General features: G+C 57.3%; 54 protein-coding genes (1 of these 54 only partly in view). 24 read left to right on the plus strand and 30 right to left on the minus strand.

The annotated features are described in order from the left end of the window. Window positions 1-30: 30 nt before the first annotated feature. From IEN85_RS11775 to IEN85_RS11820, 10 genes are all read right to left on the minus strand, one after another. A complete protein-coding gene (locus tag IEN85_RS11775) occupies window positions 31-1263 on the minus strand; it encodes an IS481 family transposase (protein ID WP_191617113.1) in 1233 nt (410 codons plus the stop codon). Between the two features lie 168 nt (window positions 1264-1431). Next, complete coding sequence (gene cimA / locus IEN85_RS11780) at window positions 1432-2994, minus strand: citramalate synthase (RefSeq protein WP_263597533.1); 1563 nt, start codon at window positions 2992-2994, stop codon at window positions 1432-1434. A 54-nt stretch (window positions 2995-3048) separates the two neighbouring features. After that, the gene (gene thrC, locus IEN85_RS11785; RefSeq protein WP_191617288.1) at window positions 3049-4407 is read right to left on the minus strand and encodes a threonine synthase; all 1359 of its coding nucleotides are present in this window, start codon (window positions 4405-4407) and stop codon (window positions 3049-3051) included. 5 nt (window positions 4408-4412) lie between these two features. Beyond that, on the minus strand, window positions 4413-5639 hold the full coding sequence (locus IEN85_RS11790) for an aspartate kinase (RefSeq protein ID WP_191617289.1): 1227 nt from the start codon (window positions 5637-5639) through the stop codon (window positions 4413-4415). A 30-nt stretch (window positions 5640-5669) separates the two neighbouring features. Continuing rightward, window positions 5670-6989: a homoserine dehydrogenase gene (locus IEN85_RS11795; RefSeq protein ID WP_191617290.1), complete on the minus strand. Its 1320-nt coding sequence runs from the start codon at window positions 6987-6989 to the stop codon at window positions 5670-5672. Continuing rightward, window positions 6990-7592 (minus strand): glycerol-3-phosphate 1-O-acyltransferase PlsY, encoded by a 603-nt coding sequence (gene plsY / locus IEN85_RS11800; RefSeq protein ID WP_191617291.1) that lies wholly within the window; start codon window positions 7590-7592, stop codon window positions 6990-6992. It lies immediately after the preceding gene. 20 nt (window positions 7593-7612) lie between these two features. Then, entirely contained in the window at window positions 7613-9211 is a 1599-nt protein-coding gene (serA, locus tag IEN85_RS11805; RefSeq protein WP_191617292.1) for a phosphoglycerate dehydrogenase, read from the minus strand. 107 nt (window positions 9212-9318) lie between these two features. Then, window positions 9319-10116 carry an alpha/beta hydrolase gene (locus IEN85_RS11810; RefSeq protein ID WP_191617293.1) on the minus strand — a complete coding sequence of 266 codons (798 nt, stop codon included), beginning with the start codon at window positions 10114-10116 and terminating at the stop codon, window positions 9319-9321. A 15-nt stretch (window positions 10117-10131) separates the two neighbouring features. Then, the gene (gene hisS / locus IEN85_RS11815) at window positions 10132-11454 is read right to left on the minus strand and encodes a histidine--tRNA ligase (protein ID WP_191617294.1); all 1323 of its coding nucleotides are present in this window, start codon (window positions 11452-11454) and stop codon (window positions 10132-10134) included. Between the two features lie 232 nt (window positions 11455-11686). After that, window positions 11687-12001: an HU family DNA-binding protein gene (locus IEN85_RS11820; protein WP_191617295.1), complete on the minus strand. Its 315-nt coding sequence runs from the start codon at window positions 11999-12001 to the stop codon at window positions 11687-11689. A gap of 99 nt (window positions 12002-12100) precedes the next feature. Here IEN85_RS11820 and IEN85_RS11825 point away from each other — a divergent pair, with 99 nt between their 5' ends. Continuing rightward, window positions 12101-13717: an AAA family ATPase gene (locus IEN85_RS11825; protein WP_224772592.1), complete on the plus strand. Its 1617-nt coding sequence runs from the start codon at window positions 12101-12103 to the stop codon at window positions 13715-13717. A gap of 41 nt (window positions 13718-13758) precedes the next feature. Then, the gene (gene ubiE / locus IEN85_RS11830) at window positions 13759-14454 is read left to right on the plus strand and encodes a bifunctional demethylmenaquinone methyltransferase/2-methoxy-6-polyprenyl-1,4-benzoquinol methylase UbiE (protein WP_191617296.1); all 696 of its coding nucleotides are present in this window, start codon (window positions 13759-13761) and stop codon (window positions 14452-14454) included. 92 nt (window positions 14455-14546) lie between these two features. Here the strand turns inward: ubiE and IEN85_RS11835 are convergent, their stop codons facing one another. Together IEN85_RS11835 and erpA are read right to left on the minus strand one after the other, a co-directional pair. Beyond that, window positions 14547-14990, minus strand: coding sequence for a VOC family protein (locus IEN85_RS11835; RefSeq protein ID WP_191617297.1), 444 nt, complete (start codon window positions 14988-14990; stop codon window positions 14547-14549). A gap of 236 nt (window positions 14991-15226) precedes the next feature. Then, on the minus strand, window positions 15227-15541 hold the full coding sequence (gene erpA / locus IEN85_RS11840; protein WP_191617298.1) for an iron-sulfur cluster insertion protein ErpA: 315 nt from the start codon (window positions 15539-15541) through the stop codon (window positions 15227-15229). Between the two features lie 223 nt (window positions 15542-15764). Between erpA and rpoN the strand changes: the two genes are divergently transcribed. Then, entirely contained in the window at window positions 15765-17225 is a 1461-nt protein-coding gene (rpoN, locus tag IEN85_RS11845; protein WP_191617299.1) for an RNA polymerase factor sigma-54, read from the plus strand. 4 nt (window positions 17226-17229) lie between these two features. After that, entirely contained in the window at window positions 17230-17886 is a 657-nt protein-coding gene (locus IEN85_RS11850; protein ID WP_191617300.1) for a trimeric intracellular cation channel family protein, read from the plus strand. Window positions 17887-17890: 4 nt separating this feature from the next. Here the strand turns inward: IEN85_RS11850 and IEN85_RS24425 are convergent, their stop codons facing one another. Continuing rightward, window positions 17891-19153 carry a flagellin gene (locus tag IEN85_RS24425; RefSeq protein WP_224772593.1) on the minus strand — a complete coding sequence of 421 codons (1263 nt, stop codon included), beginning with the start codon at window positions 19151-19153 and terminating at the stop codon, window positions 17891-17893. 207 nt (window positions 19154-19360) lie between these two features. Here IEN85_RS24425 and IEN85_RS11865 point away from each other — a divergent pair, with 207 nt between their 5' ends. From IEN85_RS11865 to IEN85_RS11885, 5 genes are all read left to right on the plus strand, one after another. Next, window positions 19361-19963: an HD domain-containing protein gene (locus IEN85_RS11865; protein WP_191617301.1), complete on the plus strand. Its 603-nt coding sequence runs from the start codon at window positions 19361-19363 to the stop codon at window positions 19961-19963. Window positions 19964-20004: 41 nt separating this feature from the next. Continuing rightward, window positions 20005-20871 (plus strand): hypothetical protein, encoded by an 867-nt coding sequence (locus tag IEN85_RS11870; RefSeq protein ID WP_191617302.1) that lies wholly within the window; start codon window positions 20005-20007, stop codon window positions 20869-20871. A gap of 81 nt (window positions 20872-20952) precedes the next feature. Then, window positions 20953-21372: a DoxX family protein gene (locus IEN85_RS11875; RefSeq protein ID WP_191617303.1), complete on the plus strand. Its 420-nt coding sequence runs from the start codon at window positions 20953-20955 to the stop codon at window positions 21370-21372. A gap of 38 nt (window positions 21373-21410) precedes the next feature. Next, window positions 21411-23699, plus strand: a complete 2289-nt coding sequence (locus IEN85_RS11880) for an ATP-dependent DNA ligase (protein WP_191617304.1) — start codon at window positions 21411-21413, stop codon at window positions 23697-23699. A 79-nt stretch (window positions 23700-23778) separates the two neighbouring features. Further along, window positions 23779-24645, plus strand: a complete 867-nt coding sequence (locus IEN85_RS11885; RefSeq protein ID WP_191617305.1) for a DUF3108 domain-containing protein — start codon at window positions 23779-23781, stop codon at window positions 24643-24645. Between the two features lie 55 nt (window positions 24646-24700). Here IEN85_RS11885 and IEN85_RS11890 read toward each other — a convergent pair whose 3' ends face one another. Both IEN85_RS11890 and IEN85_RS11895 read right to left on the minus strand, forming a co-directional pair. After that, window positions 24701-24907, minus strand: coding sequence for a helix-turn-helix domain-containing protein (locus tag IEN85_RS11890; RefSeq protein WP_191617306.1), 207 nt, complete (start codon window positions 24905-24907; stop codon window positions 24701-24703). Window positions 24908-24916: 9 nt separating this feature from the next. Further along, window positions 24917-25555, minus strand: coding sequence for a DUF2975 domain-containing protein (locus IEN85_RS11895; protein WP_191617307.1), 639 nt, complete (start codon window positions 25553-25555; stop codon window positions 24917-24919). 222 nt (window positions 25556-25777) lie between these two features. On the opposite strand from IEN85_RS11895, the gene IEN85_RS11900 reads away from it, so the two are divergent. From IEN85_RS11900 to IEN85_RS11910, 3 genes are all read left to right on the plus strand, one after another. After that, window positions 25778-27478 carry an NADPH-dependent assimilatory sulfite reductase hemoprotein subunit gene (locus IEN85_RS11900; protein ID WP_191617308.1) on the plus strand — a complete coding sequence of 567 codons (1701 nt, stop codon included), beginning with the start codon at window positions 25778-25780 and terminating at the stop codon, window positions 27476-27478. Between the two features lie 153 nt (window positions 27479-27631). Further along, window positions 27632-28699, plus strand: a complete 1068-nt coding sequence (locus tag IEN85_RS11905) for an alpha/beta fold hydrolase (protein ID WP_191617309.1) — start codon at window positions 27632-27634, stop codon at window positions 28697-28699. A gap of 66 nt (window positions 28700-28765) precedes the next feature. Beyond that, window positions 28766-29587, plus strand: coding sequence for a polysaccharide deacetylase family protein (locus IEN85_RS11910; RefSeq protein WP_191617310.1), 822 nt, complete (start codon window positions 28766-28768; stop codon window positions 29585-29587). 20 nt (window positions 29588-29607) lie between these two features. On the opposite strand, the gene pdxR is transcribed toward IEN85_RS11910, so the two are convergent. Further along, window positions 29608-31029 (minus strand): MocR-like pyridoxine biosynthesis transcription factor PdxR, encoded by a 1422-nt coding sequence (gene pdxR / locus IEN85_RS11915; protein ID WP_191617311.1) that lies wholly within the window; start codon window positions 31027-31029, stop codon window positions 29608-29610. 105 nt (window positions 31030-31134) lie between these two features. Here pdxR and IEN85_RS11920 point away from each other — a divergent pair, with 105 nt between their 5' ends. Then, the gene (locus IEN85_RS11920; protein WP_191617312.1) at window positions 31135-31779 is read left to right on the plus strand and encodes a pyridoxamine 5'-phosphate oxidase family protein; all 645 of its coding nucleotides are present in this window, start codon (window positions 31135-31137) and stop codon (window positions 31777-31779) included. Between the two features lie 18 nt (window positions 31780-31797). Here the strand turns inward: IEN85_RS11920 and IEN85_RS11925 are convergent, their stop codons facing one another. Further along, the gene (locus IEN85_RS11925) at window positions 31798-32232 is read right to left on the minus strand and encodes a hypothetical protein (RefSeq protein ID WP_191617313.1); all 435 of its coding nucleotides are present in this window, start codon (window positions 32230-32232) and stop codon (window positions 31798-31800) included. Between the two features lie 192 nt (window positions 32233-32424). Here IEN85_RS11925 and IEN85_RS11930 point away from each other — a divergent pair, with 192 nt between their 5' ends. The 3 genes from IEN85_RS11930 (at window position 32425) to IEN85_RS11940 (ending at window position 36317) form a co-directional block, all read left to right on the plus strand. Then, window positions 32425-33837, plus strand: coding sequence for an arylsulfatase (locus IEN85_RS11930; RefSeq protein WP_191617314.1), 1413 nt, complete (start codon window positions 32425-32427; stop codon window positions 33835-33837). A gap of 57 nt (window positions 33838-33894) precedes the next feature. After that, window positions 33895-34623 carry an IMP cyclohydrolase gene (locus IEN85_RS11935; RefSeq protein ID WP_191617315.1) on the plus strand — a complete coding sequence of 243 codons (729 nt, stop codon included), beginning with the start codon at window positions 33895-33897 and terminating at the stop codon, window positions 34621-34623. Window positions 34624-34736: 113 nt separating this feature from the next. Next, window positions 34737-36317: a glycerol-3-phosphate dehydrogenase/oxidase gene (locus tag IEN85_RS11940; protein WP_191617316.1), complete on the plus strand. Its 1581-nt coding sequence runs from the start codon at window positions 34737-34739 to the stop codon at window positions 36315-36317. Between the two features lie 16 nt (window positions 36318-36333). Here the strand turns inward: IEN85_RS11940 and IEN85_RS11945 are convergent, their stop codons facing one another. From IEN85_RS11945 to IEN85_RS11965, 5 genes are all read right to left on the minus strand, one after another. Then, window positions 36334-37398: a LacI family DNA-binding transcriptional regulator gene (locus IEN85_RS11945; protein ID WP_191617317.1), complete on the minus strand. Its 1065-nt coding sequence runs from the start codon at window positions 37396-37398 to the stop codon at window positions 36334-36336. Window positions 37399-37508: 110 nt separating this feature from the next. Then, window positions 37509-38432 (minus strand): tyrosine recombinase XerC, encoded by a 924-nt coding sequence (locus IEN85_RS11950; RefSeq protein WP_191617318.1) that lies wholly within the window; start codon window positions 38430-38432, stop codon window positions 37509-37511. A 34-nt stretch (window positions 38433-38466) separates the two neighbouring features. Then, a complete protein-coding gene (gene mazG, locus IEN85_RS11955; protein ID WP_191617319.1) occupies window positions 38467-39183 on the minus strand; it encodes a nucleoside triphosphate pyrophosphohydrolase in 717 nt (238 codons plus the stop codon). 33 nt (window positions 39184-39216) lie between these two features. Continuing rightward, window positions 39217-40071, minus strand: coding sequence for a ThuA domain-containing protein (locus IEN85_RS11960; protein ID WP_191617320.1), 855 nt, complete (start codon window positions 40069-40071; stop codon window positions 39217-39219). 62 nt (window positions 40072-40133) lie between these two features. Beyond that, a complete protein-coding gene (locus IEN85_RS11965; protein ID WP_191617321.1) occupies window positions 40134-40541 on the minus strand; it encodes a hypothetical protein in 408 nt (135 codons plus the stop codon). Between the two features lie 140 nt (window positions 40542-40681). Between IEN85_RS11965 and purE the strand changes: the two genes are divergently transcribed. After that, window positions 40682-41173 carry a 5-(carboxyamino)imidazole ribonucleotide mutase gene (gene purE, locus IEN85_RS11970; protein ID WP_191617322.1) on the plus strand — a complete coding sequence of 164 codons (492 nt, stop codon included), beginning with the start codon at window positions 40682-40684 and terminating at the stop codon, window positions 41171-41173. 48 nt (window positions 41174-41221) lie between these two features. After that, window positions 41222-42346, plus strand: coding sequence for a 5-(carboxyamino)imidazole ribonucleotide synthase (locus IEN85_RS11975; protein ID WP_191617323.1), 1125 nt, complete (start codon window positions 41222-41224; stop codon window positions 42344-42346). An 86-nt stretch (window positions 42347-42432) separates the two neighbouring features. Here the strand turns inward: IEN85_RS11975 and IEN85_RS11980 are convergent, their stop codons facing one another. Beyond that, entirely contained in the window at window positions 42433-43299 is an 867-nt protein-coding gene (locus IEN85_RS11980; protein ID WP_191617324.1) for an SCO family protein, read from the minus strand. 102 nt (window positions 43300-43401) lie between these two features. On the opposite strand from IEN85_RS11980, the gene IEN85_RS11985 reads away from it, so the two are divergent. The 4 genes from IEN85_RS11985 to IEN85_RS12000 are packed head-to-tail and all read left to right on the plus strand — an operon-like array spanning window position 43402 to window position 47681. Then, window positions 43402-44451, plus strand: a complete 1050-nt coding sequence (locus IEN85_RS11985; protein WP_191617325.1) for a COX15/CtaA family protein — start codon at window positions 43402-43404, stop codon at window positions 44449-44451. A 44-nt stretch (window positions 44452-44495) separates the two neighbouring features. Next, on the plus strand, window positions 44496-45383 hold the full coding sequence (cyoE, locus tag IEN85_RS11990) for a heme o synthase (RefSeq protein WP_224772595.1): 888 nt from the start codon (window positions 44496-44498) through the stop codon (window positions 45381-45383). Between the two features lie 8 nt (window positions 45384-45391). Further along, window positions 45392-45829, plus strand: a complete 438-nt coding sequence (locus IEN85_RS11995; protein ID WP_191617326.1) for a DUF420 domain-containing protein — start codon at window positions 45392-45394, stop codon at window positions 45827-45829. Window positions 45830-45884: 55 nt separating this feature from the next. Then, window positions 45885-47681, plus strand: coding sequence for an SLC13 family permease (locus IEN85_RS12000; RefSeq protein ID WP_191617327.1), 1797 nt, complete (start codon window positions 45885-45887; stop codon window positions 47679-47681). 160 nt (window positions 47682-47841) lie between these two features. Here IEN85_RS12000 and IEN85_RS12005 read toward each other — a convergent pair whose 3' ends face one another. The 3 genes from IEN85_RS12005 to IEN85_RS12015 all read right to left on the minus strand — a co-directional run bounded on the left by IEN85_RS12005 (window position 47842) and on the right by IEN85_RS12015 (window position 51700). Continuing rightward, window positions 47842-48654 carry an inositol monophosphatase family protein gene (locus IEN85_RS12005; protein WP_191617328.1) on the minus strand — a complete coding sequence of 271 codons (813 nt, stop codon included), beginning with the start codon at window positions 48652-48654 and terminating at the stop codon, window positions 47842-47844. Between the two features lie 188 nt (window positions 48655-48842). Then, the gene (gene xylA / locus IEN85_RS12010; RefSeq protein WP_191617329.1) at window positions 48843-50174 is read right to left on the minus strand and encodes a xylose isomerase; all 1332 of its coding nucleotides are present in this window, start codon (window positions 50172-50174) and stop codon (window positions 48843-48845) included. A 47-nt stretch (window positions 50175-50221) separates the two neighbouring features. Beyond that, window positions 50222-51700 carry a xylulokinase gene (locus IEN85_RS12015; RefSeq protein ID WP_191617330.1) on the minus strand — a complete coding sequence of 493 codons (1479 nt, stop codon included), beginning with the start codon at window positions 51698-51700 and terminating at the stop codon, window positions 50222-50224. 212 nt (window positions 51701-51912) lie between these two features. Here IEN85_RS12015 and IEN85_RS12020 point away from each other — a divergent pair, with 212 nt between their 5' ends. Further along, entirely contained in the window at window positions 51913-52848 is a 936-nt protein-coding gene (locus IEN85_RS12020) for an AraC family transcriptional regulator (protein ID WP_191617331.1), read from the plus strand. Between the two features lie 52 nt (window positions 52849-52900). On the opposite strand, the gene IEN85_RS12025 is transcribed toward IEN85_RS12020, so the two are convergent. From IEN85_RS12025 to IEN85_RS12035, 3 genes are read right to left on the minus strand one after another with little or no spacing between them, the layout of a single operon-like run. Then, window positions 52901-53947, minus strand: a complete 1047-nt coding sequence (locus IEN85_RS12025; RefSeq protein WP_191617332.1) for a 3-keto-disaccharide hydrolase — start codon at window positions 53945-53947, stop codon at window positions 52901-52903. 21 nt (window positions 53948-53968) lie between these two features. Beyond that, entirely contained in the window at window positions 53969-54994 is a 1026-nt protein-coding gene (locus tag IEN85_RS12030) for an SDR family oxidoreductase (protein WP_191617333.1), read from the minus strand. 8 nt (window positions 54995-55002) lie between these two features. After that, window positions 55003-55779 (minus strand): NIPSNAP family protein, encoded by a 777-nt coding sequence (locus IEN85_RS12035; RefSeq protein WP_191617334.1) that lies wholly within the window; start codon window positions 55777-55779, stop codon window positions 55003-55005. A 123-nt stretch (window positions 55780-55902) separates the two neighbouring features. Here IEN85_RS12035 and IEN85_RS12040 point away from each other — a divergent pair, with 123 nt between their 5' ends. Next, complete coding sequence (locus tag IEN85_RS12040; protein WP_191617335.1) at window positions 55903-56334, plus strand: acyl-CoA thioesterase; 432 nt, start codon at window positions 55903-55905, stop codon at window positions 56332-56334. A 2-nt stretch (window positions 56335-56336) separates the two neighbouring features. Here the strand turns inward: IEN85_RS12040 and IEN85_RS12045 are convergent, their stop codons facing one another. Next, window positions 56337-56697: the 3' portion of a HugZ family pyridoxamine 5'-phosphate oxidase gene (locus IEN85_RS12045; protein ID WP_191617336.1), read on the minus strand. The gene runs 164 nt beyond the window's last position; the window shows 361 of its 525 coding nt (coding positions 165-525); the start codon falls outside the window, past its right edge; the stop codon is at window positions 56337-56339.

Raw genomic sequence — 56697 nt, forward strand, 5'->3', positions numbered from 1 at the left:
TGTTTAGCGCAAGGACATAGTTAACACATGTTAAGGTACATGGTTAACGCTTTTCAGGTGGGCTTCTTGCTCCCCCTGGACGCCTAGGCGTCCAGGGGGAGCAAGAAGCGCGTTGTAGTTGTTTCTAGGCTTGGTCGCGCGGCTCAGGTCGATCATCCCCAAGCTTTTCCAGCAGTAGAAAACTTCCCAGCGAAGATCGTCGAACTGGTTTATCGCCACGCTTTCCCCGATGAAGGCCCTTCCGATGAAGAAGCTGCGTCCCTTGAACATCAGGTCGCCTTTGCTCTTCACCTTGCGCACCTGCTCGGCCTCGCCGTAGAAGCTCAGGCAGTGGGGTATGGTCGCGGGCAAGGCTCGCTCCGAGGCGCGGTAGCGGTCGGCGGGGCAGTCGAGATCGAGCGAGCGGTGCGGGCGGACGTGGTTGTAGGTCTCGCGAAACCGGGCGAACTCCCGGTCGCAATGCTCGAGGTCGCGCCACAGCGTGGTCCTGCCCAGCAGCTCGTGCTTGAGGGTCTGGTGGAAGCGTTCCTCCTTGCCTTGCGTCTGGGGGTGCAGGGGGCGGCCGTGGATCGTCTCCACCCCCAGGCGCAGCAGCCAGGCCTCCAGCTCGCTGGCCGCCCCGAACCCCCGCCCCCAGGGCGAACCGTTGTCGCAGAGGATGGCCCAAGGCAGCCCGTACTTGCCGAAGCATGACAGCAGGCATTCCTGCACCGTGGAGGTCCTCTCGTCCTCGCAGGCCTTGAGGATGAGGTTGAAGCGGGAGTGGTCGTCGCAGGCGGTGAGCGGGTGGCAGCGCTTCGACCCGGCCATCTCGAAGTGCCCCTTGAAGTCCATCTGCCAAAGCTCGTTGGGCTGCGAACGCTCGAAGCTCCTGGGCGCCACGCACGGGCGAGAGCCTTGGCCGAGCAAGCCGGCGCGGCGGATGATGTTGTGCACGGTGGTCGCCGAGGGAAGCTCCTTTTCCCCGGCGTTTTGCAGCAGGCGGCGCAGCTTGCGCGCTCCCCAGCAGTCGTGCTTGCGGCGAAGCTCCAAGACCTTCCTCTCCACCTCGGGGCAGCTCTTGTTGGGCTGCCCCGCCGGCCGACGCGAGCGGTCCTCCAGACCAGGCAAGCCTTCCTTGCGGTAGCGCTCCAGCCACTTGTAGGCAGTCGGCGGGCTTATGCCGAAACGGCGGATCAGCTCGCGTTTGTTCGCTCCAGGCTTCGATGCCAGGAAGACGAAATCTCTTCTTTGGGTTATCTTATCGGTCTCCATCCACGGCATACAGAAGTGTTAACCATGTCTGTTAACACCTGTTAACCATGTATCTTGACCAGACAGCGAGCGCCAGCCCTACGCACGAGAGCGTCTCCCCGCGAAATGGTTATGAACCAAAAAAACGGCGACTGATCATTCAGTCGCCGTTTTTGTTAAGTGAGTTAATCGCAAGTCCTACTGCTTGGAGTCGTCAAGAAGGATCTTGTATTCGACCGCATCACGAATCGCCTGCCAACTTGCCTCGATGATATTATCTGAAGCGCCAACCGTTCCCCAGATCTCCTCTTCGTCACCGGACTCGATGAGCACACGGGTCTTGGCGTTGGCGCCTTCCTTCGAGTCAAGGATGCGTACCTTGTAATCCTTCAACGCAAGCTCTTCCAAGCGCGGAAACGCTTCGCGAAGCGCCACGCGCAAGGCCTTGTCAAGAGCCCCCACTGGACCAGGATCTTCCGCCACCACGTAACGCGGCTCACCATCGACCTTCACTTTGATCGTTGCCTCCGACAGCGGTTCTTCGTCCTTGGAACGCTTCTCCACGATCACGCGATAGCCCTCAAATTCGAAGTGCGACTTGTGCTTATTGGTCAAGCGATCGAGCAAAAGACGGAGAGAACCATCAGCGGACTCGAACTCGTAACCATTGTACTCAAGCTCCTTGAGCTTATCGATTATGATCTTCGTCTCAGGTGATTCGCGATCGATGTCGAATCCGAGCTCCTGAGCCTTCATCAACAAACTGCTGCGTCCTGCCATATCGGATACAAGAACGCGCTGCTTGTTTCCGACCTTCGTTGGATCGACGTGCTCGTAGCTGTAGCTTACCTTCTTGGTCGCATCCGCGTGAGCGCCGCCCTTGTGGGTGAAAGCTGAGAGACCAACAAAAGGAGCTTTTCCGTCATGCTCGAGATTGGCAAGGTCGGCAACGAACATGGAGAGTTCCCTCAGGCGCTTGAGATGGTCCACGCAATTAAGCGGATTGCCCATCTTCAATGCGATGTTGGGAATGATTGTAGTGAGATTCGCATTACCGACGCGCTCGCCGTAACCGTTGAAAGTACCCTGCACCAAGGTAGCGCCAGCCTCTACGCCACCAAGCGAAAGAGCCACGCCCAAGCCAGAGTCGTTGTGGCAATGGACGCCTACTGCAACATTGGGAAAACGCTCTACAACCGCCTTGGTTATCTCCTGTAGCTCGCTCACCAGCTTACCTCCATTGGTATCGCACAATGTCAGATTGTCTGCTCCACCGCGAACAGCAGCCTCGAGGGTTTGCATTGCATAGTCCGGGCTGTCGACATAGCCATCATAGAAATGCTCGGCGTCGTAAATAACTTCCCGTCCGTTGTCCTTGAGGAAACGCACGCTGTCCTCGATCATGGCTAAGTTCTCTTCCGGAGCCACGCGGATGACTTCGGTCACATGCAGCAGCCAGGTTTTGCCAAAAATCGTTACTACCGGCGTGCCTGCATCGATCAAGGTCTTCAGTTGCGGATCTTCTTCCGCTTTGAGGTTCGCGCGACGGGTAGAACCGAAAGCGGCAATCTTCGAGTGCTTAAGCTTAAGCTTCTTCGCAGCTTCGAAGAAAGCCATGTCACGGGGATTAGAGCCAGGCCAACCACCTTCAATATAATCGATACCAAACTGGTCGAACTTCTCCGTAATTCGGAGCTTGTCCGTCACAGAAAAGGAGACGCCCTCACCCTGAGTGCCGTCTCGCAACGTGGTATCGTACATTAATATCGTTGGCTTGTTCATAATATAAACCTGTTGGGTAGAAATCTGAAAGCGCTACTGCTTGGAGCGGATAAAGGCCTTGATCGAAGCTTCGTCTGGATCCACTGAGAACTTGCGGATCTCCTTCGACTTTAAAGCTTCGAGGCTCGGATGGGTTGGCTCCACCCCCGTGCACTGCTTGACAACATCAGGAAACTTAGCGGGATGGGCGGTAGACAGGACGACCGCAGTTTGCAACTTGTCCAGATCCTTGAATCCGCAAGCAGTGTGCGGATCGGCAGTGTAGTTGTAATCGCGATACACGTTCGAAATTGTCTGAGCGATCTCCGCATCGTCCATGCGCGTACTGGTCATAAACTCGGTTATCGCCATACCGCCGACCTGAAAAGTTCCGTCTTTCTTGAAGCTTTCCATGATCTCACGGGTCATGTCAGCATTGCCGCCAAGCGAGAAATAGAGGAAACGCTCGAAGTTGGACGCAACCTGGATGTCCATAGAGGGCGCATGGCTAGGCTGCACGTCGCCTACCGAATAGTCGCCGGAATCGAAGAAACGATGCAGGATGTCATTCTGGTTTGTCGCTACCCGAAAGCCGTCGACGATCATACCCATGCGGGAAGCCATCCACCCGGCGAGCACGTTGCCAAAGTTTCCCGTTGGAACCACAAAGGTCGCGCCCTCGCGACGCTCAGCAGGAAGCTTGAGGTAGGCGTAGATGTAATAAACGCACTGCGCCAAGATACGGGCGAGGTTGATGGAATTGACCGCTGAAAGATGCACTTCCTGACTGAAATCCTTATCGCCGAAAACATCTTTCAAAGCCGCTTGAGCATCGTCGAAACTTCCTTTGATGCAGAGCGGAAATACGTTTTCCTCTTCCAAGCAGGTCATCTGGCGCTCCTGCAAGGGAGAGACGCGCCCCTCTGGATAAAGGATGAAGATGTTGACGCCCTTCTTGCCGAGCAATCCGTTGATGGCCGCAGCGCCAGTGTCACCTGAGGTAGCTCCGAGAACGTTGATACTCTCGCCACTCTGGGCAACCTGCCGTTCGTAGAGACAACCAAGGAGTTGCAAGGCAAAATCCTTGAAGGCCAAGGTCGGACCGTGAAAGAGCTCCTGCACGTAAAGCTTATCGCTTAGCTTCACCAGTGGAGCGTGCTCCGCGTGGTCAAAACGACTGTAGGCCTTTTCAATTAGAAGCTTCAGCTCTTCCTGCGGAATGTCTGTCGCGAAATGCTTAAAAAATTCGTAGCACAATTCCGGATACGACAAGCCCTCCCATGTGGGAATCTCGGCGCTCAGATCCGGCATCTTCTCTGGCACGAACAAGCCCTTGTCCGGAGCCAAGCCGATTTTGACCGCTTCCGAAAAACCATGCGGCGCGGTCTGTCCTCTTGTGCTTACGAATTTCACGGGTACTAGGCGTCTAGCTTGTCCAAACCAAAGGCGCTGTGAACAACGCGAACCGCGTCATCCGCGCCTTCTTCGTCGATCACCACGGATATCTTGATCTCCGAGGTACTGATGATCTGGATATTGGACTTCGCCTCCGCTAAAGCCGCAAAGAGCTTGCTCGCAACCCCAGAGTGGCTGCGCATCCCGATACCGACGACCGATAGTTTGACCACTTCGCCAAATACCGCAACTTCGCCCCCCCCCAACTCGTTGAGAACCTTCTCGACGGCGTCCAGAGAGCGCTTGGAATCGTCGCGCGTAACGGTAAAGGTAAGGTTTGCTACGCCGTTGCGACCGATGTTCTGAACGATCATGTCCACGCAGACATTCGCCTTTCCGAGGGCCTCGAAGATCTGGGCCGCGGAGCCAGGCTTGTCCGGGATATTGCTGACCATTATCTTGGCCTGGTTGCGATCGAGCGCTACGCCGCGCACGACGACGTCTTCCATTGAGCTTACTTCCTGTTTCACGATTGTGCCGGGGATTGAGGTGTCAAAACTGGATCGTACTTCGAATACGACATTGAACTTGTTTGCGAATTCGACCGAACGGGCCTGCATCACCTTGGTGCCGAGACTAGCCATCTCGAGCATTTCTTCATAGCTGATCTCTGGAATTTTGCTAGCCTTGGGAACAATGCGCGGATCGGCCGTGTAGACGCCATCCACGTCGGTATAAATCTGGCAAAGATCCGCCTTCAGGCCGCTTGCCAGCGCGATCGCGGAGAGGTCCGAGCCACCTCGGCCTAGCGTGGTGGTGGTTCCTTCAGCATTTACTCCCTGAAAACCGGCCACGATGACGACGCTGCCCTTCTCGAGAGCTTCCTCGATGCGTTCGCAATTCATGCTGACGATGCGAGCGCGAGTGTGAGCGGGGTCGGTCTTGATTCCTGCTTGAGCGCCGGTCATCGAAATCGCTTCCACACCGAGGGCGTGCAGAGCCATCGCGGTCAGGGCGATGGTTTCCTGTTCGCCCACCGCCAAGAGCACGTCCATCTCCCGATCGTCCGGTTGCTCGTTGATCGCCTTGGCACGCGCAATCAACTCGTTGGTCACGCCGGAACGCGCCGAAACGACAACCGCAACCTGGTGCCCTTGTTCGACATCTTCCTTGATGATGTTAGCGACGTTCTTGATTCGGTCGACGTCGCCTACGGAAGTACCGCCAAATTTTTTTACTATACGAGCCATTTCGGTTTGTTTCCAGAATTTGAATACCGCTTATCCTTCGAAGCTGCTGACCGGCATCGTGAAAGGCTTGCCTTCCACGCAGGAGCTCGCCTCCAAAGCCTTCACGGCATCGAGTATCGCTTGTTCCGTCGTTGTATGAGTCGTTACGATCAAGGTGGCGCTAGTCGCGTCTTCCTCGACCTCCTTTTGGGTTACGCTCGCAAGACTGACATCGTGTTTCGCCAACAGCGAGGTCACTTCCGCCATTACGCCCGGCTTGTCGACGACTTGCAATCGAACGTAGTAGCGTGACTCGATTTCCTCCGGCTCAGCCAACTCAATCTTAGCGCCGCCACGAGGAGCTGGGTCAATGAATCGACCTGCTCCGCCATTCACAATGAGCTTCGCGGCATCGACGATGTCCGAAATCACCGCGCTCGCCGTCGCGTCGCGTCCCGCTCCAGGTCCAATGTAGACAGTCTCACCCACTACGTCCCCGTGAACGGAGACTGCATTGAATACGCCGTCGACACTGCCAAGTACGTATTTTTTGGATACCAAAGTAGGAAGAATCGAAATGTAGAGTTTTCCGGAGGCGTGAGCTACATCGATAACCGCCAGCAGCTTGATGGCGTAACCGTTCTCCTTGGCAAAGGCGATATCTGCCTGCGTAACTTCAGCGATGCCTTGAACCAAAAGGTCATTGTATGGCACCCAACGTCCGTAGGCCAAATAAGCTAAGACCACCGCCTTGTGAGCTGCGTCGATACCGTCCACGTCGAAGGACTCGTCCGCTTCCGCGTAGCCCAAGGCCTTGGCTTCCGCTAGGATCTCCTGGTAACCAGCCCCCTCGTTCGTCATGCGAGTCAGGATATAGTTACTGGTACCGTTGAGGATCCCGTAGATGCTATTGAATCGATTGACGACGAGGCTTTCCTTGATCGCCTTGATGACTGGAATTCCGCCAGCGACGCTGGCCTCGAAGAGCAACTGCCCATTGCCTTCCTTAGCTGCGGCAAACAATGCTTCTCCATGGTCGCAGATCAGAGCCTTGTTGGCGGATACGACGATCTTGCCCGCCTTCAGCGCGGCGAGCGTGACTTCCTTCGCCAAGGTCGTCCCACCCATCAACTCGCATACGACATCAACCGCAGGATCGGTAGCGATCGAGAGCGGATCCGTCGTCAGCATGGCTGCGTCGAAATCGAAATCACGTTTCTTGCTCGTATCACGAACTGCGATACGGGTTACCTTTACGCGAGCGCCTAGTTGGTCGCTCAAGTCATTTTCACGCTTTTGCAGGTGATTGAAAACACCCTGCCCTACAACGCCGAAGCCGCAAAGGCCTACAGTTATCACGCGTTCACTCATCTACTTCTTTGCAAACTTGTTTTCTTCGCCCCTGATGAGGCGAACGATGTTATCCTTGTGTCGCACCACGACCAGCAATCCGAGAGCAAGCGAAACCCATGTAAGCACAGCAGGCGCTCCTATAATCAGATTAGTAATCGGCAAACTGACCGCCAAGCAAATCGAGGCCAGCGACACGTAGCGGGAGGTATAAAAAACCACGAGCCAAACCAGTACGCCGACCACGGCGGCGACAAGCATCAATGCGACAACTCCTCCAAGCATCGTCGCGACCCCCTTGCCTCCACGAAACTTCGTGAAGAGTGAAAACGAATGTCCCAACACAGCGAATACAAGCCCCACCAATCCGTAGTGAAAGGTCTCGCCAGCCAACAAGATTGGCCAAGCAGTCGCGGCGAAGCCCTTGATCGCATCCAGCAAGAAAACGATGTTGCCCGCTTTCTTGCCGACGCAACGCTTCACGTTCGTGGCGCCTGGGTTCTTCGAGCCAACGCTGAAAATATCAACGCCGTTCGCCTTCGCCACCAAATAGCCAAAAGGCAGGGAACCGATAAGGTACCCTGCTCCTGCGGCACTGAGCGCGACTATGAAGTCAATGGACATTCGCTATATCCAGCCAGCAACTACAAGTGGACGATCTTCGCCTGCCTGACCGCTTTGATAGCCCTGATCTCCGCCATGGCTTCGTCGCTCGGCTCGCTGTCCAAGCAAGCGATGTTGAGAGCGACACCCCCCACTTCGTTGCGGCTGAGCGACATGGCAGCGATATTGACGCCATGGTTGCCGATAATGCTGCCGACCTTGCCCACGATGCCAAGCTCGTCGCTGTTGGCGAGCACCAGCATGCAGCCGTGCGGCTCCACTTCGACCTCGCGACCGTTAACGGAAACGATACGAGGCGAGTTTCCTTTACCGATCAAAGTACCTTCGGCGGAGACGTTCTCTCCGTTCACGCAGACGGCTTCAACCTTGATGAGTTCGGTGTAATCCGTCTCTTCGGAGGACTTCAGCACGTCGACCTGCAGGCCGAGGCGCTCCATGATGACAAGCGCGTTGACGAAATTGACGTTGCTGCTCACGTCCTTGAGGAATCCCTTAAGGATGCCACGGGTCAGCGAATTGGCGTCCAGGTCTACAACCTTGCCAGAGTAAGTGATCTTGACCTTCTCGACCTTCTCGAGAGCGAGCTGCTGGACGAGAGAACCCAAAGCCGAGCAGAGTTCGAGGTAAGGACCGACGGTCTTAAGCGTTTGCTCGTCGAGGGACGGCATGTTGATCGCGTTGCGGATACCGCCACCGCGCAAAACGCTGGTGACGCTTTCCGCGATTTCCAGACCGACGCTTTCCTGAGCCTCTTCAGTCGAAGCTCCGAGGTGAGGCGTAAGGATGAGATTCTTCTGCTTGCGGAAAGGATGGTCTTCTGCCGGAGGCTCGCTGGTGTAGACGTCGAGACCCGCTGCCGCAACCTTGCCGCTTTCCAACGCCTCAAGCAGAGCGTCTTCGTCGATGATACCGCCGCGAGCGCAGTTGAAGAGACGAACGCCGTCCTTCATGGTCGCGATCGATTCCTTGTTGATCATGCCGCGAGTCGCATCGGTGAGCGGCATGTGTACCGTAATGTAGTCGGACTCGCGGAAAAGCTTGTCGAGCTCGACTTGCTTCACGCCCATGGCTTCCGCCTTGGATCCGGAGAGGTAGGGGTCGTAGGCTAGGACTGTCATCCCGAAGGCCTTTGCGCGCTTGGCGACTTCCGCTCCGATGCGGCCCATACCACAAATGCCGAGCGTCTTCTTGAAGAGCTCGCTGCCTCCGTAGATCTTGCGATCCCAGCGACCTTCTCGCATGGATTGCGCTGCTTGAGGCACAGGACGAGCTCCGCAGAGCATGTGAGTAAAAGTGAGTTCAGCGGTCGCAATGGTATTGCCGCCCGGCGTGTTCATGACGACAACGCCAAAGTCGGTAGCCGCATCAGCGTCGATATTGTCCACGCCCACACCTGCGCGGCCAACCGCCTTCAAGGTCGGGGCTGCCGCTTCGAAGACCTCCCGATTTACCTTGGAATCGCTGCGCACGATGATTGCGGCCGCGCCCTTAGCGAGCTCGAGGAATTTGGAATAGTCTTCCTTGAAGGTGCCGTAAGCTTCTACGACTTCAAACCCTTCCTGCTGCTTCAGGAAGTCGACTCCAATTGACGAGATTTTGTCTGCTACTAGGATTTTCATCGGAAAAAAAGAGTGCCCATCAAAAGTGATGCCTTTCAAAAAGCAAATATAGAATAGGTAAGCTTCTTATCCCTCGGCACAAAGGCGCTTATCGCCCTGTTTTCAGGCTACAAACCAGCCAAAAAGCCGCGAATCGATGCCCAATATCGAGCGCTGGCGCGATCTACGAGGTCATTGTGCCCCACTCCCTCCACCCAGAAGGTCTTGACGAACTCCGGCGGAAGCTTCGCCGCCAAGGTTTCCCCATGGACAAAGCTTACCACACGGTCTTCCTTTCCATGAATCACCAATGTCGGACACTCCACACGTTCGGCTTTTTTGGAATTCACGAACTTGTCGCCCGGAACCCAGGTCAGCGGCAGGTAAACTTGGTAGGCGCTGAGAAAGGCAGACTCCAAAACCAGGCCTTTCGCGCCTTGCGTCACCGCCAGCTCCATGGCAATGCCGCCTCCAAGCGAGCGGCCGTGCAAAACGACCTGCCTCGGATCAACCCCGAGGTTTTCCTCCGCATAGTCCAACACAGCTTCGGCATCCCGATAGCAAAGCTGCTCGCTGGCAGTCCCCTCCGACAATCCGTAGCCACGGTAGTCGAAACTCAGGACGTTCACCCCCTGCAGCCGGTAGTTGTTGAGGATGAAATTGACGTGCCCCAAGTCCTCCCCGTTTCCGTGAAAATAGAAAACAGTCGTGCTCGCCCCCGGAACCGGCCCCCAGAAAACCGCGAGCTGAGTTCCGTCCTCCGCCGGAACCAGCAGAATCGATTCGTCCTTGCCGTAGCTAGGAGGCGGTGGCTGGAAGAGCAGTTGCTTGGTGACAACTTGAGCAAAGAGGAAAAAGAAGAGAACGCTCACCGACACCAATACCAGCAAGGTGTTGAAGCCGTTCTTGCGCTCCCGCTCTCTCATCTCGTCCTCCTCAGGCTAGAACAGCTCGCGAACGGCCTCGAGCAGCTGCCCGCGCGGAACGTCCTGCTCGCTGCGGTCCGCCAAGTTGCGCAGCTTGACCACCCCCTTCTCGAGCTCTTCGGAACCGTAGATCAGGGAGAAGCGAGCTCCCGAAGATGCCGCTGCCTTCAACTGCTTGCCAAAAGCCTGCGACTTGAGCTGGTACTCCACGGAGTAGCCGGCCTGACGCAGCAAAGCCACATCCGAGAGAGCTGCGAGCTTTTCCGCATCGCCACCCGTCACGGCAAAGAAATCGATGGTGTCGACAAACTCCGGCATCTTGCCGCGAGCCTTGAGCAATTCGCCCAAAACCACGTCGCCCATGCCGAAGCCAACTGCCGGCATGTCCGGACCGCCCATCTTCTTGACCAAAGCGTCGTAGCGGCCGCCACCAGCCAACGCTCGGAACTCGCCCTTCTTGTCGAAGGCCTCGAAGACGAAGCCCGTGTAGTAGGCCAGCCCTCGCACGATGCTCAGGTCAATCTTCACGAAGCCGCCAAAGCCCATGGCTGAAAGCCCGTCGAGCACCACCTGCCAATCCGCCAAGCGCTCGGACAATTCCTGCTTGGCGGACTCGTCAGCTTGCAAGCCTGCGAATCGCTCCCGAATCGCCTCCACGGAGTCGAGCCGGAGAAAGGCATCCACCGCTGCCTTCAGTTCAGCCGCCTTGTCGCCAGCCACTTCCTGCAACTGGGCAATCAACTTCTCCTCCGGCAGGCGCTCCCACTTGTCCACCACTCCTAAGATCGAGCCGATGGCTTCGCCCTCGTAGCCCAAGGCCGCAAGGTAGAGCATCCAAAGATTACGGTCGCTGAGGCGCACGTAAAAATCGTCCTTCGTCAGGCCAAAGCCGACCAGCGTCTGCACCAGCAATCCGATCAGTTCGACTTCGGCGCTCGGTCCCTGCTCGCCCAGCAAGTCCACGTTGAGCTGGGTGAAGCAGCGCAAACGGCCCTTCTGCATGCGCTCGTAGCGAAAGTTGTCACCTATGCTAAACCACTTGATCGGTCGCTTCAGCCCATTTGCCCGAGCCGCCACCATACGCGCCAGCGACGGAGTCAATTCCGGACGCAAGGAAACCTGGCGCCCCCCCTTGTCCTCGAAGCAGAAGAGCTGGCTCTCGATCTCCGGGCCCGACTTGGTCGTGAAAAGCTCGAGCGATTCGAGTATGGGACCATCGAACTCCTGAAACGCAAAACGGCGCGCCACCTGTCTCCAAACTTGGAAGATGTGCTTCCGCTGAGCATAATCCTCAGGGTAAAATTCACGGAATCCGGGCAATGAATTGAATGTGGCCATGTCTCGAAAAATAAAACGCGGGACTATGCCCAAGCGCCATCGTCGAAGGCAACAATAAGGTTCAGGCCAAACGAGGTAGCGCCCCTAGCTCCACGGAAAAGGAGGGGCTGCCTGTCCGAGGGTGTCGGATTTTCGTTACGCCAGCGGAGCGGCCGTACCACCTAAGTTCACAAAAAAAACGGCTCCCGAGGTCGGGAACCGTTTCCAAAAGAAATACGCTTTAACCAATCGATCAACCCAGAGCGTCCAGATCGATATCCTTGATCTTGGCCTTGAGCACCTTGCCCGCCTTGAACTTCACCACCGCGCGAGTCGGAATCACGACATCCGTTTCCGGACGGTTAGGGTTGCGACCGACGCGAGCCTTGCGCTTCTGCACCTCGAAAACGCCGAAATTGCGGAGCTCCACGTTTCTCCCTTCCGCCAAGGCATCCAAGATGATGTCCAGCGTCATCTGAACAGTGTCCTGAATTTTGCTTTGAGGGATGTCCTTCGTCTTTTCAAAAATTCGAAGAACGATATCGCGTTTGGTAAGGTTGTTGGACATGGCGGCAGTTGGAGTTGAAAACTCGTTACATAGTTGAGGGTAAGCTACTTCCACAGTTTAGGTTGCGTCAACCTCAAAGCCATCAAATATCCGCACCCAATGAGCAAAGACGACAAGCCAAAAGACCCGATGGAAGAACTGCAGAAGAACCTGCAGGACCTCTTCAAGCAGGGAAAAGCCTTCATGCCCTTCGGCGGCCCCATGGGGGGAGCAAGCGGCATGGCCTCCCAATCCGGCGGCCCCCAAAACCCTTCCAAAGCCCAAGAGGAGGAAGACGCCGAAAGAGCCGCCGCCCTCAAGCGCATCGAAGCCTTCAACCTGAAACCTCGCGAAATCCGCGATTACCTCGACCGCTTCGTCATCCAGCAAAACGAAGCCAAAAAAGTCATTTCCGTCGCCATCTGCGACCACTTCAACCACGTGCGCCGCTGCCTCGAGCGCCCCGACCTCGCTGACCTCGACTACGCTAAGCAGAACATCATCCTGCTCGGCCCCACCGGCGTCGGGAAAACTTACCTCATGCGCAACGTCGCTAAGCTGGTGGGCGTGCCTTTCGTCAAGGCCGACGCCACCAAGTTCTCCGAAACAGGCTACATCGGCGGAGACGTGGAAGACCTCGTGCGCGACCTCGTCAAAGCAGCCAACGGCGACACCGAACTGGCCCAGTACGGCATCGTCTACATCGACGAAATCGACAAGATCGCCAACAAGGCCAACGGCGGGGGCGGCCGCGACGTATCCGGTCGCGGCGTGCAGATCAACTTGCTCAAGCTGATGGAGGACACCGAAGTCAATCTGCAGAGCCAGACGGACATGATGGGGCAAATGCAAGCCATGATGGACTTGCAGAGCGGTAAAAAGCGCAAACGCACCGTATCCACCAAGCACATACTCTTCATCGTGAGCGGGGCCTTCGACCAGATGGACCAGTCCATCAAAAAGCGCCTCACCAACACTTCCATGGGCTTTGGAGCGCCCAGAGCCTCCGACGAGGACGAGGACTCCAACTTCCTGGACAAAGTCGAAACCCGCGACTTCATCGACTACGGCTTCGAGCCGGAATTCGTGGGGCGCCTCCCCGTGCGCGTCGCCTGCCAGCCCCTTAAGCCAGACGACCTCTTTCAAATCATGACCACCTCCGAGGGGAGCGTACTTCGTCAGTACATCTCCGATTTCGAAGGCTACGGAATCACTCTGGAAATGGACAATCCTTCCCTGCGGGAGGTCGCCGAGCGAGCCTACAAGGAAAAGACAGGGGCCCGCGGCCTCATGACAATCCTGGAGCGAGCCTTTCGCAGCTTTAAGTTCGAACTCCCCTCCACCAGCATCAAAACGCTCAAGGTCGACAAGCGGACGATCGAAGATCCAGACAAGCACCTCAAGCAGCTGCTCCGCGAAAATCTCTCCAGCCAACACGACGTATTAAAAAAGGAGATACAGGAATTCTGCGATCGCTTCGAATCGCAACACGGCTTCACCCTCGAGTTCACCGAAGACGCCATCGTGGCGCTTATCGACGAATCCCTCGAGACCGATAAAACAATCCGCGGGCTCTGCGAACGCAAGTTCCACGATTTCAATCACGGACTCACCCTCATCAGCCGCAATACCGGCCAAAAGAAGTTCACCGTCGACGGCGACGTCATACGCGACGCCGAAAAAGCCCTCTCGAATTGGGTTGTCGCCAGCTACAAAAAAGAAGAGACCGAATCCTAAAGGCAGCGGCCGCCAGCCCGGCGGCCCATCTTCTTCCAGCAATGCCAGACCCAGACAAAGTAAACTCCATGTTCAGCCGCATCGCGGCCAAGTACGATCTCGCCAACCGCGCCCTTAGCCTCGGCATCGACACCCTCTGGCGCGACCGGCTGGTCGACGAAGTCTGGCTGCGCAACCCAAGCCACATCACCGACTTGGCAACCGGCAGCGGAGACGTGGCATTCGAGCTGCGCAAGGAGTTCGATCCCCAAATCCGAATCGACGGACTCGACTTCTGCGAACCCATGCTGGACGAGGCTCGCAAGAAACAAGCAAAGGCGGGCTACCAAAACATGAGCTTCGCCGTCGGCGACTGCCTAGCCCTTCCCTTGCCCGACGCCTCGACCGACGCCGTTACCATCTCCTTCGGCTACCGCAACTTAGGCGACCGACACCAGGGGCTGCTGGAAATGCGACGCATCCTCCGCCCATCCAGCGGGTACCTATATATACTAGAGTTCTCGCAACCGCTTACCATCGTCAGGCCATTCTACTACTTCTACCTAAAGACCCTGCTGCCCAATATCGCCGGAGCGCTCACCGGCGACGTCAGCGCCTACCAATACCTTAGCGACTCCATCGAAGCCTTCCCACCGCGAGAGGGAATCACGGAGGAGCTTAGGCGAGCGGGATTTCGCGACATCAAGGCCATCCCCATGACATGCGGCATGGTAGCCTTGCACATCGCCAAAGCCTGAACGACCGCAACGAATCGAAACGAGCTTGCCGCACAAAAAAGCGCGGCCCCGAAGAGCCGCGCCGCAGATGCATCACAGTCTAGCTGGAGGAGCTAAGCGAAACCTACCGCCTCCTTCGCCCGGCGGTCCATCTCCTCTGGCGACAGTTCCTCGACGATTTGCGTCAGTGCCCAGCGATATCCAAACGGATCTTTGACCATCGCGTAGCGGGCACCCCAAAACATATCCGCCGGCTCGTTCAACACCTCCGCTCCCGCCCCTAAAGCCTTGGCGCAAGCTTCGTCGCAGTTCTCTACAGCAATCGAAAACAGGCAAGAAGCCTTGGCCCCAGCAGGCATGGCGTAGGCGTGCCAGTCCTCAGACTCGTCTGAAAGGTAGATCTTGGAGCTCCCTATCTGAAACTCGGCGTGAGCCACGCCACCCGCCGGCGTCGGCATGCGGTAGAGTTCCGTGGCTCCAAAGGCATTGGCGTAAAAGTCCAAGGCCTTGTTTCCGTCTTTGACGGTTAGTGAAAGATTAACGGTGGGTTCACTCATATGCTGGTTGTTCAATTTCAGGATTAACACTTTCGCTGCAGCTCTCTGCCGCAGTCCAACCAACTTAAACCATCCCCCTGACAACCCTATGTCAGGAGACTTGGCTTTTCTCCGGTCCCCAACCCTCGACCGCAGGCCCGACGCTCGTTAGGGATATTCCTTTGGTGATGAACGCAAAAAAAAAGCACGGCCTCAAAAAAAAGACCGTGCCGCACAAGTTTTAGAGAGGAGCCCTCTCAGCTGAAGGATTTTCCGCAGCCGCAGGTGCTCTCCGCGTTGGGATTCTGGATGTCGAAGCCCTTGCCTTGCAGCCCATCGTCAAAATCGATCTTGCTGCCGTTCATGTATGCCAAGCTCGCTTCGTCCGTCAAAAAACGCACGCCCTCGCTCTCCAGCACCTGATCGTCCGCCTTTTGCTCGTCGAACGACATGCCGTACTGAAATCCAGAACAGCCTCCGGACTCCACGAAAACGCGCAAAAGCTTACCCTCGCCCGCGTCCTCCTGAAGCTCTCGAATCTTATCCGCAGCTCGTGTGGTGAGTGTTATCATGATTCGATGATCTAGCCTCAAGCCGCCAGCTGTCAACCATGCGAAACGCGCCGCAGCGAAAAGCTTCTACTTCGCCTAGCATAAATCATGCTCAACTCTCTCATGCGGCTTGCATTTGCCAAAAAAAATGCTTTCACTGCTTTTCGTTCGAGCCGAATTGGCTATGCGAGCCAGCTCGAGGCAATCCAATCATTCTTTTCTCCCTACAGCATCTACCAAACACATGGCCGCGCAAGGTTTCAACCAAGAGTTACGTCAGAAACAAACTCAATCCCTCGTACTCGCGCCACAGCTTCGCCAGTCGCTCAAGATCCTCCAGGTGGCGCAAATGGATCTCCGCACCACCATCCTCGAGGAGCTCCAAACGAACCCTTCCCTCGAGGAGCTTTCCATGGATACGCCGAGCCTGGACGAACCCTCGCCCAGCGATTCAGAATCGAACGACCCCAAGGACGAGCATTCCCAAAGCGAGGAGCTGGAGTTCGGGGAAAACTTCGAAATCCTCAACAAGCTGGACGAAGATTGGCGGGACTACATGTCGCAAGTGGGCGGCGCTCAAAACTACACGAGCGAAGACGCCGAAAAACGGGAGCATTTCTTCAACTCGCTCGTATCCGAAACGTCGTTACAGGAGCATTTGCTCGACCAAGCCTCCCTTGCGGACCTGGAGCCAAACCAACGCGAAGCCATCGAGTACTTGGTAGGCAGCATCGACAACAGCGGCTTCCTCTCCACCTCCCTTTCCGACCTCGCTTTGCTCTCCGGCCTTTCCCTCGGCGAGATGCAAGAAGCCCACAACATCCTGCGCACCTTCGAGCCCGCCGGCATCGGAGCCTTCGACGTGCAAGATTGCTTGCTCATGCAGCTCAAGGCCAAGTTTCGCGGTCGCTCCATTGCTGCAGAAATCATTCGCGACCACTTCAAGCTCCTGTCCCGTCGCCGCATACCCGACATTGCAAGACGCATGGGGATCGACGTCGAGGAGGTGCAGGAAGCCATCGCAGAAATCGCCTTGCTCGACCCCGCTCCCGGTCGCCGCTTCGCCGACGACACCAACCGCTCCATCATGCCGGACGTCATCGTCGAGTGGGACGAGGACAAGTGGAAGGTAACCCTGAACTCCGATTACATCCCACGCCTGCGCATCAGCCCGACCTACAAGGAGATGATCGCCAAAGGAACCGTCTCGAAGCAGGAAAAGGAGTACATCCAAGAGAAAATCCGCTCCGGCAAGTTTCTCATGAGCTCCATCGAGCAGCGCCAGCAGACCATCGAGCGCATCGCGAACGAGATCGTGAAGCTCCAGAAAGACTTTTTCGAGGAAGGCGTATCCAAGCTGCGCCCTTGCACCATGACTCAGGTCGCGGAGATCGTCGGCGTGCACGAAACCACCGTTTCCCGCGCCCTCGCCAACAAGTATATGCAGACGCCGCACGGGATCTTCGAGATGAAGTTCTTCTTCACCCCTGGCTACAAAGGCTCCGACGGCGAAGCCATTTCCAACACCAGCGTGAAGGACATGATCCAGCAGCTCATCGCCTCCGAGGACACTTCCAAGCCCCTGAGCGACCAGGAAATCGTCGCCCGCCTCCAGGAAAAAGACCTGAAGATCGCGCGGCGTACCGTTGCGAAATACCGCGAAGAGCTCGGCATCCTCCCCAGCAACCTGCGGCGCCAGTACTGACGCCATGCTCGTGGAGATTCTGGCTGCGTTCGAGCATCCACAGAGCCTCACCTACTACCTCGGGCAAGTCGGCGTAGCGGTCTTCGCCATCAGCGGAGCGCTGGCCGCCGATCGAAAGGGTTCGGATTGGGTAGGCGTACTTTGCCTAGCGGCCGCGACCGGACTTGGAGGCGGCAGCCTGAGGGATCTTCTGCTACGTCGCGAATCCGTATTCTGGATCGCTGACACGACCTACCTCTGGGTAGTCATCGCTGCCACCGCCTTCACCATTTTCTGGGTACGCTTCTTCAAACCGCCGACCAACGCTTTGCTCTACGCAGACGCCTTGGGCCTTGCCATGTTCTCGATAGTAGGGGCCAAGATCGCGGAGTCTTCAGGGGTCGCTGCCATCATCGTAGTGCTCATGGGCGTAATAACTGGAGTGGCGGGCGGAATCCTTCGCGATGTATTGGCAAACGAAATACCGCTGATTTTCCGGGCTAGCGAACCGATCTATTCCGTCTCGTCCGCCCTCGGCATCATCGCCTACCTCGGGCTGAAAACGTTTGGCTGTCCCCCTCAATTGGCAACCCTATCGGGCGTCGCCATCATTGCCGCTACCCGATTCGCAGCCATCATCTGGAAAATCAAGCTCCCAGAATTCACGATTCGCAAACGGTGAACCGCTAGCCGATCAGCCTGAGCGCGACTTGCTGGCTTTGGTTCGCTTGGCTGAGCATGGACGCGCTCGCCTGCTGCAAGATGTTGAACCTCGCCAAGGCTGTCGACTCCACCGCGAGGTCCACATCGACCACCCGGCTATTCGCCTCGGAGAGATTGATCCGGCTGACTTCAAGTTGCTCCTTGGCAAACTGCAGACGACTTTGCTGGGCGCCGTTCTGAGCTCGAAAACCGGCAAGGTCCTCTATCGCGCTTTTTAGGGTGTCGATGTCGAGGGCCTGCAACCCGGACGCCTCCTGCACCGAGGCCGTATCAGAGACGCTCGAGCCGGATTGGGAAGAAACCTTGAGATTTCGGAATTCAGCTCCGTTAGCCCCACCGCCTTCCCACAGGCTAAGCGATATCGAGCCAGGAGTGGTAGACACCGTGCCGGTCGCCGCGGAGAAATCGTTTCCGTCAAGCTGCAAGCTAGACATCGTGCCGTCCGCATTCAAATCGAAGGACAAGGTATGCCAACCGCCATCGGGCACTTCAGTTCCATCGATATAGTCGCTGAAATAGTAGTTGGAATCATTATACACGTCCACCAAGTCGGACGGATGGTCCAGCCGCATGCCGACCTCTACGTGGACTGGCTCATCGAAGGCTTCGTTCAAAGTGATCTGCCCCGTATCGATCGTGAGCACTCCGTCGCTTACCGAGACGGAGCCAGAATCGACCGTCCAATCGCCGCTGAGGCTGTTTCCGGAAAACTTGTCCTGAAACAAGGTGCTCGACTCCAAGAGATCCACCCCACCTATGGCGACCGACGCGTCGGTACCGTCGACCCCGGTCTTCACAGAAAGTCCCGCGCTGCTGAACAGCGAAACCCCGTTGAACTGCTGCGTCGAGAGGTCGGCCAACTGATCCTGCAAGTAACGAAACTCAGTGTTGTAGTTGGCCTTGTCCGTCTCGTTCTTGGTGACGTCCTGAACCATGTTTTTCAGTTCGCCAATGCGGGAAAGGATTTGGTTGGCGGAATCCAAGGCCCCGTCCTGCGTCTGCAAATACGACATCGCATTAGAAATGTTCGCGCTGGCTGCCGCCTGACGCTTGATCGCCGCCGACATCTTCATGGAAACCGCAAGCCCTCCCGCATCGTCCGAAGGCGACAGAATACGGCTTCCGCTGGAAAGCCGACTCAGGCTCTTCTGCAAATGCGAGCTGACAGAGGCTAGGTTATCCCTGGCCAATGTCGCCGACTGGTTCGTTGACAGCGAAATAGACATTTTCTCAATCCGTTGAAAAAGGAGGCGACATCCTTGCCGCACGCGGGTACATGAGCTTAGCCATGCCTAGGCATTACTTCGGAGATTAGCTGAATTACTTTACCCGATTCGATGGGTAAATTTTCCAAGCAATTCCTAGGGAGTTTTCCCGAGGCTTCCTTTCGATTACCTTTGCCAGCCCAGTTACCACCCTTTTTTTTTCCCAACATGCCCTCCAACTCCGCCCGGCTCGCTCAGCAGATGGCCTTCATCATCGAAGCCGACAAGCTGAAGAACATTTTCCGCCAATCCTACATCAGCGACGCGTCTCGCCGAGAAAACGACGCCGAACACTCCTGGCACCTCGCCCTCATGGCGATCACCCTGCACGAGCACGCTAACGATCCCGATCTCGACCTGCTAAAAATCCTCCGTATGGTGATCGTTCACGACATTGTGGAGATCGACGCCGGCGACACCTACATCTACGACGAAGCCCACAAGCAAGACCAAGCGGAGCGGGAGCAGAAAGCTGCCGAACGGCTGTTCGGCTTGCTGCCATCCGAGCAAGCGGCGGCGTTCCGGTCTGACTGGGACGAATTCGAGGCCGGAGCCAGCCCCGAAGCCCGTTTCGCCAAGGCAATCGACAGGCTCCACCCCATGTTGCTCAACCACCTCGCCGGGGGAAAAACCTGGAGCAAGCACGGCGTAGTTGCCAGCCAAGTACGGGACATAAACCGGAAAATAGGGGAAGGCAGCCAGGCGCTCTGGGACTTCGCACAGGACCTGATCGAAAAGTCCATCAAGTCAGGCAGCCTTCCCGACAGATAGCAGGGGATCCAAATCAGGAAAATTCATGTCCCCAGCAATCCATGAGCCTTCGCAGCCAACGATTCTATAAGTCAGGATTCTACTTCCTTTGCGCCGTCAGCCTCACGTCCGCCCTTCTATTGCTCAGAGAGGCAAGGCACGCTGAGCCGGGCCAAGAAAGAGCCTTCGCCGCCGAGAGCGCGCCTCCCCCTTCTCCCAGCCTTCGCACGGCTCCCGTCCAGAGGCTAGATGCCAGCTCCAGTCCTTCCGCCGATGATGCTCCGGATTCCAAGCCAGCGCTAACGCTCGAGGACAAGTTCGATTTCCTGATCGAGCTCCGGGAGCATCCCTCGGTCGACTTGAACATCCGCGTATTCAACTTCTTCGAGGGCGAAATCAAAGCCGACACGGCCTCGCTTTTCGGCCTGAGCAGCTCGCAAACAAAACAGCTGAACGCGCTTTTCGAAGAAACCCACGCAGCTCTGCTTTCCCAACGGGTCGCCCACTCCCAAATTGAAGCGAATCCCGACGGATCCCTCAGCCTTATCCTGAATCCCTTCCTCGAAAACGGAGCGGAAATATACGATTCCTTCTATGACCAGATGGAAGAAATCCTCGGCCCCAAGAAACTCCGAGCCTTGGATCGAATCTCAGGTGAGCAGATCAACAACCACTTCAATGAGTTTGGAGCCGAGGTTTCGCGCTACACCCTCTGGGCGCAAGCCGACCATCGAGGAAACAGGCGTTACCACTACGAGCGCCGGACCGACAGGGAAAACGGATACTCGACCAACTCAGGTAGCTTCCAACTCGAGGGCCCGTCGCTCACCCATAGCCTCCACGACAAGGAACTTGCCGCCTTGCTGCCGCCGGAGGCGATGGCCCAGCTACGCAACCTCCCCATTTTGCAGTCGAAGCCCGAAACGTAATCTGCCAAACTCCCCCATTGCCCTTCGGCGAGGAGTCTGCTTTTCTTGCAGCTTAAACCAGACAAGTTTCGCTATCGCAAAATGAAATCCCCGCTCGCAGGCCTCAGCAAATTCGACTTTTTCGGCGTCCTCCTCCTTCGCATCGGCGTGGGCGCCGTGCTCGCCTTCCATGGCTATCCAATCCTCACCGGAGGCGGAAGCGTGTGGACGGACGTGGGCAAAGGCGCGGCCATCGCCAGCCTGCCTCCCAGCTTTTTCGAATACGCCGGCCTCGCCTCGGGAATCTTGCAATTCATCGGCGGCATTCTTCTCATCATCGGAATGTTCACCCGCGGCACTGCCCTTCTACTCAGTATCGTCGTCGGATTCGCCATCGCGAACCTGATTGCTGCCGGCTCCTTCCAGCTCGGCTTCCTCGCGCACCTGCAGATGATACTCGCCCTGCTCGGACTCGTATTCATCGGTCCAGGACGCCTCAGCCTAGACCGCAAAGGGATCTAGAACCGAGCCCGCCCCATTCACCCTTCATCGTTCTATAAGTGGGCTGGAAAATAGAGCAACGAAACGGGCTCTACCTGCCCGCTGTCGACTGGCACCTCGACGCCCGCAAGCCCACCGCTCGCTCCTTCGTCTCCCACGCCCATTTCGACCACATGGGCAAGCACGAGACCATCCTCTGCAGCCCTCCCACCGCTCAACTGATACGGCAGCGCTTGCCGGGCAAGCGGAACTGGATGGTCAAGGAATTCGGCGAAGCCTTCGAACTGGAGCCCGGCGTCGAAGCATGCCTCTACCCCGCCGGCCACATCGTCGGATCCGCCATGCTCTGGCTCCAGAAGGACTCAGAGAGCTTTCTATACACCGGCGACTTCAAGCTCAGCCCCGGCATCTCCGCAGAGCCCTGCCAACCGGTTGCCGCCGACACGCTCGTCATCGAGACGACGTATGGACTTCCTCGATACACCTTCCCTCCGGAAAACGAGGTTTTCGCAGACATCGTTCGCTTCTGCCACGAAACCCTGGAAAACGGCGACACTCCCGTGCTTTTCGGCTACAGCCTCGGCAAAAGCCAAGCGATCCTGCGATCGCTCGCAAACGAGGGCTTGGAGGTTATGCTGCACCCGACGGCATTGAAACTCACCCAATCCTGCCAAAAGCTCGGCTGGACCTTCCCTCGCTTCCTGCCTTTCGATGCTCGCAGCCAAAAAGGAAAAGTCGTCATTTCGCCGCCTTTGGGAAAGCAATCCGAGTGGATGCAAAGTATCCACAACCCTAAGACGGCTATGATTTCGGGTTGGGCGGTGGACGCGTCCTCCACTTACCGGTACCAGTGCGACAAAACCTTTCCCCTTTCCGACCACGCCGACTACCTCGACCTACAGAACTTCGTCGCCCAAGTGCAGCCCAAGGTGGTCTACACCGTACACGGCTTCGCCAAAGAGTTTGCAGCGACCCTCCGCCAACAAGGCTACCAAGCCTGGGCGCTCGGTCTGGAAAACCAACTCGGCCTCAATATCGAGGCCCCCACCGCGACTCCCTCAGAGGAACTTTCTCCCACGCCTCCAGTCGCTTCCATCCCTTCCGAGAACTCGCCCCACAACTCTTTTCATCGCCTCGCCGAAACCGTCGAGGCGCTCTCCCAAACCGATAGCCATCTGAAGAAACTCGATTTGATCGGTCGCCTGCTCGCACCACTGGAAGCGCAGGAGGTCGCCGACGCCTTGAGCCTGCTGCATAGGGCGCCACCAGAATTGCTAGCCGAACTCCCTGCCAAGCTGGTCAAGCAAAGCCTCATCCTCGCGACCGGTTCCAACGAAGCGAAGTTCAAAGCCCTGTATCACGATTTTCGAGACAACCGGAAAGCGGCGCGCGTGCTCTTCAGCCAAAATCCCAGCGCCCCGACCCGCACCCTTTCCCAAATCTCGAGTTTCCTCAAGACACTCAGTTCCGCCCCCAACCCGATCTTCAAGCAATCCCTGCTCAGCGAGCACTTTCGCAAGCTGTCGCCCGCGGAGGGCTGTGTTCTCTTCGACTACCTTTCCGGCACTCCGCAAAGCGGGGTCAGCGCCGACCTTCTCTGCCAAGCCATTTCTCACCATTTTCAACGCCCCCTCGAAAGCGTGCGAGCCGCCTACCTGCGCTGCGCCGACTTCGCGCAAGTGTCCGAAGCAGCCACTCGGGATTCGCTCGCGAAGATCCGTATCCAATCCTTCCACCCCATCCTTCCCATGCAGGCCGCTACGGAAGCCTCCGCCGAGGCCGTAATCGAGAAGCAGGGTCTCTCCCTCTGGGCGGAGCGCGAGCACGACGGCATCCGTTGCCAGATTCACAAGGATGGCGAACACGTAGACCTCTACAGCAAAAGCGGCGAACGCATCACCCATCTTTTTCCTGAGTTCCTGGAGGCAGCTCGCAGCATCCCCCAGCACTTTATTTGCGATGCGGTGGTGGTGCCCTGGGGCTACGAGGAACCGCTGCCACGCTCCGAGCTGGACAAGCGACTCAACCGCAAAGCGGAAGAACTCTTCTTGGGAGAAGAGGTCCCCGTGACGCTTTGGCTCGTCGACCTGCTTTCGCTTTCCGGCGAGGACCTGCTAGACCTGCCACTAGAAAAACGCCGCCAACGCCTGGACAGCTTTTCCGTGAATCCCAAGATTCGCATCACTCCGGTTTTGCCACTCATGGGCGTCGAACAAGTCGAGCTAGCCCTCGAGCAATCCGCCGCGTCGGGCTGCAGTGGACTGCTCTTCAAAGATCCCCAAAGCCCCTACGATCCGTTGAGCAACGCTCCCGCTTGGTTAAGACTTCCCGCTAAGGCGTGCAACTAGGCTTGCAGAAAGGCTGGAACTCACACAAATCGCAGGCATCCAAGTCCTAGACCCATCCGTCTGCCAAACAGCCGAAGCCATGTTCAAGCCTTTCAGCCAGCTCACTCTTTCCGCTCTGTGCATCCTGCTTCTCGCCACTCCCGACCAACTGAGAGCCGGGTTTGGAAACGACGCGTTCGAGGACGATCCCAAACTCCGCCAGGACGACAACTTGGAGTGGCCCGAGGTCGAGTTTCCTTCCCCTGAGGTACGAGGCCGCGGCTTCAAAGCGGGCGAGTCCTTCGAATATCGAGCCCAGTGGGGCTGGTTCCGCAAGGCGGGCCGCATCGCCTTCAGCACCGAAACCAACGACGACCCGGAGCATCCAGCTCTCATCGTAAAAACTGAGACCGCATCCGCAGGCATGATCCGGAAGTTCTACCCGATGACGCTGGTAGCGACCACCTTCCTCGACACGGAGAATTGGCGCATGCTGCGAAACGAGACCAAGGGAAAGGTCCGCTCCGACGAGAACTCCACCGTCACCCTCTTCGACTTCGAACGAGCCCTGATGAACTACGAGGACAAAATCGAACCTGAATTTAACCACATTCGGGAGCTTCCCTACGATTGCCCAGTCGACTACTCCTCCGCTTTTTTGCAGCTGCGCGGCATGGATCTGGCAGTCGGCAAAACCTATCCGCTCTTCGTCAGCACCAAGGGCAAGTTTTATTACGCCGTCCTCGAGGTCATGGAACTGGAAACCCTCGATACCGATATCGGCGAGGTCGAATGCTTCCGGCTCGAGCCGATCAGCTCCTTCCCAGTGAGCAAAGTCTTTCGCGAAGGCGGCAAGATGGCCGTTTGGATCACTAACGACGAGCGCCGCATCCCAGTACGTTTCGACGTCAAGACCTCCGTCGGCAACGCCTCCATCCGCCTCGAAGAGTACGAGCTGGCAGAATAGCTGCGATCTACAGACGTAGGGGCCAACGCTCCCGCAGTCCCGCGGAAATAATAATTCAATCCTTCTCAAACTCCAGCAACTCGCCCGGCTGGCAGTCCAAGACCTCGCAAATCGCCTCTAGCGTGCTGAAACGTACCGCTTTCGCCTTGCCCGTCTTGAGAATGGACAGGTTGGCCAACGTAATCCCAACTCGCTCGGAAAGCTCAGTGAGACTCACTCCTTTGGCCTTCATGCGCGCCTCCAACTTGACTACGATCGGCATGCGCGTCGCTTAGATGGTTAGCTCCTGTTCTTCGCGTAGCTTAGCGCCGACTCGGAACACTTCCGACAACACCAGAATGGAGAGCCCCACCACGATAACCCCTTCGTCAAAAGCAATCCTTCCGTCGAAATTGAAACCTTGCGGGCGTAAGAGGACGTCCGCATAGGCGCTCGAAACGAACTCCATGAGGGTCTTGCCCAGTGCCCCCACAAGGATCAGGATCCCCAATACCCTCAATCGCTGGGCGTTGGGTGCCTCGAACGCCTCGCCTCTCTCCACTGAATCCAAAATCTTCCGCAAACAGGAAATTCCCCCCAGAGCCGTTCCGGCCAAAACGAGCGCAAACAAGGTCGAAACAACCAAGTAACTTGGATGAGTAGCCCAAAATTCCTCGGAAAGGGCTACATCCACCCCAACCGGCTCCACGAATGCCAGAGCTGCCACGCCACCTTCCTTGGCAGAAACGGAGAGACTGCTCGCATCGAGATTGGACGCGCTTCCCCTCAGATTCACCTCAATCGCCGTCTCGACGCCAAAAAGCTCCAACGCCGCCGCTACCGAGACCGCCGCCAAAAAAAAGACCGTCCCCCACCACGCGACAAAAAGCAGACCCTTCAGGACCTTCAGCGATTTGGATGTCGATTTCATTTATTGTTTTTCAATAAATCCAGCCCATCAAGTCAAGGCAGGTTTTATTGTTTTTCAATAAACCCAATGGCGAACTTCCTCCTTTATATATCGCAGATAATGTGCAGCCTTGCCTGCTTTCCATGCGTCCCATCCACGCCGGACAACCACAATCCTTTTAATCTTATAAAAGTTAGGCAATTTACTTGCCTTCCTTTTCCTTAATTCTACAAAACGCCCATCATGAGTTCCGCAGACGCGACACCAAAGCTCGAGAAGAACGAGTATCTCAAAGAGGAGAGCAACAATCTCCGCGGCACCTTATTGGAGGAGCTAGCAGACACCAGCACCGCTGGCATCACTGCCGACGCTTCCCAGCTCACCAAGTTTCACGGCATGTACGTGCAGGACGATCGCGACATCCGCGGCGAGCGGCGCGCCAAGAAACTGGAAAAAGCCTTCTCCTTCATGCTGCGCGTGCGCCTGCCCGGCGGCGTCTGCTCGCCAGACCAGTACCTCATGATGGACCAGCTTTCCACCGACTACGGAAACCACACCATCCGCCTTACCACCCGCCAAACCTACCAGCTGCACGGATTGCTCAAGGGCAACCTGCGCAACGTCATTCGCGGCATGGACAGGGTGCTCATGGACTCCATCGGAGCTTGCGGCGACATCAACCGCAACGTGATGTGCCAACCTGACTTCAAGAAGACCCACGCCCACGCCAAGGTCTACGAAATCGCCAAGAACATCTCCCTCCACCTCCTGCCCAAGGGCAAGGCTTACCGCGAAATCTTCATCGACGGCGAAAAGTTCTCCGGCGAAGTGGAAGAGGAACCCATCTACGGAACAACTTACTTGCCGCGCAAGTTCAAGATCGGCGTGGCCATCCCACCCACAAACGACGTAGACGTCTTCTCCCAAGACCTCGGCTTCATCGCCATCTTCGAGGGCGAGAAGCTGCTTGGCTTCAACGTAACCGTCGGCGGCGGCCTCGGCACCACCCACGGCAACGACAAGACCTACCCACGCGTCGCCGACGTGATGGGCTTCTGCACGCCGGACCAGGTCAATCAGGTCGCCGAAGCCGTGGTGCTCGCCCAACGCGACAACGGTTCCCGCACCGACCGCAAGAACGCTCGCCTCAAGTACACCATCGACCGCATGGGCCTCGCCGCCTTCAAGGCCGAAGTGGAAAAGCGCACCGGATTCGCGCTCGCCGAAGCGAAGCCCTTCGAATTCAAGACTATCGAAGACGACTACGGCTGGAACCAGGACATCAACGGCAAGTGGTACTACGTACAGTTCGTGGCCTCCGGCCGCATCGTCGACAAGGACGGCGTCAATCTCCGCACCGCCTTCCGCGAGATCGCCAAGATCCACAAAGGTGACATTCGCCTCACCCCGACTCAGAACCTCGCTTTCTGCGGAATCGACGAGGCGGACAAGGATGCCATCCAGAAGATCCTCGACGACAACGGCGTCAAGGGACCTGAAGCGCTCTCCGGACTGCGCAAGAACGCCATGGCTTGCCCGGCCCTGCCAACTTGCGGACTGGCTCTCTCCGAATCGGAACGCTTCATTCCTGAGCTGCTGGACGAATTCGAGAAGGTGCTCGACGAAGCGGGTCTCACCGACGATTCCATCAGCATCCGCATGACCGGCTGCCCTAACGGATGTGCCCGTCCCTACCTCGCGGAAATCGGCCTCATCGGCAAGGCCCCCGGCAAATACAACCTTTACTTGGGAGCTGCCTACAACGGCATGCGCCTCAACACGCTCTACAAGGAAAGCATCACTTCCGAAGAGATTGTTCCTGCCGTCGAGCCGCACCTCAAGGCCTACGCCAAGGAGCGCAAGGAAGGCGAAGGCTTCGGCGACTTCTGCGTGCGCACTGGAGTGGTGACTCCCCCAAGCAAGTACACCGTCGGCCAAGACTAGTAGGAGCGAGCTTGCTCGCGATTTCATAGTAACTAAATTTCCCCAGCGGACCGCCTCACAGCGGTCCGCTTTTTCGTGCACGCAAGCCCTTGCAGGTGATCGCCGAATACCTTCTCCCGCATCCAATCCTAGCTGCAATGCGTACCCCCATACATGCGAAAAAACTTTTTTTGGCCCATCCCTAATGTCCTATTAACCATTGTCGCTTTCACTGCCACGCTGGCCGCTCCCTTCCTGTCCGCACAGGTGGAAAACCTTCGCCTAGAAAACTGGGAATATCCATTCCCTGAATACACGTACCAATTCACGAGCCAGCTCGAAGAGCACGAGATGGTCTACATGGACGTCTTTCCAGAAAACGCTGCCAACGGCGAAACCGTCGTCCTCTTGCACGGCAAAAACTTCTCCGGCTCCTATTTCGAGGAAACCGCGCTCTCCCTGAGCAATCGCGGGTACCGCGTGATCATCCCCGACCAGATCGGCTTCGGAAAATCGACCAAGCCCGAGAACTACCACTACACCTTCCAGCAGCTCGCAATCAACACCATGGGCTTGCTGCAATCCCTCGAAATCGAAAACGCTCACGTTCTCGGGCACTCCATGGGCGGCATGCTGGCCACCCGCTTCGCCCTTCTCTACCCGAGCTACACCAAAAGCCTCACCCTTCTGAACCCCATCGGACTGGAAGACTGGAAAGCCCTCGGCGTTCCTTACCTTCCCGTGGAAGCCTGGTACGAGCGCGAACTGGGCAAGACCGCCGAGAAAATAAAAGCCTACCAGCTTTCCTCCTACTACGACGGAAAATGGAAACCCGCCTACGACCCCTGGGTCGAGCAACTTGCCAGCTACCTCGACAGTCCGGACTACGCCCGCATGGCCTGGAACCAAGCCCTCACCTACGACATGATTTTCACCCAACCGGTCGTCTACGAGTTTCCCAAACTGGAAATGCCAACCTTGCTCATCATCGGGCAACGGGACCGCACCGCCCTCGGCAAGGATCTCGTCAGCGACGAGGAACGGGCCAAACTCGGCAACTACCCTGAGCTAGGAAAAAAGGCCCAGGCCGCCATCCCCAACTCACAACTAGTCGAACTCGAAAACGTCGGGCACTTGCCGCATATCGAAACCTTCAGCCGCTTCATTCAGCCCTATTCCCGTTTCTTGGCGGAAAACGCCAAGCCGCGAAAGAAACGGAGCCCAGAACGGATTGATCAATAGTAAGGGCAGCGCCGCTTGAGTCCCCTGTTGTGATGCCGCCTGCGAATCGCCAAGGTTGCTGCTGAAATGAAAACCTACCTCATCCCCTTGCTCGCCTTTGCATCGCTGACCGCCCCGAGCGTCGCCAGCCCCAACTTCACTTGGCCAAACGGCGCCGGAGCCGCGGTCTGCCTCACCTACGACGACTCCCTTCCCTCCCAGCTCGACATCGCCTACCCGCAGCTTCAAGCCGCAGGCCTCAAGGGCACCTTCTTCTTGCAGGCGAAAGCCGACACCATGGAAAACCGCCTAGACGAGTGGCGCGAAGTTGCCCGATCCGGACACGAACTCGCCAGTCACTCCCTTGTCCATCCCTGTCGCCAAGGCTTGCCAGGACGTGGCTGGGTCAGCGACGAACTCAACCTCGACCACTACACCGTCGAACGCGTGCGCAGCGAGCTTCAGCTCACCAACACGCTCCTCAACGCTATTGACGGACAGACAGCTCGCACCTTCGCCTACCCCTGCGGGGACACCGCCGTCGCCAACGGCAGCAAGTCCTTCCTTCCCGTCACCGCAGAGCTCTACCTCGCGTCTCGGGGCGTTTCCTCGCAGCTTGATTCCATGCAGGAACTGAACTTCAACAACACGCCTGCCTTCGACCTGTCTACCCACAATCTAGATGAAAGCATTGCGTATCTAGAAGATTGTTACACTAAGGGAACTGTCGCCATCTTTTTGAATCACGGAGTCGGTGGCGACTATCTTGTAACCGATCCACAACTACACCAAGACTTACTCGAGTACCTCGTCTCCAACCGAGACAGATTCTGGGTCGATACCTTCAAAAACGTCATGACCCACACCCACGACGAATTCACCCGCCTCGGGTGGGATAAGGAGCATTAGAGATATCTACGCCGTGGCATTCATGCCGCTGCCGCTTTCAAAGCTTCTCTCAAAGCCAAGAGGCACGCTTCCATCTTCTCCTCGCTGAATGAGGAAAACCCAAACATCATGCCATCCCGATCCACCGGACCGGGACCATAGCTGGAGATCGACATAAAGACATAGCCGCGTTTGCGCCCCTCATCCGCGAGTTTCCGAGCATCGACGGACCGTTTGTAGTAGCCTACAAAGTGCATGCCGCCATCGCAGAGATCGACCTCGATCCACTGCCCCAACAAAGCGTCCACCTGCTTCAGCAACCAGTGGCAGCGTTGCTGGTACCGCTTCCTCATTTTTCGAAGATGACGTTGAAAATGCCCTTCTCGCATAAAATCGGCAAGACATGCCTGCAGGGCAACAGGAGGATTCATGGCAGCCGCCCTCCAAAGCGCCAGAAAGTCTGGATACACGGATTTCGGCACCACCAAATAGCCGAGCCTTAAATCCGGAAACATCGAGCGCGTGAACGTACCCAAATACAAAATACGATCGTAGTTCGATATTCCCTGCATGGCTGGTAGCGGCTTGCCCCTAAAACGAAATTCGCTGTCGTAATCATCCTCTAAGATCCAGGCGCCCGCTCGCTTTGCCCACTCCAACAAAGCCGCCTGTCGCCCAATTGGCATGGCTATCCCCAGAGGAAACTGGCGAGCAGGAGTCGCAACGACGATACGCGGGCTGGGCTCGATCTGCTCTAAGGCATCGACCATCAACCCTTGCTCGTCGAGCGGAAGAGAACGAATCTTCGCTCCATTCAAACGAAATGAATCGCTAATTCCGCGATAGCTCGGATTCTCGACCGCAACCTCGTCCCCACTCCTAACCAAAGCTCTCGCCGCAAGCTCAATTCCCGGTTGGCTGCCACTCAAAATCAAAATCTGCCCGGCATCGCAGCGTACCCCTCGCTGCGTGCTCAAATGAGCCGCAATGGCTTCCCGCAATCCAAGAAAACCGCCATCTCCGTGACCGTAGGTATTAAGCGAATACGGCGATCTCCTTAACTGCTTGGCATACAACTTCAACCAAAGCTCGATGGGAAACGCCTCCAAGTCCGCACACCCCGACAAGAAAGGCGGCTGTTCAATGTAGCGAGCCGCTTCTTGTGGGAGCGTGCTTGCCACGCGATTGGCCTCCTCCTCTGTCGATCTTGCCACGAAAAAGCCGTCCGGAATCTCCTGCGCCACGTAAGTCCCAGCGCCCCGCCGCGAATCCAGATAACCTTCCGCCACCAGCTGCTCGTAGCCCTGAGTCACCGTGATTCGAGCCACTCCGTAACGCTGGGCCAGCTCGCGGCTCGAGGGCACGCGCTGTCCTGCTTTCAGCTGGCCCGCCCGAATCGCGTCGCGAAACGACTCGTACACCCGCCGGTACGCGGGGCAATTGCCCTTGGACAAACGGGGCACAAAATTGGATCTATCATTATCTGCCAAAGTGGACCTATTCCTAAATCCACTTTTCCCCTATCCTCCAGACCTAAATTCATCAATCGCTCATTCAGCATTCCACCCATGTCTTGCCCTTTCGCCAAAACTCAACGAAGCGCTCCGCAGCGGACGCCCAAACGCGTTTCCTTCGAACGCCCTCCTGTCTACGCCGTGATCGACGAGGCGCCCATCTGCCACGTTGGTTTTACCACGCCAAACGGCCAGCCTTTCGTGATCCCCACCATCCACGCTCGGAAAGAGGATACGCTATATTTCCATGGCTCCACTCAGAGCCGGCTGCTGCAAGCGATCGCTTCCGGCGATCCGATCTGCTGCACCTTCACCTTTCTCGACGGAATCGTAGCAGCCCGATCCGCGATGCACCACTCCATGAACTACCGCTCGGTAGTCGCCTTTGGCAGCGGATACCTGCTCACCGACCAGGCCTTGCGCCAAGAGGCCTTCCGCCTCACCGTAGAAAAGCTCATCCCCGGTCGCTGGGAAAACTGCCGGCAGCCAAACGATGCCGAATCGAAAGCCACCGCGATCGCAGCCTTGAAGATAGAAGAAGCGACGCTGAAGGTCCGCACCGGACCTCCCAACGATATCGCTTCGGATCTGGAAGGCCCCTACTGGGCAGGCGTGATTCCCACCTTGACTCATTACGGTCCACCGGAACCCGCAGTCTCCCAAGAGCTACCCGCTCACATTTCCGAGCTGGTCAGCTAACGCTAGCCCGCGAAACGACTACTCGGCCTGGTTCGCAACCCCGGCGATCAAGGTCTTCTCCGAGCTCTCGACCGGAGCAGCGTTGCCTTCGCCCGCGAAGCTCGGATCGAGTTGCTTGATCGCGTTGACAGCCATTTGGTGCCGAATCTTGGCGGCTTGCAGGCCGGCCAGATCCTTCTGCGCGTCCGTATTCCTCAAGTTCCAGACCGCCTCCCGCTTTTGGTAGACGATCGCTTCCATTTCATCGGCGTACTTGACCAATGCGAGCAGGAGTTGCTCCGAGCGATGAAACTCTACGAACGGCGACGCATCCGAACTCGCAACCTGGCTCGACTTCAAGAAGCGGATCAGCGATTCAGCGTGCACGTCGCTGTTCAGGAGCTTGAGGGACTCGCCAGCCTGAGCGAAGGCGGCGAACCAGAGGAAACACAAGATTAAGGCGGCTTTCTGCATGGGTGCAAACAGAGCAACCGCAGCGCCAACCGAACGAATTCCTTTCCAGTCCCGCAAAACTGATACTTCCTTTACAGGGCCGAACTTTCTGGAACCGTTAACTGAACTAAACTCTGGCAAGCCCGCTGGATTCGCCCTTCTTTATGCAGTTGCCAATCGATCCTACCTAATCCCCCCAACCCACCGAGACAGATGCGACTTACCACCCTGCTTATCACGCTTTTGGCCGCCAGCCCCTGCTGGGCAAAGCAAGCTCCCAACATCATCTACATCCTTGCCGACGACTTAGGCTACGGAGACCTTTCCTGCTACGGGCAAACCAACTTCGAAACGCCAAACATCGACAGGCTCGCGGCCCAAGGCATGCGCTTCACCCAACATTACTCCGGGAGCACGGTCTGCGCCCCATCCCGCTGCGCCCTGCTCACCGGCAAGCACGTCGGGCACGCCGCAGTTCGCGGCAACAATGAAGTCAGGCCGGAAGGACAGCAGCCCATGCCAGCCGATACCTACACGCTGGCCCACCTTCTCAAAGAGGCAGGCTACGCCACGGGAATTTTCGGCAAGTGGGGACTCGGCGCCCCCGACTCCGCCAGCGAACCTCTGAAGATGGGATTCGACCGCTTCTACGGATATAATTGCCAACGCCTCGCCCACCACTACTACCCCTACTTTCTCTGGAACGACGACGAGAGGGAGATTCTGTGGGACAATTTCGGCCGCGAGACTAACGTCTACGCTCCGGACCTGATACAGGAAGAGGCTCTCGCTTTCATCGAGGCCAACAAGGACCGCCCCTTCTTCTGCTACTACGCCCTCGTGCAGCCCCACGCCGAAATGTTCGCTCCGGAGGATTACATGGAGAAGCACCGCGGCAGGTATCTGCCCGAAAAATCGTTCAAGGGCGTCGACTCCGGTCCCCGCTTCCGCAAAGGGGCTTACGGCTCGCAACCCGAGGCCCACGCAGCCTTTGCCGCCATGGTAAACCACCTCGACGACGACGTCGGAGAACTCGTCTCCAAGCTCGAAGAGCTCGGCATCGACGAAAACACCTTGATCATCTTCACCTCCGACAACGGACCGCATCAGGAGGCTGGGCACAATCCGCGCTACTTCAACTCCAACGGCGGGCTACGCGGCTTCAAGCGAGACCTCTACGAAGGCGGCATCCGCGTGCCCATGATCGCCAAATGGCCAGGCCGCATCGCCGAAGGCTCGGTTTCCCAACATGTTTCCGCATTCTGGGACGTGCTGCCCACTGTCGCGGACTTGACTGGTCAATCCGTCCCGGAAGGAACGGACGGAATTTCTTTCCTCCCCAGCTTGCTCGGCGAGGGAGAACAAACAAAACATGCCTACCTCTACTGGGAATTCCACGAGAAGAAGGGCCGCATCGCCCTGAGGAAGGGAAAATGGAAAGCCGTCCGCTACGGAGTGTCCACGAACCCCGACGTCCCCACCCAACTCTTCGACCTTTCCCAAGACCCGAGCGAGAGCCGAAACCTCGCCAAGCAACGCCCCGAAGTCCTGCGCGAACTGGAGCGACTCATGCAGGAAGCCCGCACGACTTCCCCCATCCCTAAATACAATTTTCCCGACACTTGAACACGGCGGATAATTTGGATTGCCCCTACCTCGCAAATGCCAAACCTCTGCCGCCCTATGAGCGCTAAAGAAATCGCATCCTCAACGCTAAAGTCGCACGTCGCCGGCAACCCGTACCCCGGTCGCGGCCTCGTCATCGGCAAGTCCGCCTCCGGCGAGGCCTGGCAGCAAGTCTACTGGATCATGGGCCGCAGCCCCAACAGCCGCAACCGCCAGTTTTCGCTGGAAGGCACCACGCTCAGCACTGAACCCTTCGACCCTTCCAAAGTCGAAGACCCCAGCCTCATCATCTACGAGGCCATGCTCGAACTCCCCGGGCAATTCCTCGTTTCCAACGGCGACCAAACCCGTACCCTCTGCGACGGACTCGCCGCCGGCAAGACCGCCAAGCAAGCCCTCTCCACCCGCGATCGCGAACCCGACGCCCCCAACTACACCCCACGTATCACCGGCCAACTCGACCTCACCGGCGACACGCCAGAGATCGGGCTTTCCATCCTTAAGGCCAACAAGATCGACCCCACGTATTCGGACCGCCACTACTACTATCCGCAAGAGCCCGCCAACGGCATCGGTTACGGGCTCACCACCTACATGGGCGACGGCAACCCGCTCCCTACCTTCAACGTCGACCCCTTGCTCCTGCCCATCGCAGCGACGGCTGAAGAAACGCTCGAGCTCTACTGGGACGCCCTCGACGAAGACAACCGCATCTCGCTCGCGGTCAAGGAAATAGCCCTCGACGGTTCCAGCTCCCGCGTCGTCCTGCGCAACAAGTACGTTTAGGAGCGAGCTTGGTCGCGAACCCCTTACCCAATTCCAAAACGCTAGCCCGCCCGGCTAGCGTTTTTTTGTGCTTCAACCTTTCCTCCCCGCCTTCCGTTCGCCACACTTCTAACGTGAATCGCGAGCATGCCCTCTCATCCCTTCGCTCCCCTAGCGAGCCACTCGACATTCTCGTTATCGGCGGCGGGGCAACCGGACTAGGGACCGCAGTTGACGCAGCGACGCGCGGGCACAAGGTCGCCCTCATCGAGCAGTCCGACTTCGCCAAAGGGACCTCCTCCCGCTCCACCAAGCTGGTGCACGGGGGCGTTCGCTACCTGCGGCAAGGAAATGTGTCCCTCGTGCTCGAGGCGCTTCGGGAGCGCGGCTTCCTGTATCGCAACGCGCCCCACCTGGTTCGCGACCAAGCCTTCGTCATTCCCAACTACCGCTGGTGGGAAGGCCCCTTCTACGGAGTCGGCATGAAAGTCTATGACGCGCTCGCCGGCCGCCTGGGCCTCGCGCCCTCCCGAAACCTCAGCCGCGAGCAAACGATCGAACGCATCCCCACCATCGAAACCAAAGGGCTCACGGGCGGCGTAATCTACCACGACGGCCAGTTCGACGATTCTCGCCTCGCCATCAATCTCGCCCAAACTGCCGCGGCGCACGGAGCCGTGATCGCGAACTACCTTAAGTGTATCCAATTGCTAAAGACAGAAAATGGACAGATTTGCGGCGTGCTAGCGGAAGACCAGGAAACGGGCGAGCAGTTTGAAATATTGGCCAAAGCAGTGGTGAACGCGACCGGCGTATTCGCCGATTCCTTACGAATGCTAGATGACCCCAAAGCCAATGCCATCATCTCCGCTTCCCAAGGAATACACATCGTCCTTCCCAAGCGGTTTCTTCCCAACGATGCCGCCATCATGGTTCCCAAGACCGACGATGGCCGCGTGCTCTTCGCCGTCCCTTGGCACGATCGCGTCGTAGTCGGCACCACCGACACCCCACTCGCCAGCCACTCCCTCGAACCACGAGCTCTCAGCTCCGAACGTGACTTCATCATGCAGCACGCAGCCAAATACCTCGAGCACGACCCTCAACCTGAGGATGTTCTTTCCGTGTACGCTGGCTTGCGACCGCTCGTAAAATCTGGCGATTCCTCCGATACGGCCGCCCTTTCCCGCGACCACACCATCCTCATTTCCGACTCTGGACTGCTCACCGTGACCGGCGGAAAATGGACCACTTACCGTCGCATGGCGGAGGACGTCGTCGACCACGTGGAAATCCTTTCCGGAATCGAAGAGGATGCATGCAAAACCAAAACGCTCTCTATCGCCGGATCCACGCGAGAACCGATCTCAGCCTCCAATCTCTCTCCTTACGGCTCAGCAGCTCAAGCAATCGAAACGCTCATCGAGAAGGATCCCCGCGCCGCAGCCGCTCTCCATCCCAGGCTGCCCTATCAGCAGGCGGAGGTGCTCCATCACGCCCGGAACGAAATGGCCCGCACGGTCGAAGACGTTCTTGCCCGACGAACGCGGGCCTTGCTGCTCGACGCAAGAGCCGCCATCGAAGCAGCTCCGCTAGTTGCCCGTATGCTTGCGAGCGAATTGCAGAAAGATCAGGCTTGGATAGACGATCAGGTCGCAAGCTTCATCGAGCTCGCAAACGGATACGACTTCATGCACCCGTCTTCCACCAGCTAGCGCGTAGGAAACGAGCTCAGCGCTCCACCACGGAGTTGCGAACCACCAGCTCCGTCGGAAATACAACAGGAGCCGGCTTGACCTCGCCACGCTCCTCTTCCGAGTCAATGCGTTTGAGCAGCGTCGAAACAGCTTCGACCCCCATCTGCCTTAGAGGTTGTCGAACCGTCGTCAGGGGCGGTACGGTGACTCGGGCCACCAAGGTATCGTCGAAACCGCAAACCGAAACGTCGTCCGGCACCTTCACTCCAGCGCCGGACAGCGCCTCCACGCAGCCCAAAGCCATTTGGTCGTTCGCGCAGAAAATCGCATGCGGCAACAAATCCAAAGAATTGTCCTGTAACCATTTTTCCATTACAGCTCTAGCCTCCACGTCGCTGTAGGGCATCGACTTGAGCAGGGACTCGTCCCATTCGACTCCCGCATCGGCCAGAGCTCTCCGATAGCCGGAGATACGCCTTTCCGCTCCCAAGAGGCCACGCGGGCCGGCGAGGTGCATGATGCGGCGATGCCCCTTGTCCACGAGGAACCTCACCATGTCGTAGGCGCCCTTTTCCTCATCCGACTCGAGATTGACTACGCCTTCAATGTCAACGTTCGCATGCAGCGATACGCAGGGCATGTCGGGATTCATTCCCTTGGCAAATTCCTCGCCCACAATGGGAGCGATCAAGATCATGCCGTCGATTCGACCGTCGAAGGCGCGCTCCAATTGCTCCTTCGCGTCCGACCAGGTATCCAAGGTGAAAACCGTTACATTCTGGTTGTGCTCGGAAGCGCCCGCGATGATTCCATTGAAGACCTCGAGGAAATAGTGGTTCAGCTCCAAGCCCTCCACCACGATGAAGGCGCCGATCGTGTTCATGCGGCGATTGACCAAGGCTCGAGCCGCGATGTTGGGTCGATACCTCAAATCCGCCGCCGCCTTGCGGATCCTCCGTTGCGTTTCCTCGGAAATACGAACAGAAGAATTGGAGCCGTTGAGAACGGCTGACACTGCCATTGCTGATACGCCAGCCTTGCGGCCGACATCAGCAAGCGTGGGGGGGCGCTTGCCCTTTTTTCGGGAGGGTTGTGGCATAGGATTTCGCCTAGCAACGTAAATCCGAGCCACCCTTGCAATCTGTTTCTCCATGGGATCTTAGAAAAGCCCTTAGTACCAACACCCCATGCACTTAGATTACTCGCAAACTAAGCCCTTGGGTGGGCCTGATCAAACGCTTCCTTGAGGCGGCTGATGTTAACGTGCGTGTAGATCTGGGTGGTGGAAAGCTTGGCGTGTCCTAGCAACTCTTGCACCAGCCGCAGGTCCGCCCCGTTGTCGAGAAGGTGAGTCGCGTACGAATGTCGAATCTTGTGCGGCGTCAGGTCCATCGGCAACTCCGCGAGGGACAGGTACTTCTTGAGCAACAGCTGCACTCCGCGCGGATTCCACTTCTTCCCCGAATTGCTGAGAACTACGGGATCCAGGAACGCCGTTCCCACAGAAAATTCGCGTCTCCACTTATCCAATACGGCCATCGCCACGCGTCCCAAGGGACAAATGCGCGACTTGCCTCCCTTGCCCACGATTCGAGCGACGCCCTCGTCGAAGCTGACTTGACCATAGGTGAGGCTGCACAGCTCGCTCACACGAAAGCCGGCGCCATAGAGCAACTCCAGGACCAGTCGATCTCGCCATGCTTGAAAAGGAGGGATTGCCTCGTTCTCCAGCAGTCGCATCGGACCGTCGATCAATAGCTTCACTTGCCGCTCCGTCATGAAAGCCGGCAACTTCTTGGGCAGTTTAGGCAAGACGATCCCGACCAGCGGGTTCGTCTCCAGCTTCCCTTGGCGTATCCAATACTTGAAAAAGGTGCGCAGCCCGGAGACGTAGTTATGAACGGTCCGACGCGATACGCGGCGCTGTTGTTCGATCACGAAATCCCGAGCGAGACGCAAGTCGACCTTCTTGAGATCGCCGGCCCAACGCGTTTCGCTATCAAGATAGCGAAAGAAGACCTCCAAGGCAGTTTCGTAGTTGCGCGCGGTGTACTGCGAAAGCCGACGCTCACCGGCTAGATGCCGCACAAACGGATCTACCCAAAGCGATCGCCAAGCTTCGTCTTTGCTCATGATTTCGTCGCGGGAAGCGGGTTGCCGCCGCAATCTAGCCGATCTTTTCCTCGAGCGGCTCCACCATGGCATCGCTTTCCGCCATCACGCGACGAGCAAACTTGCGCACCGCGCTCTCTGGATCGATGCCCTTCAAGCGGCAAGCCGCAGCAATTTCGAAAAGGATGTGGCCCGCTGATTCCTCGTCCAGCTCGTCCGCCATCGCCGCGATCGCTTCCATGTCAACCGAATCGCCTACGGGGAGCGCCTTCTTCTTGATTTGCTTGAAAACGTCGTAGGCGAAGAGCAGGGCAGGAAGAGCCGGAGGCAGGTCCTTGAACTGCGATGGGTTAACCGGCCTGTTCGCCTTTTCCTTCGCTTTGATCTCGTCCCACTGCTTCAACACAGCGTCCGAGTTGGAGAGGTCGACATCTCCGAAGACATGCGGGTGCCGGCGAATCAACTTTTCGTTGATCTCGGCGGCGACCGCTTCGAAGTCGAAATGCCCCGCCTCCTTCGCGAGCTGAGCGTGAAAAACGACTTGCAACAGAACGTCGCCCAGCTCCTCCCGCATGTGCTCCATGTCCAGCTTGTCGATAGTCTCCAACAACTCGCTGCATTCGTCGACCAAGCACTGGGCGATCGACTGATGATCCTGCTCGATGTCCCAAGGGCAACCGCCAGGTCCCCGCAAACGAGCCATCGTTTCTACCAATTCTTCAATAGCGCTCACGCCCGCCATCAAGTCGCTCCGTTCTGCGGGAAGCAACATTCGAATGGAGCGCCCAGCCCAAACAGCCGCTACCTAGGCGCGTACTTCCGGAAACTCCGTCCCTGGGAAATCATCCGGAACCGCCCGCGTCACCTCGCCAGTGGCAGCCCATTCCAAACCTCGGAAAAGGGTTTCCAGGAATCCCGCGCACTTCATGGCCGCCGGCGTTTCGGTGTCGTTCGCTCCGACATGTCCCAAAGTCGTGTGAAAAACCCGCCCCTTTCCGTAGTCGATGGCCATCAGCATAGGCTCGTTCTCGCTCGTGCCGTTTTCGATCTCAGGCCCCGCGATCGCGGTCGCCAGCACCGTGAGGTTCTTGGCGGGACCGCGCAACTGACTGTATTGCTCGTCGATCGCGTGCAGCCAGGCCTCCGGCAATCCACGCATTACGGGATGATCCGGAGCGCAGGTTTCGACTAAAAACTCGAAAGGATCCGGGTGCATGGCCACGCCGGGCCCGTCGTCGAGAACCATCTTTCCCTTGCGCCAACGCACCTTCGGCCCCGCGTCTTCGCCGCGCCCTCCCCAGCCTCCGACACCTATCATCTCGTTGAAGGCCGGCCAATCCGGAAAAGCGTTGTCCGCCGCGTGAAAAGCAACCAGCCCTCCTCCCCCGCTCACGAAGGCTTCGAAGGCTCGCTGCGTTTCCCTCGGCCAGACGTCCCCTTCGTAGTCGAGCAACACGACGTCGTAGTCGCTCCAGGCAGGAGCGAACTCAGAGAAGTCTTCTCCTGCATCCGGCGTGACCAAGGTATCCACTTCGAACATACCGTCGGCGCTCACCGACGCCTCCAGAGCTCGGCTGCTCACCTTCCAGTTATGCCATTGGTTCGATTGCCCCGTCAGCAGGAGCACTTTGATTTTCGGGGGGGCGGATTCTCGCGTCATGCGAACAAACTAGCCACGCCCCACCGTTGCTCCAGCCATTTCCGCCCTAAGCTTTTATCTCACTATTGACTCCGAACGGATCGAATCACCGTGTCCGTCCACGCTTCGGCGCATTCCAACGCTTCGAAGTAGCAGTGGGGAAATCCGTTCAGGACCAAACTCTCCAGTTCGAACAACTCTCTCGTTCTCGAAGTGTAGCCCACCACCGCAAAGGATCGCCAAAGGGGAACCGTTTTTCGAGCTCGCGCGAGCAGGGCTGGGTCCGCCGCATTGGCGTTTACCCGATTTCCGATAAATCCCCAGGGCTCGCAAAAGTGCTCTTCTGTGATCGCGAGAATCCAGTGCAGGTACTCCAAGCGGTTCGGATCCCTGCCTGCCTCGCTGTTGAGGGTAGAGACAAGGTAGCGGTCGTAGACGTCGATCCTGCCGAAGCGCGACTCGTATTGCTGAACTATTTCAGAGCAAATCATGGGGGCGCAGTACACGCCACGAGGTCACGAAATCAAGGTTTACGGCGCATACGGTAAAGCGCGGCGCTTCCCTAAAAATCAATATCGACTCGACCCCGGCGCATGGCCTCACTATCCCCAGCTTTCGATTTAATAACGCCATGGCAGAAAAAACACCTCTCGTCGGAATCATAATGGGCAGCAACTCCGACTGGCCCACCCTCTCTCAAGCAGCCGAGATGCTCGACTCCTTCGGCGTCGCCTACGAGGCGCAAGTCGTTTCCGCGCACCGCACGCCTGAGAAGATGTACGACTACGCCAAAACCGCCAAAAAACGCGGGCTGAAGTGCATCATCGCGGGCGCCGGCGGCGCCGCCCACTTGCCAGGCATGGTCTCCGCACTCACCACGCTCCCGGTCCTCGGCATCCCCGTCGAATCGAAGGCCCTCAAAGGCATGGACTCCCTGCTCTCAATCGTGCAGATGCCCGGCGGCATCCCCACCGCAACCTTCGCCATCGGAGCCGCCGGAGCCAAGAATGCCGCCCTCTACGCCGTCTCCATCCTGGCCCTCAACGACGATTCCCTCGCCCAAAAACTCGAGGAATTCCGCGAACAGCAAAAGGCCAAGGTCGAGGCCATGGAACTCAAGTAAGCCTCGCCCGCCTTCACCTACCACCCAAAGTACTTCGAACTTCTTCACGTGATAACACCCGGATCGACAATTGGAATCTTAGGAGGCGGCCAGCTCGGTCGCATGACAGGACAAGCAGCCCGCGCCCTCGGCTACGGCTTTGTGGTCTTCGAACCGCAAGACCGCTGCCCAGCCGGACACGTCGCAGACCTCGAGATCAACGCGAAGTACTCCGACAAGTCCGCCCTCGAGCTCCTGGCAGAGTCCTCGGACGTAGTGACCTACGAATTCGAGAACGTCCCCGTGGAGGCCACCCACGAGCTGGAGAAGAAGATCACCCTGCACCCGCGTCCGGAGATCCTGCACATCTGCCAGAACCGCGAGCGCGAAAAGAACTTCCTGCGCGACAGCGGCATCCCTTGCGCCCCTTTTGCCATCGTGGACTCCCTCGAAGACCTCGACAAGGCAATCGCCGAAATCGGTACGCCCGCAGTGCTCAAAACCGCAGCATTCGGCTACGATGGCAAGGGACAGCTAAAAATCAGTAGCGAAAATCCGGATACCGCCGCCATCTGGAAGGAGTTCGGAGAGCACCGCGCCGTGCTCGAGGGCTGGATGGACTTCACCATGGAAATCTCCGTGCTGGTCGCCGCCAACGAACAGGGCGAAGTCTCTACCTTCCCAGTCGCAGAAAACATTCATACCAACCACATTCTCGACTACTCCATAGTCCCGGCGCGCATCTCTCCCGAATTACGGGCGCGAGCAGAGGAACTGGCCAAGGAGATCGCCCAAAAACTCGGCCTCGTAGGTTTGCTAGGAGTCGAACTATTCGTGCTGCGCGACGGCACGATCGCCGTCAACGAGCTCGCCCCCCGTCCCCACAACTCAGGCCACTACACCATCGACGCCTGCGTCACCTCTCAGTTCGAGCAGTTCGTCCGCGCCGTCTGCGGCTTGCCGCTGGGCTCCACAGAACTGCTAAGTCCTGTGACGATGGTCAACATCCTCGGCGACGCCTGGATCGGCCGCGAACCCGATTTCGCCTCAATTCTCCGTCATCCGACTGCCAAGTTGCACCTTTACGGAAAGGCGCAAGCGCGGGCCGGGAGAAAGATGGGCCATTTCTGCGTGCTCGCCGATTCCGCCGAGGCCGCCTACGAGCAAGCCAAAGAGCTCAAAGGCAAGCTGTAGAAACTGTAGCGCCGTGCTTTGCCGGCGACCGCATTACAGGGTCCGCTCCACAATTTACGCTGGCTAAAGCGCAGCGCTACGCGAAATCAAAGCGCTTTGGCCGCGGCCAAGAATTCCATAGGGTCCCACGCCTTCTTGACGGAGCGCATTACGATCTTGCGATCGCGGTCCACCAAGACCGTCGCCAGGCTGTGCACGATGTCCTCGCCCGTTTCGATATGCGTGAGGGCCATGCTCTTAATCAGCTGACGTACCGCATCACGCTCCCCGGTCACGAAGCGGAAGTTTTCCCCTTCGATTCCGTAGGCGTCCGCGTAAGTCCGCAACACGCTCGGCGTGTCGTACTTCGGATCGAGCGTGACCGAAATAAATTCCAAGTCTTCGAGCCCCTCTTCCTTGGCCATTCGCTGCAGGGTTGCCATCTTGGAAGTCGACAGAGGGCACATCTCCGCGTCGGTGCAGCGAGTGAAAATGAAGTTCAACATAAAAGGCTTCCCCACGTAGCGAGTGGGCGTGACCGTCTCCCCGTACTGGTCCACCAATGCGAACTCCGGAAACGCGTCGCCTTCCGCGAGGTAGTAGCCCGAGCCCAGCTCGTCGACCGTCTTGGCCAGACGTTTGTTCACGCGGCGCATGGTGTCGGCAGCCTCGTCGTCAATTTTCCAGATCTTGATCAGGCGAAAGCCGCCGTCCTCGTCGCGAACCATGCGAGCCTTGATCTGGTCTCCCTTCTTGAAGGTCTTCACGTCCCCCGGGCTCACGCGAAAGACCATGGTCATCGGCGGCATGAAATCCGGGATCTCCTCATGGGCAACGGTAAGGGCGACTCCCTCCACGTCGACTCCCTGAACCACTCCTAGAAGCGGGTAGCCTTCCTCTTTTTCATCTTCTTGACTTTCGTTTCTTTGAGCGCATCCCAGAAGCCCTGCCAAAGCCGACGCGACTAGCAGCATTCGAAAAAGCGGACTTTTCGTAAGCGAATTGAACCTGAAAGAAGAATGATGAGTGAGTCTCGAAATCATGACGCCACGGTAGACAAACGATCCGCCAAGAAGATGCCAGCAAAAGCACTAAGTCATACCGAAAACCGATACCTTCCAGCCTTGTTCTGGCTCAGCTTCGGCGCCCTCGTATGGATTACCTTCCTACTCTACGCCGGTGGTTTCACCACCACCATACGCGCAGGGATGGCCTTCCTAGATTGGCCGCTCTCCAACGGTTCGATCAATCCGGAAGGTTGGCTGCAGGACAAAGACATGGCCGCGGAACACTCCCACCGCCTGCTGGGCATGGTCATGGGGCTGCTTTCCATCGGTCTCTGCATCCTCGCGCACGCGAGCAAAGCCGCCCCTTCCGTTCGCAAGATGGGCAATTGGCTGGTCGTCCTCGTGATCGTTCAAGGCCTGCTCGGGGGGCTGCGCGTGAAGCTCGACGCCCTGAACCTCAACATCGACCACAACCTTTACGCCCAGAGTTTTGCGGTCGCTCACGCTACCTTGGCACAGCTGTTTCTCTGCTTGCTCGTCGCTTTCGTTATAAGCAACAGCCGCTCCTGGATCGAGCGCAACGCCGGTTTCCCCTACGCCCCGGACGCGTCCGTCGCCACCTTCGGATACGTCGCCTGCGGCACCATCGTGCTCCAGCTTATCGTCGGCGCCATCATGCGGCACGCGCACGCCGGACTTGCCATCACCACCTTTCCGCTCACCCCACACGGCACGCTTGTACCGCCCGTCTTCGACTTCGCCATCGGCATCCACTTCGCCCACCGCGTAGGAGCAGTCGTGGTTACGATCGCCGTGATCGCATTCTGCATCAAAGTTTGGAAGGACGCTGCGAGCCGCAGAGCGATGGGGAGATCGGCCGCCGGCTTGGTAGCGCTCCTGTTAATACAAGTCCTCCTCGGAGCTCTGGTTATCTGGAAAGTTCGCAACGAGCACGTCACGACCTTGCATATGCTGAACGGGGCGTTCACCTTAGCCCTTTGCTGGTCAATGACGTACAGAAGCCTAAAGCCTAAATTCAACGCCAACTCCGCCGCCGCGAACCAACGCGACGCGCTTGAGGGAAAGCCCTCCGCCATCGGCCAAACTGCAGAAGCGTGAGCCTGGAACCTTCAAAACGAGTCGATCTGACTCCCGCTGCCACCTTGTCCGATCGTACCGAGAACAAAGCTATCGCCTGGTCCGCTTACTACGAGCTCACCAAACCGCGCCTTAGCCTACTTTCCGTTATAACCGCCCTAGTCGGCTACTTGGCTGCCCTGCCTGCAAGGGACGTATTCGTCCTCGTCTTCTTTCTTGGAGGAACCGCCGTCTGCGCCGCAGGAGCCGCCACTCTGAACCAATTCATCGAGCGCGACACGGATGCGCTCATGAAACGCACCCGGGAACGCCCCCTACCGGCGGGACAAGTATCCCCCACTGTCGCCTTGTGGCTTGGCATCGCCCTATCCGTCGTCGGCGTCACCGCCCTTTGGCTGGGAGCTAACCCGCTCGCGGGAGCCCTCGGACTGGCAACCATCTTCACCTACATCGCGCTCTACACGCCGCTGAAGCTCAAGACGCGCTGGGCCACCGAAGTGGGTGCATTGCCAGGCGCCTTGCCGCCCCTGATCGGCTGGGCAGCCGCGGAGGGCGAGATTTCTCCGCTCGGATGGATCCTTTTCGGAATCCTCGCCTTTTGGCAAATGCCGCACTTCATGGCGATCGCCTGGACTTTCCGCAAGGACTACGGCTCGGCAGGCTTTCCCATGCTCACGGTGGTTGACCCGACAGGACGCAAGGCCGGCATCTGGGCAACCGTGAACGCGATCGCCTTGCTCATCGTCAGCTTGCTTCCCATCTTCCTCGGGCTTTGCAGCTGGCTCTACACTGCCGTGGCAGCCCTCTTTGGCATCTGGTACCTGCTGCGCTCCATCGCTTTCGCGACAGCGAGCAACCGAGACGGCGTGGCCCGCAAGCTATTCTTCAACTCCATCCTTTACCTGCCAGCGGTGCTTTTCACCTTGGTAATCGATCGTTGGATACTCTTCTAAGCCCAATCATGGAAATTAGCGACATTCCCGCACTCAACGCCTCACTCAACGCGATCGCCACTGTCCTCATCATCGCGGGAGTAGTCTCCATCAAAGCGAAGAAGGAAGGCCTGCACCGTCTCCTAATGGGAGCCTCTATCATCGTTTCTGCGATCTTCCTCATCGGCTACGTCTACCACAAGATAGCTGTTCGAGGGGTGCACACTCCGTTCAATGGCGAGGGAGCCATCCGCTACGTCTACTACACGATGCTCATCTCCCACATTCTGCTGGCTGCTGCCATCCCGGTGCTCGTCATCCGCACCGCCTACCTCGGAATCAAAGACCGCCGCGAACTGCACAAGAAATGGGCCCGCATCACTTATCCAATCTGGCTCTACGTATCCGTTACAGGAGTACTGGTATACTACTTCCTCTATGTCTGGTTTCAGCCAGCAGCCGCTTGACCTACTTCGCTGAGCGAAGTAGTAACAACCCCTTCCAGCCGCTCCTCTGCCCACCATGACTTGGGATATCGCATTCGTATTCGTACTCCTCGTGCTGACGCTCGTCAGCTTCGTGTGGGAAAAACTGCCGGCCGACGTTACCGCGCTTTCCGTCTTCGCAATCCTGATCGCTACGGGAACCCTCAGCTCCCAGCAGGCATTTTCAGTGTTTTCCAACCCCGCTCCCATCACCGTAGGAGCGATGTTCATGCTCAGCGCGGCACTGGAAAAGACGGGCTTGATCGCTCAGTTGAGCCAAAAGCTGCAATCCCTGGGCAACCTGAGCTACCGCCCTTTCCTGCTGGTGATCATGGTCCTGGTGGGGATCCTTTCCGGCTTCATCAACAACACGCCCGTAGTTGTCGTCATGCTTCCCATCGTGCTGACGCTATCCAGCAAGATTGGAGTCGCCGGCTCTAAAGTCCTCATCCCCCTCTCCTATGCCTCCATCCTCGGCGGCACCTGCACGCTCCTCGGCACCAGCACCAACATCATCGTCAGCGGCGTGGCTGAAGGCGTGGGCGGCAAGGCGCTCGGCATGTTTGAGTTCGCCTTCATCGGCGTGCCGATCTTCCTCGCTGGACTCGTCTATCTGATCCTTTTCGGCAACAAGCTGCTACCTTGGCGCGAGACCTTGACTTCTATCCTTTCCGAAGAAGAACGGCGAGAGTACATCGCGGAAGCCTTCGTCAGTACTGATTCCTCCGCCATAGGGAAGACCTTGCAAGAAGCGGGATTCAAACGCACCAGCGGCATGCGGGTGATCGACCTCGTACGATCCGGCGTATCCCTGCAGGGTCGCATGCAGGACGTCAAGCTGATGGAGGGTGACCGCCTCTTCCTCGCCTGCCGCGCCTCCGGGCTTGCTCAAGCCCGCTCCATCGAGGGCATCGATCTCGCAGCAGAACGGGAACTCGGACTCGAGCACATCAACGCCCACGAGGGCTTGATTGTAGAAGGCATCCTCGGTCCGAACTCCGAAATCCTCGGCAAAACGTTGGAAGAGGTAAACTTTCGTCAACGCTACCGGCTCGTAGTGCTCGCCATCCACCGCAACGGAAAAAACCTGCGCGACCAACTTGGAACCTTACGCCTCGAGTTCGGCGACACCCTGCTCCTGCTGGGCACTGACGAGGCCATTCAGAACATGAGCGGGAGCGAGGACATTATCCTCATGGAGAACCGAGCGGTTCCTTCGAAAACCGAAAAACGCAAGAGCTTTGCCGTGCTCGCTGCCATTGCAGGCGTGGTGGCCTGCGCCTCCTCCGGCTTCGCGGGAATAGAAGTGGCGGCCGTTGTCGCTTGCGCCTTTCTTTTCGTGACAAATTGCCTGCGTCCAAAAGATGGATACGCAGCCGTGCAATGGAATATCCTCTTCATCATCTTCGGCATGCTGAGCCTAGGCATGGCCATGTCGGAGACCGGGGCATCCAAATGGCTGGCTGACCAATTGATATCGGTCGTCACCCTCTTCACCACCGAGGAGATGCGCCCCTACGTGATGCTCGCGTGCCTCTACCTGCTAACGAATCTGCTGACCGAGATCCTCTCGAACAACGCAGCCGCAGTTTTGATGGCGACGCTGGCTGTCGGCATTTCCCAAACGCTTGGCGTCGACATGAAGCCTTTCCTCATGACGGTCGCCATCGCCGCCTCCGCCAGCTTCTCGACTCCCATCGGCTACCAAACCAACACCTACGTTTACGGCGCCGGGGGCTATCGTTTCACTGACTTCGTCAAAGTGGGAGCCCCGCTTAACGCGATTTGCTTCCTTATCGCGGTCACCTTGATTCCGATGATTTGGAACTTCTAGGTCGCAGCTGCTAGAGTTAAAGTCACGCATTGGATGTCGCATGCGACGCGCGACACGTCACCAGCATTATTCGAAAAGGTGACGCGGCTTCTCCGAAGACGCCTGAGCCAGACCTCCCCAAAGCAACTCAAGAGAATTCACGCGACCTTGGGCCGGAGCGTTACCAGCGGTACTGCGTCTCTTTTCCGATCGCCCTTTCCATCGAATCACAGAGCTCTTGGCTCCCCGCGATGTGGGCGAAGCCCGAGGCTTTCGATGAAAAGGTCTTCATGGGAAATACCTCCGTATCGAAAAATCGAGTACTGCCGCCGACCGCCGCTAAGAGGGCCATCCCTCCAGCAATGTCCCAAGCCTTCACGCGATGGGCGATCACGCCATCGAGCCAACCTAGGGCCGTGTAGGCCATATGGATGGCGCTGCTGCCAAAGGCCCTCAACTTGAAGGCCATGCGCAAGGCGTCGTCGTCGGCCAAGGCAGTTTCGTCGGCAAGAGTCTGCGTAGCGATCAGGCTCTGACTATTCAGCTCCGCCTCCTTGCGCTGCACCCGCTGCTCGTCCAACCATAGGCCATGCCCCCTCCCTCCGTGCACGAGCTTGCGCGTTCCATGGTCGTAGACGTATCCATAAACCGGATTGCCATTTTCAAGGAGAGCGAGAGAGATCGAGCAGTTCGGAATGGAGCGAGCGAAATTGTTCGTCCCGTCAATAGGATCCAACAACCAAGAGTAGCCAGGCTTCACCTCGATTGGCTCTGTCCCATGCTCAAGCTCTTCGCTGAAGAATTGATCGCTTGGGAACTCCGCTGCGATCCGCTCTGAAAACACGCGTGACAAATGCAAGTCGGCCTCCGTCACCCGCGAACCATCGAACTTCCATTGGCTGGCGACATCCCCAAACTGGGCCGTAAAGTAAGCCACCTGCTCCAATACCGCTTTCTTGCCGTACGCAATTCTCCCTTCGAGCGTATTTTCCATGCCCAAGGATGAAACATGGCTGCGGATCGCTCACAAGCTAGAACTTGCTTTGCAGGGCTGTCGCTCGCGTCACGCCACGCCGGTTCGCATTCCGCGCCGCGAGGCGACGCAAGCGTCGCCCCTGCCCAAGAACAAAAAAAGGCGCGGCCGAAGCCGCGCCCGAAAACCTACTGTCTGTATCGATCTTCCTAGTACAGGAAGTCGTTGATGATTTGCTCGTAACGCTCTTGCTTGCCGCTGATCTGAGTCGGCTCGCCTCCTTCGGAACCAATCGCGTAGACGTCCTCCAAGCTGAGCTCGCCCTTTTCGAAGGCTGCTCCCTTACCAGAATCGAAACTGCTGTAGCGCTCTGCCAGCAGGCTTGGCAGCTTGGATTCCTTGAGGATCTTGTCGGCGATCAAAGCGGAACGCGCAAAGGCATCCATACCGGCGATATGAGCGATGAAGATATCCTCCAAGTCAGTGCTGTTGCGACGTGTCTTGGCGTCGAAGTTTACGCCTCCACCCTTGAAGCCACCTGCCTTCAGGATAACGAGCATGGATTCGACCAACTCGTTGATGTTCATAGGGAACTGGTCCGTGTCCCAACCGTTTTGGTAGTCGCCGCGATTCGCGTCGATGCTTCCGAGCATTCCCGCGTCAGCTGCGACTTGCAGCTCGTGCTGGAAGGTGTGGCCCGCGAGCGTGGCGTGGTTCACTTCGATGTTGATCTTGAAGTCGTCGAGCAAGTCGTGCTCGCGCAGGAAGCCAATCACGGTCTCGGAATCGAAGTCGTACTGGTGCTTCGAAGGCTCAGCAGGCTTTGGCTCGATGAAGAACTGTCCCTTGAAGCCATTCTTGCGTGCGTAGTCGCGAGCGAGGCGAAGCATCTGTGCGAAGTGGGCCTTTTCGCGCTTCATGTCAGTGTTGAGAAGGGTCATGTAACCTTCACGACCGCCCCAGAAGACGTAGTTTTCACCTCCCAGAGCGATGGTTGCGTCGATCGCGTTCTTCAACTGCGCGCCGGCGTAAGCGACAGTGTTGAAGTCCGGGTTGGTTGAGGCCCCGTTCATGTAGCGCGGGTTGCTGAAAAGGTTAGCCGTGCCCCAAAGCAACTTCACGCCAGAGTCCGCTTGCTTGCCCTTGAGGTAATCTACGATCGCAGAGAGGTTTGCCTCGGACTCCTTGAAGCTCGCGCCCTCCTCCACGAGATCGAAGTCGTGGAAGCAGTAGTAGGGAGCGCCGATCTTGGTGATAAACTCGAAAGCGGCGTCCGCCTTGCCTTTGGCGCGACTAACGGCGTCAGCCCCTTCGGACCAAGGGAAGACCTTGGTCCCCGGACCAAAGGGATCTGCTCCCGTGCCACAGAAAGTGTGCCAGTAAGCGATGGCGAAACGGAAGAGTTCCTTCATGGACTTGCCGCCGATCTCCTGCTCCGGGTTGTACCACTTGAAGGCGAGCGGATTGTCGCTGTCGCGACCTTCGAACTTAATTTCCCCAATGCCTGGGAAGTATTCTTTATCTCCTGTAATGATACTCATGATACTTATGCTTTGTTTAAATCGGTTTAGGTTTGCGTATTAGGGGGTTAGGAAAGTTTTTGCTCCAATGCTCGCTTCCAAGCAGCGTAGGCGGATTGGTAAGCCTCACTGGCCTCAGGTTCAACATCGCCCACTTTGCGCAGGGACGCAAACGCCTCGGGCAAGCTTCCGTAGACGCCCGCCCCGTATCCAGCGCCTCGAGCAGCGCCCAAGGATCCATCGGTCTCGTAAAGGTCGATACCTGCTCCGCTTACGCCAGCTAGCGTTTGGCAGAACAGGTCGCTCAAGAACATGTTCGCCTTGCCGGCACGGATCTTCGAGATCTCAAGTCCAAGCGGCTTCATCAGCTCGATGCCATATTGGAAGGAAAATACGATTCCTTCCTGCAAAGCCCTGCAAAGGTGAGCCTTGCCGTGACGATTGAAGTCCAAGCCAGAAAAGGACGCACCCAGATTCTGGTTACAAAGAACACGCTCAGCTCCATTTCCAAATGGCAAGGCTACAAGCCCCTCCGCGCCGATAGGGGCCGACTGGGCCAGCTCGTTCATTTCCTCGTAGCTGCTAACGCCGATAGTGCGACGCATCCAGGAATTGAAAATGCCCGTGCCATTGATACAAAGCAAGATGCCCAGACGAGGCGCGTCCTTGCTGTGGTTAACGTGGGCAAAGGTGTTTACGCGAGACTGCGGATCGTACTTTACTTGATCCGTCACCCCGTAAACGACCCCAGAAGTTCCTGCCGTGGCGGCAATTTCACCTGGATTGAGCACGTTGAGCGAAAGCGCGTTATTAGGCTGATCACCCGCACGGTAGGAAACCGGAGTTCCCGCCGCCAAACCGAAGTCATCCGCAGCCGCCTTGGTGAGTGTAGCTTGTACCGAAAATGTGGGCACAACGTTAGGAATAAGATCGGAAGAGAAACCGGCCTGCTCCAAGAGAAAGTCGCAGACAGCATCCTCCTTGAAATCCCAGAAAATACCTTCCGACAAACCGGAGGCCGTCGTCTGGGCTTCCCCGGTGAGCTTCATGGAAAGCCAATCTCCCGGCAGCATCACCTTATCGATTTTGGCGAACAGCTCCGGCTCGTTCTCCTTCACCCATGCCAGCTTCATCGCGGTAAAGTTACCCGGCGAATTCAGCAAGTGACTCAGACACTTCTCGCCGCCAATCGCCTCGAAAGCGGCTTGCCCATACGGTACGGCGCGGCTATCGCACCAAATGATTGCCGGTCGCAGCACATTCTGCTGCTTGTCAACGCAAACCAGCCCGTGCATCTGGTAGGAGATGCCGATCGCCTTGATCGCATCCCCTGTGATGCGAGCGGCAGTCATTGCTTCTCGTACCGCGATGCGAGCGTTGTCGTACCACATTTGCGGATCTTGTTCCGCGTAGCCAGCCTGCGGCGAACTGATCACTTGCTCTTCCTTGGGAGCGAAAGCGGTGCCTACGCATTTGCCAGATTCCGCATCCAGAACAGAAGCCTTCACCGAGGAGCTTCCAACGTCGATTCCGATTAAATATGCCATGAGCTTGAGGGTTTTCGGGTAAAAGGCCGCCATTATGTCAGGAAACGCAAATTTCCGCCTTTAACATTTGCTCAATCCTTAGCATTATCGTCTCAAGCTTTCGACAAGTCGAATCATAACGCCCTTTCTTCCTGAAAACCATACACTTAAGTAGGACTTGCTTTTCTCTCAAGCCTGCAAAACAAAGCCAACAACAACAATTTTAGACGCATTTGAGCACAAAGGAGCAAGATCTGAAGTCAGGACACGGTATCGTTGCCGTGGGAGCCAACTACTTCGACAACCCGCAACATCCGCTCACCGTTCGACGGATCAAGGCAGGATCGCATAGCGAAATCACCCACGAACACGATCTCACGGAAATTCGGCACACGCACGACTTCTGCGAGCTATCGCTAATCACTAAAGGCAGCGCCATGCATTGGCTTGAGGGAGCCGAATTTCCCGTAACCACAGGCGACGTATTCGTTCTTCAAGGACACCAAAGCCATTACTACTACGACCTGCAGAACCTGGAAATGACGAACATCATGTTCGATCCCGAGCTGCTCAACCTTCCTGAAGCGCGGCTACGAAAAATCCCCGGTTACCGCGCTCTCTTCCTCCTAGAACCACTCTTCCGCAAACAGCACCGATTCACCAGTCACTTGCACCTTAACCGCAAGGCCCTCGCCCACTCTGAGCGAATTGCCTTAGAATTGGACCAAGAGCTCAGACGCAAGCTGGAAGGATATGAGGCCGCGATGTTCGCGAAGTTCGTAGAATTGGTCGTTTTCCTGTCGCGACTTTACCAAGACTCCGGATCGACCAACGCGGAAGCCTTGCTGCGAGTCGCCAAAGTCATCGGCTGCATAGAAGACGACTTTGCCAAGCAATGGAAAGTCGAGGATTTCGCCGCCATGGCGCACATGTCTCGAGCCAATTTCATGCGGGTGTTTCGTACCGCGACCGGCGAGACTCCGATCAACTACCTCCTGCAACTTCGTATCCAGAAGGCGATGACACTTTTGATGAGCACGAAACTTTCCGTTTCCGAAATTGCCTTCGAGGTAGGCTTCAACGACAGCAACTACTTTACGCGACAATTCAAGGCATCCCAAAACATGAGCCCCGTAGCCTACCGGCGATCTCACTCTAACGTGCTCTAGAGGGGCGCTTGCGAGCTCCAAGCTTGCAAGGAGCGCCCTCGTTCTTGCCGAGCTACTTTCCCGGCACCCAAAGATCTTCCCAAGAAAGACCGGCTTTTTCCATAACCTGCAAACGAGCTTTGAATCGCGAACGATTTAATTCGGTGGCTCCACCGGAACTGAAAACGATCTGGCAACCACTAGCCTTGGCAGCTTTCAATGCTGCAACATCAGGAACTTCATCGCGGTCGTTCACTACGAGCAGCTTGGCTGGAGCGTCCAACAGATTCGCGTCCATCACCGTCACCCCAAGCATGCGGCTCATCCGAGCTTGTTGGGCAGCATAGCTCAGAGACGGGGTGGCGATGCCGATGTCGACTAGGGCATGGTTGCTGTTGGCGAAAGAGGTGAGCAGGCGATCCAGCTCGGGGTCCTTTTCCGCCTGGCCCGGGGTCTGCAGGTCATGAGGCAGCAGCTTCACTCGAATATTCCGGTAACGAACGACGCTGTCCGGATCGTGAGCCTGAAAGGCAAAGGTTCCAGACCCCAAGATGCGGCCTTGCTTGTCCTCCGGTCTCCAAGGCTCTTCCGGCTCCGTGTATTCACAAATCAAACGATCGTCGATGTAAGTACGAATGGTTTTCCCTGCGACGAAGATGCGATACTTGAACCACTCACGATCTGCTGCCGGAGCTTTCCAAACATTTCGCACGGCGTAGATGCTCCCCGTCATCTTGTGCTCAACGTACTTCGCCGGGCCCGCCGGATTCGAGTTGATGACCTGGCACTCATATCCCGCCGCCGGCCAGCCTTCCTCTTGAAAGCGAGTGTGGATGTAGATGCCTGAGTTGGATCCGGGCTCCGTCATTACCTCAGCCTCGAAAACGAAATTCTTGAAATCGTGGCTCGCGACATCCCCAACGTAAAAGATGTGGGAACGCTCACCTCTTGTTACCAGAGCCCCTTCCTTTATCTTCCAAGATTCAGGTCGTTCGTTTATCTTCCATCCCTCAAGGCTCTTGCCATCAAAAAGCGAAATCCACTCGCTAGAATAGAGTGATGTTTGTAAAAGAAAAACGGATACAACTCCGAGCAGCAGTTTATTGGTAGCTATCTTCATAATCGATGGAGTCAGGTTTCGTTAAGGGTTTCCGAATTGGGAGCGGGCGGCGTCGAGTCCAGAGCGATAGGCTGCTATCAATTGATCGACAATCCGGTTGTGCCCAAGGTCGATTGATCTCAGGTTCTCGTCGCGATCCATATTCGCAACGCTCCTTTCGATTCCCTCAGCGAAGGAAACGGTTGCTTCGAAGCCGGGTACGAAGGACTTGATTTTCGAATTGTCGAAAACAGCCGAAACCGATTTGTCGCCATGTAAGCTCCCCACTTTGTCAGGCAAGCAGGCCGTAATGAAATCGCTCGCGATGTGCACGGCAGCGAGGTCACGTACCCCTGCCGCTCGAGCGGTCAGGCTGAAGATCCGGTCCCAAGTGAGCACCTCGTCCGAAGTGATATGAAAACACTCCCCAAGCGCCTTTCCATTTCCAAGCAAGCCTATCAGCCCTTTGGCAAAGTCTGAGCTATGGGTGACCGTCCACAAAGAGGTGCCATCTCCCGGAATAACGACAGGAGCGCCGCGGCGCATCCGATCAATGATGGTGTATGGCTGATTCCAGCTGTTCAAAACCAAGGGGACATGCGTGTCTCCGTAGGTAAGCGAAGGACGCACCACGGTCCCAGGCAGCTGGCCGCTATTGCTCGCCTGCAGCAAGATCGCCTCGCATCGCGCCTTGTCGCGAGAGTATTGCCAAAACGGGTTCACCAGGGGTGTCTCCTCCGTAATAAGGTAGTTGCGCAGTGGCTTCTCGTACGCGCTCGCAGAGGAAATAAAAAGGTATTGCTTCACCTTTCCCGCAAACAAGCGAATGCGGTTTTCCATCTGTTCCGGGGTAAAGACAGTGAAGTCAACAACCGCGTCCCAGCGTTCGCTCGCAAGGATGCTTTCGGCTGTATCCAAATCGTTGATATCGCAGACGATCGAATGGACAGTAGGCAAGCTAGGCCTGTTTCCTCGATTCAGGATGCTCACTTCGTATGACCGAGCCAAGGCTAACGCGACGCAAGCGCTGCTTATGATCCCTGTGCCACCAACGAATAATACTTTCATCGCTCAGACTACTGGATTTTCGAATAGTCCGTCGGCAACAACATGACGCTTTTCACACCCCCTTTTACCGTGAGCGGTCCTCCTGCCGCGACCTCGGACGCCGCCTTGACCTCCTTCCACTCCTCGTCCTCGCGGAAGTCCCGAAACATCTGCTCACGCGCCACGCGAGAATCGTGAGCCAACAGGTAGATCAGAGTATCGCCCGCCCCTCCCGAGCTTTCCACTGGATGAAAATAGACGAGATTTGTGGCGCCGTGCTTGGCGAAGAGGTCCATCGTCGCGCCGCGAAACCGCTGATCCAAATGGACGAGCCTTCCCTCGCTTGCCTTATAGGTTCGCAATTCAAATACCCGCGTCGGAGTCGCGACCTGCTGCAAGATCGCCGGACTGTAGTCCGTTGTCCGCATCAAAGTGCTGTCGATCTTTTGCACCAATCGCCCATCGACGATCGATTCCGCGTAGGCCGCCTTCCATTCCGGATCCTCCACGAAATTCGCCCAGGCAAGATCCCTCTCCGCCTCGTCTTCGAAAGCCACGATATACACCAGCTTGGCTGCGTCCTCATCCGTTACCCAATACCCCACGTGCTGCATGCCGTGTTTCTCGAAGAGCGCCAAGGTGTGCTCGCGAAAGCGCTCGTGCAAGGCCTCCAACTTTCCTTCATGAGGGTGATAGACACGCAGCTCGAACAGCCGCTGGTCCTTAGGTTCGAAAGTTTGCTGCGAACAAGCGCCTAGGAGGGCAAGGCAGAGCGCAACACAGAGGGGAGCGAGTAGTCGGGGCATAGCCGTTTCTTCTAGACAAGTTGCAAGTAATTGGAAGCAAATGTGTCTACCAGCAACTCTCTCAAATGAGAATTGAGCGGGCCGCCTCACTCGCTCAAGCTCCCGTCCGTTCTGAGAAAGCCCATGATCGAGCAAGGAATTTTCAACCATCGAATCTCCATGGCCAAGTCGCATATCGACGTAAACCGTCACGTTAACAACGTCGTCTACGTCCAATGGATGCAGGATGTCGCCTACGCCCATTCCAAGGCCGTTGGCTACGACGCGAAGCGCCTTGACCAACTGGGAACCACCTGGGTGATACGCAGCCACTTCATCCGCTACCATCGCCCGGCAGTCGAAGGCGACCAGCTGATCGTCTACACTTGGCCACACGAAATGAAGCGGGCCAGCGCCTTGCGACGCTACAAGTTCGTGCGAGCTCGGGACCACGTCACGGTTGCAAGCGGCGAATCCGACTGGGTGTACCTCAACCGCGCCACCGGAAGGCCCGAGTTGCTGGACGACGATTTGCGAGCAGCCTTCCCTGAAGTTGCAGAAAAGGACGAACCTTAATACTACTTGGAGCTCTTGTGCCCGCCTCCGCCGAGGTATGCGACCTCCGATAGCCCGTGACCAAACACGCGATACGCTTTACCAAATCCTAGCACGAGACGCCCCTCAGTCGGCGATAAGCGAAACAGGTCGAAATCGAGCAAGCCCCTTAAAAAGCCAACCGTTTCGCCATGCCTCCGCTCAAGTCCTTCCATGCCTTGTATCCATTCTTCGGAGTCTCGCGGGACAAGCGTCGCGACACATTCCGCCGTTACCCGCTTGCGAGCAAAAAGCTCCTCGGCAAGCGACTCGTCCTCTATAAGGCTCACACTCGCGCGGCCCGACTTCTTGAGGTGAACGTAGTGCTTGGCCATAGCGCTGACG

Origin of the sequence: Pelagicoccus enzymogenes (genome assembly GCF_014803405.1) — a bacterium.
Classification (GTDB): Bacteria; Verrucomicrobiota; Verrucomicrobiia; order Opitutales; family Opitutaceae; genus Pelagicoccus; species Pelagicoccus enzymogenes.

Coding starts and splice junctions, on each gene's coding strand:
- IEN85_RS11775 (WP_191617113.1), bottom strand. CDS start 1,263: ATGCCGTGGATGGAGACCGATAAGATAACCCAAAGAAGAGATTTCGTC.
- cimA (WP_263597533.1), bottom strand. CDS start 2,994: ATGTACGATACCACGTTGCGAGACGGCACTCAGGGTGAGGGCGTCTCC.
- IEN85_RS11790 (WP_191617289.1), bottom strand. CDS start 5,639: ATGGCTCGTATAGTAAAAAAATTTGGCGGTACTTCCGTAGGCGACGTC.
- IEN85_RS11795 (WP_191617290.1), bottom strand. CDS start 6,989: ATGAGTGAACGCGTGATAACTGTAGGCCTTTGCGGCTTCGGCGTTGTA.
- plsY (WP_191617291.1), bottom strand. CDS start 7,592: ATGTCCATTGACTTCATAGTCGCGCTCAGTGCCGCAGGAGCAGGGTAC.
- serA (WP_191617292.1), bottom strand. CDS start 9,211: ATGAAAATCCTAGTAGCAGACAAAATCTCGTCAATTGGAGTCGACTTC.
- IEN85_RS11810 (WP_191617293.1), bottom strand. CDS start 10,116: ATGAGAGAGCGGGAGCGCAAGAACGGCTTCAACACCTTGCTGGTATTG.
- hisS (WP_191617294.1), bottom strand. CDS start 11,454: ATGGCCACATTCAATTCATTGCCCGGATTCCGTGAATTTTACCCTGAG.
- IEN85_RS11820 (WP_191617295.1), bottom strand. CDS start 12,001: ATGTCCAACAACCTTACCAAACGCGATATCGTTCTTCGAATTTTTGAA.
- IEN85_RS11825 (WP_224772592.1), top strand. CDS start 12,101: ATGAGCAAAGACGACAAGCCAAAAGACCCGATGGAAGAACTGCAGAAG.
- ubiE (WP_191617296.1), top strand. CDS start 13,759: ATGCCAGACCCAGACAAAGTAAACTCCATGTTCAGCCGCATCGCGGCC.
- IEN85_RS11835 (WP_191617297.1), bottom strand. CDS start 14,990: ATGAGTGAACCCACCGTTAATCTTTCACTAACCGTCAAAGACGGAAAC.
- erpA (WP_191617298.1), bottom strand. CDS start 15,541: ATGATAACACTCACCACACGAGCTGCGGATAAGATTCGAGAGCTTCAG.
- rpoN (WP_191617299.1), top strand. CDS start 15,765: ATGGCCGCGCAAGGTTTCAACCAAGAGTTACGTCAGAAACAAACTCAA.
- IEN85_RS11850 (WP_191617300.1), top strand. CDS start 17,230: ATGCTCGTGGAGATTCTGGCTGCGTTCGAGCATCCACAGAGCCTCACC.
- IEN85_RS24425 (WP_224772593.1), bottom strand. CDS start 19,153: ATGTCTATTTCGCTGTCAACGAACCAGTCGGCGACATTGGCCAGGGAT.
- IEN85_RS11865 (WP_191617301.1), top strand. CDS start 19,361: ATGCCCTCCAACTCCGCCCGGCTCGCTCAGCAGATGGCCTTCATCATC.
- IEN85_RS11870 (WP_191617302.1), top strand. CDS start 20,005: ATGAGCCTTCGCAGCCAACGATTCTATAAGTCAGGATTCTACTTCCTT.
- IEN85_RS11875 (WP_191617303.1), top strand. CDS start 20,953: ATGAAATCCCCGCTCGCAGGCCTCAGCAAATTCGACTTTTTCGGCGTC.
- IEN85_RS11885 (WP_191617305.1), top strand. CDS start 23,779: ATGTTCAAGCCTTTCAGCCAGCTCACTCTTTCCGCTCTGTGCATCCTG.
- IEN85_RS11890 (WP_191617306.1), bottom strand. CDS start 24,907: ATGCCGATCGTAGTCAAGTTGGAGGCGCGCATGAAGGCCAAAGGAGTG.
- IEN85_RS11895 (WP_191617307.1), bottom strand. CDS start 25,555: ATGAAATCGACATCCAAATCGCTGAAGGTCCTGAAGGGTCTGCTTTTT.
- IEN85_RS11900 (WP_191617308.1), top strand. CDS start 25,778: ATGAGTTCCGCAGACGCGACACCAAAGCTCGAGAAGAACGAGTATCTC.
- IEN85_RS11905 (WP_191617309.1), top strand. CDS start 27,632: ATGCGAAAAAACTTTTTTTGGCCCATCCCTAATGTCCTATTAACCATT.
- IEN85_RS11910 (WP_191617310.1), top strand. CDS start 28,766: ATGAAAACCTACCTCATCCCCTTGCTCGCCTTTGCATCGCTGACCGCC.
- IEN85_RS11920 (WP_191617312.1), top strand. CDS start 31,135: ATGTCTTGCCCTTTCGCCAAAACTCAACGAAGCGCTCCGCAGCGGACG.
- IEN85_RS11925 (WP_191617313.1), bottom strand. CDS start 32,232: ATGCAGAAAGCCGCCTTAATCTTGTGTTTCCTCTGGTTCGCCGCCTTC.
- IEN85_RS11930 (WP_191617314.1), top strand. CDS start 32,425: ATGCGACTTACCACCCTGCTTATCACGCTTTTGGCCGCCAGCCCCTGC.
- IEN85_RS11935 (WP_191617315.1), top strand. CDS start 33,895: ATGAGCGCTAAAGAAATCGCATCCTCAACGCTAAAGTCGCACGTCGCC.
- IEN85_RS11945 (WP_191617317.1), bottom strand. CDS start 37,398: ATGCCACAACCCTCCCGAAAAAAGGGCAAGCGCCCCCCCACGCTTGCT.
- IEN85_RS11950 (WP_191617318.1), bottom strand. CDS start 38,432: ATGAGCAAAGACGAAGCTTGGCGATCGCTTTGGGTAGATCCGTTTGTG.
- mazG (WP_191617319.1), bottom strand. CDS start 39,183: ATGTTGCTTCCCGCAGAACGGAGCGACTTGATGGCGGGCGTGAGCGCT.
- IEN85_RS11960 (WP_191617320.1), bottom strand. CDS start 40,071: ATGACGCGAGAATCCGCCCCCCCGAAAATCAAAGTGCTCCTGCTGACG.
- IEN85_RS11965 (WP_191617321.1), bottom strand. CDS start 40,541: ATGATTTGCTCTGAAATAGTTCAGCAATACGAGTCGCGCTTCGGCAGG.
- purE (WP_191617322.1), top strand. CDS start 40,682: ATGGCAGAAAAAACACCTCTCGTCGGAATCATAATGGGCAGCAACTCC.
- IEN85_RS11980 (WP_191617324.1), bottom strand. CDS start 43,299: ATGCTGCTAGTCGCGTCGGCTTTGGCAGGGCTTCTGGGATGCGCTCAA.
- IEN85_RS11985 (WP_191617325.1), top strand. CDS start 43,402: ATGCCAGCAAAAGCACTAAGTCATACCGAAAACCGATACCTTCCAGCC.
- IEN85_RS11995 (WP_191617326.1), top strand. CDS start 45,392: ATGGAAATTAGCGACATTCCCGCACTCAACGCCTCACTCAACGCGATC.
- IEN85_RS12000 (WP_191617327.1), top strand. CDS start 45,885: ATGACTTGGGATATCGCATTCGTATTCGTACTCCTCGTGCTGACGCTC.
- IEN85_RS12005 (WP_191617328.1), bottom strand. CDS start 48,654: ATGGAAAATACGCTCGAAGGGAGAATTGCGTACGGCAAGAAAGCGGTA.
- xylA (WP_191617329.1), bottom strand. CDS start 50,174: ATGAGTATCATTACAGGAGATAAAGAATACTTCCCAGGCATTGGGGAA.
- IEN85_RS12015 (WP_191617330.1), bottom strand. CDS start 51,700: ATGGCATATTTAATCGGAATCGACGTTGGAAGCTCCTCGGTGAAGGCT.
- IEN85_RS12025 (WP_191617332.1), bottom strand. CDS start 53,947: ATGAAGATAGCTACCAATAAACTGCTGCTCGGAGTTGTATCCGTTTTT.
- IEN85_RS12030 (WP_191617333.1), bottom strand. CDS start 54,994: ATGAAAGTATTATTCGTTGGTGGCACAGGGATCATAAGCAGCGCTTGC.
- IEN85_RS12035 (WP_191617334.1), bottom strand. CDS start 55,779: ATGCCCCGACTACTCGCTCCCCTCTGTGTTGCGCTCTGCCTTGCCCTC.
- IEN85_RS12040 (WP_191617335.1), top strand. CDS start 55,903: ATGATCGAGCAAGGAATTTTCAACCATCGAATCTCCATGGCCAAGTCG.